Origin of the sequence: Streptomyces sp. NPDC091376, from assembly GCF_044757085.1 — a bacterium.
Lineage (GTDB): Bacteria > Actinomycetota > Actinomycetes > Streptomycetales > Streptomycetaceae > Streptomyces > Streptomyces pratisoli.
In genome coordinates, this window is record NZ_JBIVUF010000004.1 from 113,385 (window position 1) to 168,982 (window position 55,598).

Annotated in this window: 48 protein-coding genes and 3 pseudogenes (3 of these 51 running past the window's edge); 16 read left to right on the forward strand and 35 right to left on the reverse strand. The window is 72.7% G+C overall.

Annotated features, from left to right (window positions below):
- On the reverse strand, nucleotides 1-2 hold a 2-nt sliver of the coding sequence (locus ACIQMR_RS10565) for a sigma-70 family RNA polymerase sigma factor (protein WP_401385029.1). Its footprint begins 1,621 nt before the window's first position; a 2-nt sliver of its 1,623-nt coding sequence is all that appears in the window; its start codon straddles the left edge of the window (only 2 of its three bases are visible, at nucleotides 1-2); its stop codon lies off the left edge, out of view.
- Nucleotides 1-565: the 5' portion of an NUDIX hydrolase gene (locus ACIQMR_RS10570; protein ID WP_401385030.1), read on the reverse strand. 2 nt of this gene lie to the left of the window's left edge; only the first 565 of its 567 coding nucleotides appear in the window; its start codon is at nucleotides 563-565; only part of the stop codon is in view: it crosses the left edge, with 1 base visible at nucleotide 1. The genes ACIQMR_RS10565 and ACIQMR_RS10570 overlap by 4 nt, the downstream gene beginning before the upstream one ends.
- Nucleotides 566-646: 81 nt before the next feature.
- Nucleotides 647-853, reverse strand: coding sequence for a hypothetical protein (locus tag ACIQMR_RS10575; RefSeq protein ID WP_401385031.1), 207 nt, complete (start codon nucleotides 851-853; stop codon nucleotides 647-649).
- Nucleotides 853-969: pseudogene (locus ACIQMR_RS10580) on the reverse strand (hypothetical protein); the annotation flags it as partial. The gene ACIQMR_RS10575 and the pseudogene ACIQMR_RS10580, both read right to left, overlap by 1 nt.
- Before the next feature lie 42 nt (nucleotides 970-1,011).
- On the reverse strand, nucleotides 1,012-1,833 hold the full coding sequence (locus ACIQMR_RS10585; protein WP_401385032.1) for a metallophosphoesterase family protein: 822 nt from the start codon (nucleotides 1,831-1,833) through the stop codon (nucleotides 1,012-1,014).
- Nucleotides 1,834-1,921: 88 nt separating this feature from the next.
- Nucleotides 1,922-2,338 (reverse strand): hypothetical protein, encoded by a 417-nt coding sequence (locus tag ACIQMR_RS10590; RefSeq protein WP_401385033.1) that lies wholly within the window; start codon nucleotides 2,336-2,338, stop codon nucleotides 1,922-1,924.
- On the reverse strand, nucleotides 2,332-2,829 hold the full coding sequence (locus ACIQMR_RS10595) for an ATP-binding protein (protein ID WP_401385034.1): 498 nt from the start codon (nucleotides 2,827-2,829) through the stop codon (nucleotides 2,332-2,334). Before ACIQMR_RS10595 ends, ACIQMR_RS10590 begins: the two co-directional genes overlap by 7 nt.
- Nucleotides 2,830-3,103: 274 nt before the next feature.
- Between ACIQMR_RS10595 and ACIQMR_RS10600 the strand changes: the two genes are divergently transcribed.
- The 3 genes from ACIQMR_RS10600 (at nucleotide 3,104) to ACIQMR_RS10610 (ending at nucleotide 5,081) form a co-directional block, all read left to right on the forward strand.
- Nucleotides 3,104-3,964 (forward strand): helix-turn-helix domain-containing protein, encoded by an 861-nt coding sequence (locus ACIQMR_RS10600; protein WP_401385035.1) that lies wholly within the window; start codon nucleotides 3,104-3,106, stop codon nucleotides 3,962-3,964.
- Nucleotides 3,965-4,201 carry a DUF397 domain-containing protein gene (locus ACIQMR_RS10605; protein ID WP_266386172.1) on the forward strand — a complete coding sequence of 79 codons (237 nt, stop codon included), beginning with the start codon at nucleotides 3,965-3,967 and terminating at the stop codon, nucleotides 4,199-4,201.
- A gap of 70 nt (nucleotides 4,202-4,271) precedes the next feature.
- Nucleotides 4,272-5,081: an SAM-dependent methyltransferase gene (locus ACIQMR_RS10610; RefSeq protein WP_401385036.1), complete on the forward strand. Its 810-nt coding sequence runs from the start codon at nucleotides 4,272-4,274 to the stop codon at nucleotides 5,079-5,081.
- Between the two features lie 4 nt (nucleotides 5,082-5,085).
- Here ACIQMR_RS10610 and ACIQMR_RS10615 read toward each other — a convergent pair whose 3' ends face one another.
- Both ACIQMR_RS10615 and ACIQMR_RS10620 read right to left on the reverse strand, forming a co-directional pair.
- Complete coding sequence (locus tag ACIQMR_RS10615) at nucleotides 5,086-7,023, reverse strand: M64 family metallopeptidase (protein WP_401385037.1); 1,938 nt, start codon at nucleotides 7,021-7,023, stop codon at nucleotides 5,086-5,088.
- Nucleotides 7,024-7,147: 124 nt separating this feature from the next.
- Entirely contained in the window at nucleotides 7,148-8,644 is a 1,497-nt protein-coding gene (locus tag ACIQMR_RS10620) for a glycosyltransferase 87 family protein (RefSeq protein ID WP_401385038.1), read from the reverse strand.
- Between the two features lie 113 nt (nucleotides 8,645-8,757).
- Between ACIQMR_RS10620 and ACIQMR_RS10625 the strand changes: the two genes are divergently transcribed.
- Together ACIQMR_RS10625 and ACIQMR_RS10630 are read left to right on the forward strand one after the other, a co-directional pair.
- A complete protein-coding gene (locus ACIQMR_RS10625; protein WP_401385039.1) occupies nucleotides 8,758-9,963 on the forward strand; it encodes a molybdopterin-dependent oxidoreductase in 1,206 nt (401 codons plus the stop codon).
- Nucleotides 9,963-10,436 carry a hypothetical protein gene (locus tag ACIQMR_RS10630; RefSeq protein ID WP_401385040.1) on the forward strand — a complete coding sequence of 158 codons (474 nt, stop codon included), beginning with the start codon at nucleotides 9,963-9,965 and terminating at the stop codon, nucleotides 10,434-10,436. The genes ACIQMR_RS10625 and ACIQMR_RS10630 overlap by 1 nt, the downstream gene beginning before the upstream one ends.
- Nucleotides 10,437-10,768: 332 nt before the next feature.
- Here the strand turns inward: ACIQMR_RS10630 and ACIQMR_RS10635 are convergent, their stop codons facing one another.
- The 8 genes from ACIQMR_RS10635 to ACIQMR_RS10670 all read right to left on the reverse strand — a co-directional run bounded on the left by ACIQMR_RS10635 (nucleotide 10,769) and on the right by ACIQMR_RS10670 (nucleotide 20,070).
- Nucleotides 10,769-11,755 carry a D-cysteine desulfhydrase family protein gene (locus tag ACIQMR_RS10635; RefSeq protein ID WP_401385041.1) on the reverse strand — a complete coding sequence of 329 codons (987 nt, stop codon included), beginning with the start codon at nucleotides 11,753-11,755 and terminating at the stop codon, nucleotides 10,769-10,771.
- A gap of 113 nt (nucleotides 11,756-11,868) precedes the next feature.
- Nucleotides 11,869-12,378 carry a DUF664 domain-containing protein gene (locus tag ACIQMR_RS10640; RefSeq protein ID WP_401385042.1) on the reverse strand — a complete coding sequence of 170 codons (510 nt, stop codon included), beginning with the start codon at nucleotides 12,376-12,378 and terminating at the stop codon, nucleotides 11,869-11,871.
- A complete protein-coding gene (locus ACIQMR_RS10645) occupies nucleotides 12,375-13,073 on the reverse strand; it encodes a methyltransferase domain-containing protein (protein ID WP_401385043.1) in 699 nt (232 codons plus the stop codon). The genes ACIQMR_RS10640 and ACIQMR_RS10645 overlap by 4 nt, the downstream gene beginning before the upstream one ends.
- The gene (locus tag ACIQMR_RS10650; RefSeq protein WP_401385044.1) at nucleotides 13,070-13,693 is read right to left on the reverse strand and encodes a DUF2064 domain-containing protein; all 624 of its coding nucleotides are present in this window, start codon (nucleotides 13,691-13,693) and stop codon (nucleotides 13,070-13,072) included. The genes ACIQMR_RS10645 and ACIQMR_RS10650 overlap by 4 nt, the downstream gene beginning before the upstream one ends.
- A gap of 151 nt (nucleotides 13,694-13,844) precedes the next feature.
- On the reverse strand, nucleotides 13,845-14,501 hold the full coding sequence (locus tag ACIQMR_RS10655) for a glycosyltransferase family 2 protein (protein WP_401385045.1): 657 nt from the start codon (nucleotides 14,499-14,501) through the stop codon (nucleotides 13,845-13,847).
- Entirely contained in the window at nucleotides 14,498-15,523 is a 1,026-nt protein-coding gene (locus tag ACIQMR_RS10660) for an NAD-dependent epimerase/dehydratase family protein (protein ID WP_401385046.1), read from the reverse strand. The genes ACIQMR_RS10655 and ACIQMR_RS10660 overlap by 4 nt, the downstream gene beginning before the upstream one ends.
- Nucleotides 15,524-15,593: 70 nt before the next feature.
- Nucleotides 15,594-18,731: an alpha-mannosidase gene (locus ACIQMR_RS10665; protein WP_401385047.1), complete on the reverse strand. Its 3,138-nt coding sequence runs from the start codon at nucleotides 18,729-18,731 to the stop codon at nucleotides 15,594-15,596.
- Between the two features lie 10 nt (nucleotides 18,732-18,741).
- Nucleotides 18,742-20,070 carry a 6-phospho-beta-glucosidase gene (locus ACIQMR_RS10670; RefSeq protein ID WP_401385048.1) on the reverse strand — a complete coding sequence of 443 codons (1,329 nt, stop codon included), beginning with the start codon at nucleotides 20,068-20,070 and terminating at the stop codon, nucleotides 18,742-18,744.
- 248 nt (nucleotides 20,071-20,318) lie between these two features.
- Here ACIQMR_RS10670 and ACIQMR_RS10675 point away from each other — a divergent pair, with 248 nt between their 5' ends.
- The gene (locus tag ACIQMR_RS10675) at nucleotides 20,319-23,168 is read left to right on the forward strand and encodes a glycoside hydrolase family 2 TIM barrel-domain containing protein (protein ID WP_401385328.1); all 2,850 of its coding nucleotides are present in this window, start codon (nucleotides 20,319-20,321) and stop codon (nucleotides 23,166-23,168) included.
- Between the two features lie 23 nt (nucleotides 23,169-23,191).
- Here the strand turns inward: ACIQMR_RS10675 and ACIQMR_RS10680 are convergent, their stop codons facing one another.
- A complete protein-coding gene (locus ACIQMR_RS10680; RefSeq protein WP_401385049.1) occupies nucleotides 23,192-24,988 on the reverse strand; it encodes an FAD-dependent oxidoreductase in 1,797 nt (598 codons plus the stop codon).
- A gap of 125 nt (nucleotides 24,989-25,113) precedes the next feature.
- Between ACIQMR_RS10680 and ACIQMR_RS10685 the strand changes: the two genes are divergently transcribed.
- Nucleotides 25,114-25,539 carry a YchJ family protein gene (locus ACIQMR_RS10685; RefSeq protein ID WP_401385050.1) on the forward strand — a complete coding sequence of 142 codons (426 nt, stop codon included), beginning with the start codon at nucleotides 25,114-25,116 and terminating at the stop codon, nucleotides 25,537-25,539.
- Nucleotides 25,540-25,590: 51 nt separating this feature from the next.
- Here the strand turns inward: ACIQMR_RS10685 and ACIQMR_RS10690 are convergent, their stop codons facing one another.
- Nucleotides 25,591-26,040, reverse strand: a complete 450-nt coding sequence (locus tag ACIQMR_RS10690) for a hypothetical protein (RefSeq protein ID WP_401385051.1) — start codon at nucleotides 26,038-26,040, stop codon at nucleotides 25,591-25,593.
- Between the two features lie 152 nt (nucleotides 26,041-26,192).
- Here ACIQMR_RS10690 and ACIQMR_RS10695 point away from each other — a divergent pair, with 152 nt between their 5' ends.
- The gene (locus tag ACIQMR_RS10695; protein WP_401385052.1) at nucleotides 26,193-27,143 is read left to right on the forward strand and encodes a GlxA family transcriptional regulator; all 951 of its coding nucleotides are present in this window, start codon (nucleotides 26,193-26,195) and stop codon (nucleotides 27,141-27,143) included.
- A 96-nt stretch (nucleotides 27,144-27,239) separates the two neighbouring features.
- On the opposite strand, the gene ACIQMR_RS10700 is transcribed toward ACIQMR_RS10695, so the two are convergent.
- Nucleotides 27,240-27,497, reverse strand: a complete 258-nt coding sequence (locus ACIQMR_RS10700; protein ID WP_266386118.1) for a hypothetical protein — start codon at nucleotides 27,495-27,497, stop codon at nucleotides 27,240-27,242.
- A 212-nt stretch (nucleotides 27,498-27,709) separates the two neighbouring features.
- Between ACIQMR_RS10700 and ACIQMR_RS10705 the strand changes: the two genes are divergently transcribed.
- Nucleotides 27,710-29,623, forward strand: a complete 1,914-nt coding sequence (locus tag ACIQMR_RS10705; RefSeq protein WP_401385053.1) for an AMP-dependent synthetase/ligase — start codon at nucleotides 27,710-27,712, stop codon at nucleotides 29,621-29,623.
- Nucleotides 29,624-29,684: 61 nt separating this feature from the next.
- Here the strand turns inward: ACIQMR_RS10705 and ACIQMR_RS10710 are convergent.
- Nucleotides 29,685-30,479 (reverse strand): annotated as a pseudogene (locus ACIQMR_RS10710) (helix-turn-helix domain-containing protein); the annotation flags it as partial.
- A gap of 307 nt (nucleotides 30,480-30,786) precedes the next feature.
- On the opposite strand from ACIQMR_RS10710, the pseudogene ACIQMR_RS10715 reads away from it, so the two are divergent.
- Together ACIQMR_RS10715 and ACIQMR_RS10720 are read left to right on the forward strand one after the other, a co-directional pair.
- A pseudogene (locus tag ACIQMR_RS10715) lies at nucleotides 30,787-31,218 on the forward strand (hypothetical protein); the annotation flags it as partial.
- The gene (locus ACIQMR_RS10720) at nucleotides 31,215-32,456 is read left to right on the forward strand and encodes a lytic transglycosylase domain-containing protein (protein WP_401385054.1); all 1,242 of its coding nucleotides are present in this window, start codon (nucleotides 31,215-31,217) and stop codon (nucleotides 32,454-32,456) included. The pseudogene ACIQMR_RS10715 and the gene ACIQMR_RS10720, both read left to right, overlap by 4 nt.
- Nucleotides 32,457-32,499: 43 nt before the next feature.
- On the opposite strand, the gene ACIQMR_RS10725 is transcribed toward ACIQMR_RS10720, so the two are convergent.
- Nucleotides 32,500-33,573 (reverse strand): ATP-dependent DNA ligase, encoded by a 1,074-nt coding sequence (locus tag ACIQMR_RS10725; protein WP_401385055.1) that lies wholly within the window; start codon nucleotides 33,571-33,573, stop codon nucleotides 32,500-32,502.
- Nucleotides 33,574-33,625: 52 nt separating this feature from the next.
- On the opposite strand from ACIQMR_RS10725, the gene ligD reads away from it, so the two are divergent.
- Nucleotides 33,626-34,648: a non-homologous end-joining DNA ligase gene (gene ligD / locus ACIQMR_RS10730; protein ID WP_401385056.1), complete on the forward strand. Its 1,023-nt coding sequence runs from the start codon at nucleotides 33,626-33,628 to the stop codon at nucleotides 34,646-34,648.
- A gap of 64 nt (nucleotides 34,649-34,712) precedes the next feature.
- Here ligD and ACIQMR_RS10735 read toward each other — a convergent pair whose 3' ends face one another.
- From ACIQMR_RS10735 to ACIQMR_RS10765, 7 genes are all read right to left on the reverse strand, one after another.
- On the reverse strand, nucleotides 34,713-35,639 hold the full coding sequence (locus ACIQMR_RS10735; protein ID WP_401385057.1) for an NAD-dependent epimerase/dehydratase family protein: 927 nt from the start codon (nucleotides 35,637-35,639) through the stop codon (nucleotides 34,713-34,715).
- Entirely contained in the window at nucleotides 35,636-36,772 is a 1,137-nt protein-coding gene (locus ACIQMR_RS10740) for a cytochrome P450 (protein WP_401385058.1), read from the reverse strand. The genes ACIQMR_RS10735 and ACIQMR_RS10740 overlap by 4 nt, the downstream gene beginning before the upstream one ends.
- Nucleotides 36,769-38,253: a class I adenylate-forming enzyme family protein gene (locus ACIQMR_RS10745; protein ID WP_401385059.1), complete on the reverse strand. Its 1,485-nt coding sequence runs from the start codon at nucleotides 38,251-38,253 to the stop codon at nucleotides 36,769-36,771. Before ACIQMR_RS10745 ends, ACIQMR_RS10740 begins: the two co-directional genes overlap by 4 nt.
- Nucleotides 38,254-38,741: 488 nt before the next feature.
- The gene (locus ACIQMR_RS10750) at nucleotides 38,742-39,533 is read right to left on the reverse strand and encodes a glycosyltransferase (protein WP_401385060.1); all 792 of its coding nucleotides are present in this window, start codon (nucleotides 39,531-39,533) and stop codon (nucleotides 38,742-38,744) included.
- Complete coding sequence (locus ACIQMR_RS10755; protein ID WP_401385061.1) at nucleotides 39,530-40,552, reverse strand: 3-oxoacyl-ACP synthase III family protein; 1,023 nt, start codon at nucleotides 40,550-40,552, stop codon at nucleotides 39,530-39,532. The genes ACIQMR_RS10750 and ACIQMR_RS10755 overlap by 4 nt, the downstream gene beginning before the upstream one ends.
- 154 nt (nucleotides 40,553-40,706) lie before the next feature.
- Nucleotides 40,707-42,866: an OmpL47-type beta-barrel domain-containing protein gene (locus ACIQMR_RS10760; RefSeq protein ID WP_401385329.1), complete on the reverse strand. Its 2,160-nt coding sequence runs from the start codon at nucleotides 42,864-42,866 to the stop codon at nucleotides 40,707-40,709.
- Between the two features lie 56 nt (nucleotides 42,867-42,922).
- On the reverse strand, nucleotides 42,923-45,415 hold the full coding sequence (locus ACIQMR_RS10765) for a ThuA domain-containing protein (protein ID WP_401385062.1): 2,493 nt from the start codon (nucleotides 45,413-45,415) through the stop codon (nucleotides 42,923-42,925).
- Between the two features lie 179 nt (nucleotides 45,416-45,594).
- Here ACIQMR_RS10765 and ACIQMR_RS10770 point away from each other — a divergent pair, with 179 nt between their 5' ends.
- Nucleotides 45,595-46,614: a multicopper oxidase domain-containing protein gene (locus ACIQMR_RS10770; protein ID WP_401385063.1), complete on the forward strand. Its 1,020-nt coding sequence runs from the start codon at nucleotides 45,595-45,597 to the stop codon at nucleotides 46,612-46,614.
- 14 nt (nucleotides 46,615-46,628) lie between these two features.
- On the opposite strand, the gene ACIQMR_RS10775 is transcribed toward ACIQMR_RS10770, so the two are convergent.
- On the reverse strand, nucleotides 46,629-47,120 hold the full coding sequence (locus ACIQMR_RS10775) for a hypothetical protein (protein ID WP_401385064.1): 492 nt from the start codon (nucleotides 47,118-47,120) through the stop codon (nucleotides 46,629-46,631).
- 320 nt (nucleotides 47,121-47,440) lie between these two features.
- Here ACIQMR_RS10775 and ACIQMR_RS10780 point away from each other — a divergent pair, with 320 nt between their 5' ends.
- Nucleotides 47,441-48,235 carry a VOC family protein gene (locus ACIQMR_RS10780; RefSeq protein WP_401385065.1) on the forward strand — a complete coding sequence of 265 codons (795 nt, stop codon included), beginning with the start codon at nucleotides 47,441-47,443 and terminating at the stop codon, nucleotides 48,233-48,235.
- Between the two features lie 86 nt (nucleotides 48,236-48,321).
- Entirely contained in the window at nucleotides 48,322-48,579 is a 258-nt protein-coding gene (locus tag ACIQMR_RS10785) for a WhiB family transcriptional regulator (RefSeq protein ID WP_266386081.1), read from the forward strand.
- Nucleotides 48,580-48,654: 75 nt separating this feature from the next.
- Here ACIQMR_RS10785 and ACIQMR_RS10790 read toward each other — a convergent pair whose 3' ends face one another.
- The 4 genes from ACIQMR_RS10790 to ACIQMR_RS10805 form a co-directional block, all read right to left on the reverse strand.
- The gene (locus ACIQMR_RS10790) at nucleotides 48,655-49,578 is read right to left on the reverse strand and encodes a chitosanase (RefSeq protein WP_401385330.1); all 924 of its coding nucleotides are present in this window, start codon (nucleotides 49,576-49,578) and stop codon (nucleotides 48,655-48,657) included.
- Nucleotides 49,579-50,380: 802 nt separating this feature from the next.
- Entirely contained in the window at nucleotides 50,381-51,355 is a 975-nt protein-coding gene (locus ACIQMR_RS10795) for an acyl-ACP desaturase (protein WP_358664166.1), read from the reverse strand.
- Nucleotides 51,356-51,547: 192 nt separating this feature from the next.
- Nucleotides 51,548-52,324, reverse strand: a complete 777-nt coding sequence (gene ddaH / locus ACIQMR_RS10800) for a dimethylargininase (RefSeq protein ID WP_401385066.1) — start codon at nucleotides 52,322-52,324, stop codon at nucleotides 51,548-51,550.
- A gap of 149 nt (nucleotides 52,325-52,473) precedes the next feature.
- The gene (locus ACIQMR_RS10805) at nucleotides 52,474-54,114 is read right to left on the reverse strand and encodes an ABC-F family ATP-binding cassette domain-containing protein (protein ID WP_401385067.1); all 1,641 of its coding nucleotides are present in this window, start codon (nucleotides 54,112-54,114) and stop codon (nucleotides 52,474-52,476) included.
- Nucleotides 54,115-54,560: 446 nt separating this feature from the next.
- On the opposite strand from ACIQMR_RS10805, the gene ACIQMR_RS10810 reads away from it, so the two are divergent.
- Nucleotides 54,561-55,376 carry an isocitrate lyase/phosphoenolpyruvate mutase family protein gene (locus tag ACIQMR_RS10810; protein ID WP_401385068.1) on the forward strand — a complete coding sequence of 272 codons (816 nt, stop codon included), beginning with the start codon at nucleotides 54,561-54,563 and terminating at the stop codon, nucleotides 55,374-55,376.
- Here ACIQMR_RS10810 and ACIQMR_RS10815 read toward each other — a convergent pair.
- A protein-coding gene (locus ACIQMR_RS10815; RefSeq protein ID WP_266386066.1) for an SsgA family sporulation/cell division regulator crosses the window boundary here: on the reverse strand, nucleotides 55,370-55,598 show its 3' portion. Its footprint extends 188 nt past the window's final position; 229 of the gene's 417 nt are visible here — the last part of the coding sequence; its start codon lies off the right edge, out of view — the gene reads right to left on this strand; the stop codon is at nucleotides 55,370-55,372. The two genes, ACIQMR_RS10810 and ACIQMR_RS10815, sit on opposite strands and share 7 nt — an antisense overlap.

Genomic DNA, 55,598 nt, shown 5'->3' on the forward strand with positions numbered 1-55,598 from the left:
ACGCTGTGTCCACTCTCTTCCTTGGCTGGGGCGTGTCTCCTCCGACGAAGGGGAGACGCCCTGCCTCCGCTCCGATAACGGAAATCGGATAGGAGTACGCACGAACCGCCGAAATTGTTAGATCGGACCGCCATGCGCGCAGCACCGCCGCGGACGGCTCGAACAGTTCGCCCGGTACGGATTCGGGCCGGTGCCACTGCCAGCGCAGGATCTTGTCCGGCTCCGTGACCTCGGGTTCGCCTTCCACGCCCGTGACCAGACCCGCGGCCGAGACCCGGGTCACGCCCCGCTCGCCGTCGACGACCACGGCGACGATCGTCACGTCCTCCTCCCGGACCCGCAGCGACGTCTCCTCGCCCAGCTCCCTGGCCCCCGCCCGCTCGAAGCTCTCACCCGGATCGACCTTGCCGCCGGGAAGCTCCCAGCGGCCGCCCGGCGCGAGCCCGAGGAGGATCCGGCCGGCCGGGTCGACGACGATCATTCCGACGCCGACCACGCCGTTGGGGACGGGGAACGCGCGTGCGGGGCGCTCGGCGGGAGCGGGGTTCGCGGAGGGAGTCACCATGGGTGGGATCGTATGGGGTTTCGAATAGCCGCAGTGAAGTACCCGGCACGGCCCGGCGACGGGACGCATGCGGCAGCGCCCCTACGTGACGCGCGGTCCCGCCGTCCGCCCGGTGTCGCCGAGAGCGCGGATCTCGGGCTCGTGACCGCAGGCCCGGAGAAGGACGAGCAGGCCTTCCGGGGACACCGCGGTCGTCGCGTCGTTGCGCAGCGGATGGAGAAGCAGAAGCTTCTGCCGAGCCAACCGGGCATCGACGACGACCCGGACGGTTCCCGGGGCGGCGTTCATCAGGGCGAACGGGATACCGCTCCGGATGTCACGCCGAGGACGTCCGCGAGGACCTCGGGACGGACGAAGGGCAGCCGGCCCACACCCCACTCAGCGGCCAGAGCCTTGAGATCGACACGGGTGTCGTCCTTCTTGACCGGTCCTCGACGAGCCTCGGCTCAGCGCAGGATCAGCGTCGGCTGTGCGGGCACACCGCTCCGCGGCCGCCACTCGCGCGGATAGCCGACGGACACCTCGTGGAACGGGACCCCGTCGTGCCGGGTCGTACGGGGGATGTGCAGGTGCCCGTACACCATCGCCCGGGCCCGGTGGCGGATGTGCCAGTCCGCGGTGTGCTCGGTGCCGCACCACAGGGCGAACTCGGGGTAGCGCAACACCCGCGTCGGCTCACGCACCAGCGGATAGTGGTTCACGAGAACCGTCTGCAGGTCCCCGGGGACGGCGGCGAGCCGGGTCTCGGTGAGTTCCAGACGTGCCCGGCACCAGGCCTCGCGGCTCGGGTACGGGTCCGGGTGCAGCAGATGCTCGTCGGTGCAGACGACGTGCGCGCGGTGGGCCTGGGCGAGCGCCTCCTCCTGGGTGGCGGTGCCCTCCGGGCGGAAGGTGTAGTCGTACAGCAGGAACAGCGGTGCGACCGCGACGGACCGTCCGTCCTCGCCGGTCCACACCGGGTACGGGTCCTCCGGAGTGATCACGCCGAGGCTTCGGCACAGCTCCACCAGCAGCTCGTAGCGCCGTACACCCCGTGCCTGGACGGCGTCGGCGGAGACGGTCCACAGCTCATGGTTCCCGGGCGCCCACACGACCCTGGCGAAGCGTTCACTCAGCAGCGACAGCGTCCACTCGATGTCGGACACCTGGTCCCCGACGTCGCCCGCGACCAGCAGCCAGTCGTCGTCGGAGCCCGGCCGCAGACCGTCCGCGTGCTTGCGGTTCTCCGGATGGTTGACGTGCAGATCGCTGATGGCGAGCAGAGACATCACAACCCCCGTGGACGGACCGCCTGCTGGGACATCGTGACGATCCTCCCACCACGGGGGCGGCCGGCCGCCTTCGCCACCCCGTTGCTCAGACCGCCGGTGCGCCCCTGAGTCCGTAGCGTGCCCAGGCGGGTGCGATGCCGGTGATCTGGCAGACCATCAGGTACAGCGGGATCGGCGGGGTGTACGGGCTGGAGTCCTCGGGCCAGTGGACCAGCCGGGGGGCCGACGCCGGTACGTACGCACCGCGGGAGTAGTAGGAGGGAAGCGGCCAGGTCAGCTCCTGGTCGGAGCCGGCCGGGACGATCCACCACATCCAGTCCGTGTCCGCGTAGACACAGCCCGTGTGCGGCAGCCTGGACAGCAGCCGGAACCCGTGCCGTGCGGGTACGCCGACCGCGTCGTAACCCAGCGTGGCGGTGAGTCCCGGGGGGACGTCGAGACGCAGCTGTTCGGGGGAGCGGTCCCGCCCGCGGGAGAGCAGACCGGCCATCGTCCTCAGCATGGCCGCCCCGTGCCCGGGTCTCCTCCGGCCGGTCGGACGGGGCCGAGCGCCAGCTCGGCCCAGACGACGCGACCCGGTCCCGGATGGGCGTCATGCGCTCCCCAGGCGCTGCTCACGGCGTCCACCAGCAGCAACCCGCGCCCGCGCTCCTCCGCGGAGACCTGGCGCAGCCGGGGCTCGCCGGGCGGGCAGCCCTGGTCCTGCACCGCTATGCGCAACTGCCCCGGTACGTCGTGCAGTTCGCACAGGACGCGCTCGCTCGCGGTGTGCACGACGGCGTTGGTGAACAGTTCGGAGGCGACCAGCGCCACCGTGTCGAAAAGGTCCTCCCCGAGGCCCCAGCGCTGCATCCGCTCCCGGATCAGACGCCTGGCCCGCGCCACCGAATCGGTCCGGCCGGGCAGCTCGAACCCGAAGCGCCGTATCGCCGGCACGGACGCCGGCTGGTACTGGCCGACGAGAAGGGGTCTGAGCGCGTTGCCAGGAGCCACGACCAATCCTTAACGGTGGGGTAGCGGTGCCGTACGTGCCTCTCCCCGGGCAGAGTGCGGCAGCCTCGTGAACTGGTTCACCGAGTCACTCTCCACCCGAAGACGACACTTGGCAAGAGGCACTCTGGAAAATGCAGAGTGCCGGGTTCTCGGTGGCGGTGGCATGGCACACTCGTCCCGGCACCGAGTCGTGACATCCCGTCGTGACGCCGTGTGTCACCGAGTCGTGACACCGAGTCGTGAATCCGTGAACAGGGCGCTGGGGAGGTCTGTAGTGAGCGAGCCGCGGTCCGCCCCCACTGTGGGGCAGGTCGTCCTGGGCAAGCGACTGCAGGATCTGCGGGAGCGAGCCGGCCTGAAGCGCGAGGAGGCCGCCAAGGTCCTCCACGTGGCGCCCGCCACCATCCGCCGGATGGAAACGGCCGAGGTCGCGCTGAAGATCCCCTACGTTCAGCTGCTGCTCAGGGCGTACGGAGTCGCGGACGACGAGGCCGACGGCTTCGTCCAGCTCGCCGAGGACGCCAACAGGCCCGGCTGGTGGCAGCGCTTCCACGACGTCCTGCCCGGCTGGTTCAGCATGTACGTCAGCCTGGAGGGCGCGGCCGCCCTCATCCGCGCCTACGAGCCCCACTTCGTCCCCGGCCTCCTCCAGACCGAGGACTACGCCCGCGGCGTGATGCGCAGTGGAGCCCTCGGCGCGACCAGCACCGAGGACATCGAGCGGCATGTCGCGCTGCGGATGGAGCGCCAGGGCCTGCTCTCGCGGCCCGACGCGCCGAGATTCTGGGTGATCATGGAAGAGACCGCCCTGCGCCGTCCGGTGGGCGGCCCGAAGGTGATGCGGGCCCAGATCGACCGGCTGCTCGAAGCGGCCGAGATGCCCGGCGTCACGCTCCAGGTCGCCGAGTTCGCGAAAGGCCCCCATCCCGGCACCTACGGGCCGTTCGTCATCTTCCGGTTCGCGGTGCCCGAACTCCCCGACATGGTCTACAGCGAGTACCTGACCGGCGCGGTCTACCTCGACGCGCGCCCCGAGGTGGCCTCGCACCTGGAGGTCATGGACCGCATGGCGGCCCAGGCCGCCACCGCACAACGCACGAAGGACCTCCTCCGGGGCGTCCGCAAGGAGCTGTGAATGGATCGCATATACAACGGCATGCCTGCCCGGGAGCTCGGCACCGAGGGCTGGCACAAGCCGTGGAGCGGCGGCAACGGCGGCAACTGCATCGAGGCCATGAAGCTGGCCGACGGCAGGGTCGCGGTGCGCCAGTCCGCCGACCCCGACGGTCCCGCGCTCATCTACACCCACGGCGAGATCGCCGCCTTCATCCAGGGCGCCAAGTCGGGTAAGGCAGACTTCCTCCTGACCTGAACCGGCCCCGAGGCACGGGCAGTTCCGTTCGTCCATCCGTCGCACACCCACACACCCCTGGAGACGCCAGATGACCGGGCAAGACTCCGCCGCCGTACGCATCGACACCAGCAAGCCGCACCCGGCCCGCATGTACGACTGGTTCCTCGGCGGCAAGGACAACTACCCGGTCGACGAGGAGATGGCCAGGCAGCTCCTCACCCTCGACGCGCGCGGACGGGACATGGCCCGGGTCAACCGGGCCTACATGCACCGCGCCACCCGCTGGCTCGGCGGCAGCGGGATCCGCCAGTACCTCGACATCGGCACCGGCATCCCCACCGAGCCCAATCTCCACCAGATAGCCCAGCAGGTCGCCCCCGAGTCCCGCGTCGTCTACTGCGACAACGACCCGATCGTCCTCGCGCACGCCGAGGCACTGCTGCGCAGCACGCCCGAGGGTGCCACCGAGTACATCCAGGCCGACGCCCGCGACCCCGAGGCGATCCTGGACGCGGCCGGCAAGGTCCTCGACTTCACCCGGCCCGTCGCCCTGTCGCTGCTCGCGCTGCTGCACTTCGTGGACGACGAGGACGGCGCGTACGAGCTGGTCGACCGGCTGGTCCGGCAGCTCGCACCCGGCAGCTACCTCGTGCTGTCGCACACCACCGGCGACTTCGACCCGGAGAAGGCCGCGGAGGCCCGCGCCATGTACAAGGCGCGCGGGCTCACGCTGCGCCCGCGCTCCCGCGAGGAGTTCACCCGTTTCTTCGACGGCCTCGAGCTCGTCGAGCCCGGGGTGTCACTGACCGCCGAGTGGCACCCCGAGCTCGGTGAGGCCATCGACGTCCTCGGCGACGGCCCCATTCCCGGCTACGCGGGCGTCGCCCGCGTCGGCTGACGGCTCAGCTCCCCGGCAGCAGGGTGACGTGGAAGCGCGTCGCCCTGCTGACGTTCCCCGCCGCGTCGATCGTCCGGTGCTCGACGGTGTGGGTGCCGTACTCGGGCGTGGCGTCGTCCCACGGCACGGCGCGCGGTGTGCCGAGCTTGCCGTAGACGAGGTCGTCGATGACGGTGCCGCCCGGGGTGAAGCGGAACGGCGCCTCGGCGTCCGTCGGCCAGCCGTAGTACGTGTACCAGCCGTCGCCGTCCACCCGGAACTGGGAGACGACCGTGCCCGGTCGGTCGTCGCGTGCGGTCAGCCGCATGGTGAACGGGCCGTCGTACACGTACTCCGTCGGCCGGCCGGGCCGGCTCACCGTCCGCAGCGGCTCCGACAGCTCGTACGAGCCGGCCGCCGGGGCCGCGTCCACCGTCCAGCGCAGCACCGTGTCCGTACCGGCGATCCGGGCGCTGAGCGTGTGCGTCCCCGGACGGAGCCGCAGCGCGCCGAGGTCCAGGTCTCGGTCGTTGCCCGGATTCGTCAGCGGACGGCCGTCGAGGGACCAGCGGACGGCGTACGTACGGTCCGTGGGATGCGTGGTGTCGGCGTACACGACGGAATCCGCCCCCACCGGGCCGTCGGTGGCGGTGTGGCCCGTGAAGTCCGCGGCCACGGGCGGGTGGGGCGTCCGTACGGAGGTGTCGACCGTCCAGCCGACCGTACGCGTCAGTGCGGCCGAGGCACGCAGCGCCGGGTCGCGGACGAACGGCGTCGGGTCGGTGACCGTCGCGGTGAGCGTGTGGGTACCCCGGCCGAGACCCAGCCGGCGCAGATCGAGCGCCCGGGAGCCGTCGGTGTGCCGCAGCGGGCGGCCGTTGAGCCGCCAGACGACGTCGAGTTCCCCGCCGACCGGATGCAGCGTCTCTACCCACACCGTCCGGTCGTCCCCGATCGGCGCGGCGTTGGGCGTGTGTCCCTGGACGAGATTCACCTTGGCCGAGATGGCGCCGACCATCACCTCGCGCTCCACCTGGTCGAAGGCGTAGCCGAGCGTCTTCATGATCGAGTGCTTGCTGGGCCGCCAGACACCCTTGGTGCTGTACATCCCGCCCTCGTGGCGGGCGATCGTCCCGCCGGACTCGCTCTTCTCGCCCAGCCAGCGCCACCACTTCGCCCGCTGCTCCCGCATCTCCCGCTCGCTCAGCAGCGTGTGATGGGCGGAGGCCGGCTCGCCCCCGGTGTACGCGGCGCCGGGCACTCCGCGCCCGTAGTAGTCGTACTCGTCCTGGAGCTTGCCCAGGGAGTGGCCGATCTCGTGCGGGGTGATGAGGGAGGACAGGGCGTTCTTGCCGGAGGCGGTGGCGTACGTGCCGCCCGCGCCGCCGTAGGTCTCGCTGTTCGCGAGCGCCACGATCTGGCGGTTGGCGCTCGTCGTGCCGCCGACGAGATCGGCGAGCGCCGTCGCCGCTCCGCTGTCGACCGTCAGCAGCCGCTGCACACTGGCCGGGTTGCAACCGCCCCAGAAGCCCATGTTCAGCGGGGTGTCGCGGCGCGGGGCGTCCAGCGAAGGATCGCAGTCGACGCCCGATTCCGGTGACGGCACCTCGACCGCCCACACATTGACGTAGGAGCGGTACGACGCGAACGGCTCGATGCTCCACAGCACATTGAGGTGCTTGTCCACGTCCTGCCGGAACTCGTCCATGCCGGCGGCGGTGTAGCCGTCGCCGAGCACGACGAGATTGAACCGCTTGTCCGCCGGGCCCGTGGTCTGCACGGGCACGACGGTGGCGCTCTCGGTCAGCTGCCCCTGAGACGCCGGAGGCTTCGGCGGATCCTGTGCGGCCACGGCCACGGCCGACGCGGACGACGCCGTGCCGAGGAGACCGGTGAGGAGCAGGGCGCCCGCGGTGGCGAGCGCCAGGGCTGCTCTGGGAAGGCTTATGCCGGAGGTGTCCATGGGGCGGGAGCGTAGGTCCGGGCCCAACGAGCCGTAAAGACAGCAGAGTTGGCCGCCGGATCTGCTGCCCCGGCCGTCGTGACCCAGGGGCGGGCTGCCCCGGGGCCGTCCCCGGGGCATACAGCTAGCGGCGCCGGTCCCTGGTCGGAACGTCCGCGACCGGACCGGCCGGGCCGCTCGCGTGCGCGGCTGCCCCCTGATGGCCGGCGGAGCGCCGCACCCGCCGCAGGGCACAGCCCGCGAGCACGGCAGCCGCCGCGATGGCGTACGCCGTCGCCGTGATGACGTACGGATCGCCACCGGAGCGGCCGGTGACGTACTTCGCGGCCCCGGCCATGGCCACCCCCAGCCACTCCCAGCGGCCGTCAAGCGCCACGAGCGCGACGAGCAGCAGCGCGTACCAGGAGTAGCCGGGCGTCAGCAGCAGGAACGCGGTGCCCGTCACCAGCAGCGCGCCGCGCCACGGTCGTCGGGGGTCGCCGCGGAGCACGACGTACGCGACGGCGCACAGCATCAGGGCGGCGACCGCCGGGGCCGCCCACGCGTCGGGAAGCACCAGCCGCAGCAGGGCGTAACGGCTGCGGGCCGAGGCGTCGCCGTACCCCTCCTCCTCCACGTAACCGGTCAGATAGCCGAGCACCGAGCCCTCGGACACCAGCACGTACGGCAGGTACGTCAGCAGGACGACGGCCACGGCGGGCAGCACCACGGCGGCCGCGTCACGCCATCTGCGGACCCCCGACAGAGCGCCGGGCAGCAGGACCGCGGGCAGCAGCTTGGTGGCGGTGGCGGCCCCGAGGAGCGCGCCGCCCGCCGCGCGGTGCCGGACGACGACACCGAGACCGGCCACTCCCAGCAGCACACCGAGGACATCGGCGTGGGCGTTGTTGACCGCTTCCAGCGGGACCGCCGGACACCAGGCCCAGTACGCGGCCCCGCGCACCCCGTCGCTTCCGTCTCCCTTTCCTTCTCCGCCTACGTCTGTGCCGGCGTCGCCGCTCCCGCCTCCGCGGCGGCGCAGCACCAGCAGCAGTGCGCCCGTCACCGCGAACGACAGCAGAGCGCCGCCGGTCTGGAGCGGCTTGTGCCGGGCGCCGTCCGGGGAGAGCGAGTGGACCAGCAGGAAATAGCCCTCCGCGACCGGCGGGTAGATGGTGTGGACCGCGGGCCGGTTGAGCCGGGTGCAGTGGATCACGCCGTCGGGCCCGGGGATGCGCGCGCGCTCCGGACCCCGGCAGTCCGCGCCCGTCGGGAAGAGCCAGGGATCGCGCAGTGCCACGAGCGCGGGATCGGCGGGCGCGTGGTCGTACGGAGAGATCCCGGCCGCCTGCACCCGCCCGTCCCAGGCGTAGCGGTACGCGTCGCTGCTCGTACGCGGAGGAGCGAGCAGCCCTGTCGCCGCGACGACGACGCTGCCGCCGAGGACCAGCGCCGCGGCGTGACGCACCGGGACCTTCCGCAGACACCACACCGCCGCGGCGAACAGCACCCAGCACGCCCCGTACCACCAGGCCAGGCCGACGGGATCGGTGGAGTAGCCGTCCTTGCGGACGGTCAGCGCGAGCGCGGTGGTGAGCGCGCAGAGAAGGAGTCCGGTGCCGAGGGTGCGGGGTGCGATCACGCGTTCAGCCTGGCAGCCCGGCCCGACGTGGACGGCGCACCGCCCGGTGACGTCAGAGATCCGTAAGGTGCCGGAGCCGTGCCGGACGGCGCCTCGGGGGGTCTGATGGAGACATGAGGTTCCGACCACCGGCCCCACGACTGCCCGCCGTGCGACTGTCCGCCCTGCGACGGGCCGCCCCACGGCTGCCGAAGCGGCCGCCGCTGCCGTCCTTCAAGGGCCGGCTGCACGACCCGCGGACCGCCACGGCCATCGGCCGCTGGCTCGCCGTCATGATCGCCGTCTGCTTCCTGACCGGACTGATCAGCCACTTCCTCCAGAAGCCGCCGGGCTGGCTCGTGCCGCTGCTGCCGCCCCGGCCCGTCTGGGGGTACCGGCTGACCCAGGGACTGCACGTGGCGAGCGGAATCGCCGCGATCCCGCTGCTCATGGCGAAGCTGTGGACGGTGTACCCGCGGCTGTTCGTGTGGCCGCCGGTCAGGTCCCTGCGACACGCCCTGGAGCGCCTGTCGGTGGCGGTGCTGGTGGCGGCGGCCGTCTTTCAGCTCTTCAGCGGACTGCTCAACATCGTGCAGTGGTACCCGTGGCCGTTCTCCTTCGTACCCGTGCACTACGCCGTGGCCTGGGTGCTGGTGGGCGCGCTGCTGCTGCACCTGGCGGTCAAGGCGCCCGAGATCAGGGCGCACTGGACCCGCCGTTCGTCGGGGACGCTGGAGCTCCCGGCCGAGGACGCACCGGACCGGCGGTCGTTCCTGGCGGGCGTCGCGGCGGCCGTCGGCGCGGTCACGCTGGTCACCGTCGGCCAGTCGGCCACCCCGCTCAAACGCCTCGACCTGCTGGCGCCCCGCCACCCCGACCACGGCCTGCAGGGCCTGCCCGTCAACCGCACCGCGGCCGCGGCACGCGTCACCGGGCTGTCCGCGGGCCGCTGGCGGCTGACGGTGGCCGGGCCGCGCCCGTACGAGCTCTCGCTCGCCGAGCTGCGGGCCATGCGCCAGCACACCGTCACCCTGCCGATCGCCTGCGTCGAGGGCTGGAGCAAGTCGGCCGAGTGGACCGGCGTACGGATCCGGGACCTGCTCGACCGGGCGGGCGCCCCGCCCGGCGCGGTCCTGCGGGTGGTCTCACTGGAGCGGCGTGGCGCGTACCGGGTGATGGAGATGGGCCAGGGGTACGCGCGTGACCCGCTGACCCTGCTCGCGCTGCGGCTGAACGGCGAGGTGCTGTCCATCGACCACGGGTTCCCCGCGCGCGTCATCGCCCCGAACCGGCCCGGTGTGCTGCAGACCAAATGGGTCAGCCGGCTGGAGGTGCTGTGATGCGGTTCGCGGCAGGTGCGGCAGGCGTCGGCCTGATGGGCTACGGGGCGTGGCTGCTGTTCGGCGACGGCGGGGTACGCGACCCGTGGGGCGTCGTGATCTGGCTCGCCGGAGCCGTCCTCCTGCACGACGGCCTCATCGCCCCCGCCGTCCTCGCCGTGGGGCTCCTGCTGGCAGCCCTGCCCGCCCGCGGCGTGCTCCGGGCGGCACTCGTCGTGTGCGGTGCGCTGACCCTGATCGCCCTGCCGCCCCTGCTGCGGCCCGGAGCCCCGACGAACCCGACGGCCCTGCCGCTGGACTACCTCCGCAACTGGCTGCTGACGCTGGCCGTCGTCGTCGCGCTGACCGCCGCGGCGCTGCTGCTGCCGAGGGCGGGGCGGACACTGTCGGCCGGGCGGGCCAGGCGCCGGGCGCGTCGCGAAGCGAAAGCCCGCGAGGACGCGGACCGGGCGGACACGGATGCGGGGGCGTAGCGCGTGGCCGCAGGTCCGCCCGGGGCGCAAGTCCCCGGGGCGGGTCACTACGACGAGACGCCCGCCGGGGGGCCGTAGGCCGGTGGGGGCGCGACAGCGCACCGGTTACGGAGCGTCAGCTCCGGCCTCTGCCGCCCGGCGCGCCCGCCCGGCGGCCCGGCGCCCGAGCCCGAGCGGGCGCCGGGGAGGTGTGCCGGCCTGGTGGCGAGGTCAATCCTCGTAGGGTCGGTCGGGTGCGTGGATGACCCCACGCCTCGTGAGGGCGCGCACAGCACCCCGCCCACACCTCGCGGGGCGTCACTTCAGGCCGCGGCGGACGGGAGGGTACGCACTCACTCCCCGACGGTGAGTTCCGCCTCCGCCGCGGCGAGGGCCGCCGGGTGGCCGAAGAGCCCCGGCAGACCGCCCGTGTGCAGGAAGACCGTCCGCTGCCCCGGAACGATGTCGCCGTCCTCGACCGCCGCGATCAGACCGGCCATGGCGCGGCCGGTGTACACCGGGTCGAGCACGATGCCCTCCGTGCGGGCCGTACGCGTCAGCGCGGCCATGACCGGGTCGGTCAGCGCGCCGTAGCCCTCGCCCACCTGGTCGAGCCGCAGCCTCAGCGACCCGGGCTCGACGGCGGTGTCCGACAGGCCGGAGGCGAGCGCGGCCACGGTCCCCGCGGGGTCGGCGACGGCGCCGCAGTGCACGCCGAGGACACGCGCGGGACCGAGCGCGTCGACGAGGCCCGCCATCGTGCCGCCGGAGCCTGCCGCGACGACGACGGTGGCCAGGCCGGGTGCCTGGACGAGCAGTTCGCGCCCGCACTGGGCGTAGCCGCGCGCGCCGAGCACGCTGGAACCGCCGAACGGGACCAGCGCCGGGACGGCGCCGCGGTCCCGCAGCCGCCCGGTCACCTCCTCCGCGACGGCGCCGAGCGCCGCGCCGTGGACGCCGCCCGCCCAGACGACGGTGGCGCCGAACAGCCCGTCCAGCGCGAGGTTTCCGGCCGCCGACGATCCGGGTGTCCCCGCGAGGACGAGCACGACGCCGAGCCCCAGGCGGGCGCCCGCGGCTGCGGTCAGCCGGGCGTGGTTGCTCTGCGCGGCGCCGGTCGTCACCAGATGCGTGGCGCCGTCGGCGAGCGCGCTGCCGCAGATCCACTCGAGTTTGCGGATCTTGTTTCCGCCGCCGCCCAGGCCGGTGAGGTCGTCGCGCTTGATCCACAGGTCGTCCGCGCCGAGGCCGAGGGACCGGGCGAGCCGTGGCGCGGCTTCGAGCGGGGTCGGCCAGTTGCCGAGGGGCGCGGGCTGAGGGGCGCGGCTGTGTGACGTCATGACCACCATCTTCGTCCTCGCGGCCCGCACCCGGCCGGTGGCCGCCCGGGAACGTCGGTGTCCGCCGCCCCGCCACCCATGTCCGCCGCCCGGCCACCCGTGTCCGCCGAGGATCAGCGGCGTTCCAGCACGCCCCGGACGAACGCGGCCTGGCCGGCGTGCTGGAGATCGTCGGCGATCACGCTGACCAGCCGGACGCCGAGGCTCACCGGCGGGTCCCACGAGTCGTCCACGATCCGGTTCAGCGCCGTGCTCTTCAGGCCCCGGACGAAGGCCAGCGTCTCCTCGTGGACCGCGTCGTGGTAGCCGAGCAGCACCTCGCCGGAGTCCACCCGGACCTTCGCCACCTGCGCGCGGGACTGGCCGTAGCCGGTCGCGTCCTCGGGAAAGGGCAGCCCGAAGCGGCCCGCCCAGTCCTGGGACAGCCACACCTGCTCACGGCCCGCCGCGTCCGCCACATGGTCGTCCTGGATCCGGGTGAGGTGCCACACCAGCCAGGCGACGGAGTTGGCGCCGGGGTCGAGGCGGGCGTGGAGATCCTCCACGGAAAGGCCCTCGACCGCCTCGTGCACGACCTCCTGGATGCGCCCGAAGGCATCGGCCAGTACTTCTGCGGAGTTCATACGGCGAGTGAACCCCGCGCGTTGCGCGCGTCGGGGTCCGACACGCGCGCCCCGTCGCGGGACAGGCACACGAAGCTCCGCCCGGCGGACTTCCACGCAACCGCACGGCTCCAGCCGGTCGCGCCCGCGTGGTCCAGCAGGGCCCGCGCACCCACCCGGGCCCACGGGAACGGCGGGCCCAGCGTGCCGTCGGGCCCGGCCACCCGCACGTCGGTGCGCTCGTCCACGTCCACCGGGGCCGCCTCGGCGATGAGCAGACCGTCCGTGGCGACGAGTTCGGCGACCCGGGCGAGCAGCGCCCGTGGATCGCCCCCTATGCCGATGTTGCCGTCGATCAGCAGCGCCGTGCCCCAACGGCCCTCCCTCGGGAGCCGGTCGAACACGGAACGGCACAGCGCGGTGCCGCCCGAGCCGACCGTGCGGGCGACCGCCACCGGGCTGACGTCGACGCCCAGGGTCGGCCGGCCCCGCCGGGCCAGCGCGGCCACCAGCCGGCCGGGGCCGCAGCCGATGTCCAGGACCGGCCCCCGGCAGCGGTCCAGCACGGTCACATCGGCCACGTCCGGATCCGCGCACCAGCGTTCCACCTCCAGCGGCAGCAGCCGGCCGTCCGGCCGGCGCAGGAACAGCGGGCCGCGCCCGGTGCGCAGGGCGACGGTGTACGGATCGGCCCGCCACGCCGCTGCCGTCGTCATCGGGCCCCGGCGCGCGCCAGCCGCGCCATCGCCGAGGCGAACCGGCTGCCCGGGGCGGCGGCCGCGACCAGCCGTGCGTCCTCGGGCGTGTCGACGTCGCGCAACAGCGGGAGGTCACTCACCGTCAGCCCGGCGTCGACCAGCCGCCGCCGCTGCACGGTGCCCGTCTCCGGTACGGACATGGGCACCCCGCACAGCAGCGCCGGATCGGGCTCCGCGAGCCCCAGCGCCCAGAATCCACCGTCCTCGGCGGGCCCGAACGACGCCTCGCCCGTGGCGAGTTCCAGGCCCTGGGCGAGAAGCGCGGGGGTCACCTGCGGGGTGTCCATCCCGATCAGCAGCGCGGGTCCGGAGCAGCCCGCGAACGCGGCGGCGAGCCGCTCGTCCAGTCCGCCACGTGTCTGCGGCACGACCTCGACACCGGGCGGCAGCCAGGCCCCCGGCGTCCCGTCGAGCACGAGGACCCGCCGGGCCGCGGGTGTGTCCCGCACGGCCTGGAGCGTGTCGGCCAGCGCCGCCTCGGCGAGCACGGCCGCCTCCGTGGGGGTGTACCGCGTGGTGAGCCGGGTCTTGACCCTCCCCGGCACGGGTTCCTTCGCGATGACGAGCAGGGTGCTCATGTCGCCCTTCTTCGGCGGGTGTTGTGTGTGCCGGGCTGCTGGTGCCCCGCGTGTGTGCGTGGTGTCCGGGGCCCGCCGCACACGGGGCGGGGACGCGGACCGGCCGGGGTCGTTCACAGACCGGCCGGGGTCGTTCGCGGTCCGGTCGGGGTCATTCACGGAGTACCGCCCGCATGTCGCGTACCGCCTGCCACGTCCCCCGCCACGTGCCCGTGACCTTGGACCGGCCTGCCCGGGGCAGATACGGCACGTCCAGTTCGCTCACCCGCCAGCCCGCGTCCGACGCGCGGACGACCATCTGCAGGGGATAGCCGCTGCGGCGGTCGGTCAGGGCGAGGCCGAGGAGGTCCTTGCGGCGGGCCGCGCGCAGCGGGCCGAGGTCGTGCAGCGGCAGGCCGGTGCGGTGCCGGATCATCCGGGCGAGGGCGAGATTCCCGGCGCGGGCGTGCAGTGGCCAGGCGTCGCGGGTCCGCGGGCGGCGCCGGCCGAGGACCAGGTCGGCCTCACCGTCCGCGACGCGGCGTACGAAGTCCGGCAGCAGCCCCGGGTCGAGCGAGGCGTCGCAGTCGCAGAAGCAGACGTAGTCCGCCTCGGCGGCCAGCAGCCCCGCGTGACAGGCCGCGCCGAAGCCGCGTCGTGGCTCGTGGACCACGGTCGCGCCGAGCGAGCGGGCGAGCTCCGGTGAGCCGTCGGCAGAGCCGTTGTCGACGACGACGGCCCGCCAGCCGGCCGGGATCCGCTCGAGGACCCAGGGGAGTGCCTCGGCCTCGTCGAGGCAGGGCAGGACCACGTCCACGGTGGCGTTCACGCGCCGGCACCCCGCAGCCCCGCCGCGGCGAACTCCGCCATGCCCTCGGCGAAGCCGACCTCCGGTTTCCAGCCCAGTTCGGCCTTCAGCCGGCCCGAGTCGGCCGTGACATGGCGGACGTCGCCGAGCCGGAACTCACCGGTCACCACAGGGGCGGGGCCGCCGTGTGCCGCGGCCAGTTCCCCGGCCATCTCGCCCACGGTGTGCGCAGTGCCGCTGCCGGTGTTGTACGGGGTGAGCGCGCCCGGCGCCCGGTCGCCCACCGCCTCCAGGGCCAGGGCGTTGGCGTGCGCGACGTCCCGTACGTGCACGAAGTCCCGCCGCTGGCGCCCGTCCTCGAAGACGCGTGGTGCCTCGCCGCGTTCCAGTGCAGAGCGGAAGAAGGAGGCCACCCCCGCGTAGGGGGTGTCGCGCGGCATCCCGGGCCCGTACACGTTGTGGTAGCGCAGCGCCACGGCCCGGCCGTCCGTGGCGCGGGCCCAGGAGGCCGCGAGGTGCTCCTGCGCGAGCTTGGTCGTGGCGTACACGTTGCGCGGGTCGGCGGGCGCGTCCTCGCTCACCAGGCCGGGGGTGAGTTCGCGGCCGCAGCGGGGGCATTCGGGTTCGAAGCGGCCCGCCTCGAGCGCCGCGACCGGCCGGGGCCCGGGCCGGACCGCGCCGTGGACGGGGCAGTCGTAGCGGCCCTCGCCGTACACGACCATCGATCCGGCCAGCACCAGATCGCGGATCCCGGCGTCCACCATCGCCGCGAGCAGCACGGCCGTGCCGAGGTCGTTGCAGGAGACGTACGCGGGGGCGTCGGCGAAGTCCGTGCCGAGGCCGACCATGGCCGCCTGGTGGCAGACCGCGTCCACGCCGCGCAGGGCCGCGGCGACGCTCTCGCGGTCGCGGACGTCCCCGGCGACCGACTCGCCGGAGGACTCCCGGACGTCGAGGACGACCGTCTCGTGGCCGCGCGCGACGAGCGCGGCCACGACCTCGGACCCGATGAAACCCGCGCCTCCGGTGACAAGTACTCGCATGGCGACGACGCTACGGCGCGGATCACGATCCGCACCCGCCACACGCCAACGCGTCACAGGTCCGTAAGGACTACCCCCGGGTCAGCCGCAGCGTCACGATCTGGAACGGCCGCAGCGACAACGTCACCCCCGTCTCCTGGACGGTGGGCGCCGGCCCGGCCAGCGGTCGCTCCAGCAGATCCGTCAGGACCGCCCCGGCCGGCCGGAAGCCCGTGCGGACCACGGTCGTCGCCCGGCCGCCGAGTGATTCGTAGAGCCGTACGACCACGTCGCCCGAGCCGTCGTCGGCGAGCTTCACCGCCTCCACCACGACGGCCGGACCGTCCGTGGTCACCACCGGCGGCAGATCGGCGCCGCCGGGGCCGACCCGCAGCGGCAGATTCAGCGCGTAGCCCGCCGCCACCGCGTCCTCGACCGTCGCGCCCGGCAGCAGCGCGTAGGTGAGGCGGTGCATGCCCTGGTCGGCCTCGGGGTCGGGGATGCGGGGCGCGCGGACCAGGCTGAGGCGGACGGTCGTCGTCGTCCCGCCGTCGTGCTCGCGGGTGGTGCGGGACACGTCGTGGCCGTACGTCGAGTCGTTGATCACCGCCACGCCGTAGCCGGGCTCGCCGACGTGCACCCAGCGGTGTCCGTACACCTCGAACCGGGCCGCCTCCCAGCTGGTGTTGGTGTGGGTGGGGCGGTGGACGTGACCGAACTGGATCTCGGCGGTGGACCGGTCCGCGTGGACGTCGAGCGGAAAGCCGGCCTTGAGGATCTTCTCCGCCTCGTGCCAGTCGATCTCGGTGTCGATGTCGATGCGGCGGCTTGCGGCCCGCACGGTGACGGTCTGCACGATCCGCGACCCGCGGCCGAAGCTCCGCTCCACGCGCAGGGCGCCCAGCAGGATCCCGTCCTCGGCGATCCTGATGGTCGCGCCCTCCAGCAGGTCGGTGTAGCGGGCGAGATATTGCTTGTCGATGTCCCAGGCGTCCCAGTAGTTGGGCAGATCGCTGTGCAGCCGCAGCAGGTTGCCCTTGCCGCCGGGCGCCAGGACCTCGCGGCCGGCGACCAGGTCGCGTACGGACGCGAAGGTGCCGTCGTCAGCGAGTTCGACGCGTACGAGACCGTTGTCGAGGGCGCGGTTGGTGACGGTGACCGGCGGGTGCGCCCGGTCGGGGGACGGCGCGCGGGGTGCGACGCGCGCGCTGCCGGACGCGGGGACCTCCACGAACACGGCGGCAGATCCGTCCGAGAGCCTCGGCAGCCCCGGGTCGAGGACGTCGGCGAGCGTCGCCGGGACGCGCACGACCTCCGCCCGGTCGCGAGGCCCCGCGTTGTACACCCACGGCTCCACCGGACCGGCCCCGCTCACCGCCTCCAGGGCCTGCGCGGTCAGCGCTTCCAGTTCCTTCGCGACCCGCGCGTACTCCGCCTCCGCCTCCCGGTGGACCCAGGCGATCGACGAGCCCGGCAGGATGTCGTGGAACTGGTGCAGCAGCACCGTCTTCCACAGCTGGTCCAGCTCCGCGTACGGATAGGCGTACCCCGGTACGTGCAGTGCCGCCGCCGTCGCCCACAACTCGGTCTCGCGCAAGGCGTGTTCACTGCGCCGGTTGCCCTGCTTGGTGCGGGCCTGCGAGGTGTACGTGGCCCGGTGCAGCTCCAGGTAGAGCTCGCCGGACCACACCGGGGCGTCCGGGTGCCGCGCGTACTCGGCCCGCGCGGCCGCGAAGAACGCGTCGGGATGTTCGACGACGACCTTCGCCGATCCCTCCAGATCGGCCAGCCGCCGCGCCCGCTCCAGCATCTCCCGGTTCGGGCCGCCCCCGCCGTCGCCGTGACCGAAGGGCGCCAGCGATCGCGTACCGCGCCCCTTGTCCTGGTAGTTGCGCACCGCGTGCGCCATCTCCCGCCCGGAGAAGACCACGTTGTAGGTGTCGACGGGCGGGAAGTGGGTGAAGACCCGGGAGCCGTCGATGCCCTCCCACCAGAAGGTGTGGTGGGGCAGCTTGTTGGTCTGGTTCCAGGACAGCTTCTGGGTGAGGAACCACGTCATCCCCGCGAGTTTCGCCAGCTGAGGATAGGCCGCCGTGTACCCGAACGAGTCCGGCAGCCACACCCCTTCCGTCTCGATGCCGAACTCGTCGAGGAAGAAGCGCTTCCCGTGGACGAGCTGGCGGGCCAGCGCCTCACCTCCCGGGAGGTTGCCGTCGGCCTCCACCCACATGCCGCCGACCGGCGCCCACTGCCCGTTGCGGACGGCCTCCTTGATCCCGGCCCACACCTGCGGGTGGTTGTCCCGCACCCACGCGTACTGCTGCGCCTGCGAGCAGGCGAAGACGAACTCGGGGTACTCCTTCGCCAGGGCGGTGACGTTGGAGAACGTGCGGGCCGTCTTGCGCTTGGTCTCACGGATGGGCCACAGCCAGGCGCTGTCGATGTGCGCGTGACCGACCGCCGACAGGGTGTGGGCGCTGGCGTGCGCGGGCCGCGCGAGGGCGCCGGCGAGGACGGTACGGGCCCGGGCGGCGGTCCCCGGGACATCGTCGAGGTCGAGCGCGTCCAGCGCCCGGTCCAGGGTGTGGAGGATCTCGTGGCGGCGCGGGTCCTGCTCGCCGAGTTCCAGCATCAGTTCCTTGAGCACCTGCATGTCGAGGGACAGATGCCAGACGTCCTCGTCGAGCACGGCGAGATCGGCGCGTGCGAAGGTGTACAGCGGGGCGCGGCCCGCGGTGTGTTTGTCACCCATCGGGGTGGGGGAGCGGAAGTGGTCCTTGAGGATGTCGGGGTTGGACGCTGCCTCGATGAGGAACGCGACCTGTTCACCGCCCGCGGCCGGGGAGGCGATGGGCACGTACTGGTTCTGCGGGTTGACCGCCTTGACCGGGGTGCCGTCGGGCAGATGGACGAGCGCCTCGGCCTGGTTGCCCGGCCAGCTGCTGACGAAGCCCAGGTCGAACCAGGCCTCCACGCGCAGGCCCGCCCACCGGGCGGGCACCTCGCCGCGGACCCGGAACCAGGTGGTGCCCCACGGCGGTCCCCACGGGGTGCCCATCGCGAACGGCTCGTAGTCGGCGGCCTGCGCCTCGGCGAACGGCACGGGCTCGTCCGGGACCTGCCAGGCCTCCACCACCAGCGGCACGGAATCCGCGTGGATCACCGGCCGGATGCGCTGCTCCAGTACGCGCTCGACGCGCTGCTCGATCCTGTGCCGTTCGTCGTGCATCTCGTTGCACCTACTTCCGGTTGAGATAGGCGAGACCGGGGTGTACGGCGGTGTACCCGTCGAGGAGCCGGCGGGCGACGGTGACGGAGTCGACCAGGGGATGCAGGGCGAAGGCCTTGACGGCGGCGGCCCGCGATCCGCTGTCCGCCGCGGTCAGGACCTCCCGTTCGACGGCCTTCACCGCGGTCACCAACGCGGTCGCGTGGTACGGCAGCGGGTCGACGGCGTACGGACGGGCGCCGTTGGCGCCGACGAGGCACGGCACCTCGATCACGGCGTCCGCGTCGAGCACGGAAAGGGCCGTGCGGTTGCGGACGTTGAGGACGAGCGTGGTGCGCTCGTCGCGGGCGACGGCCCGCATCAGGGCGAGCGCGACCTGCTCGTAGCCGCCCGTTTCGAGGTCGTCGGCGGCCCGCTCGCCCGCCCCTGAGGCCTCGCGGTTGTCCGCCATGTACGTGGCCTCCCGCTCGGCTCGGGTCAGCTCCCAGCGTCTCAGCGACGGCTCCGCGTAGAAGCCCGCCTGCTGGTCGAGCAGGAAGGCGCCGCGGGTCCTCCCGGCGCTCCGGTACGCCCGCACGGTCTCACGGTTGAAGTAGTAGTAGTGCAGGTACTCGTTGGGGATCGCGCCGAGCGAGCGCAGCCAGTCGGCGCCGAAGAGCCTGCCCTCCTCCAGGGAGCCGAGCGCGCCGGGGTCCTGGAGCAGCCGCGGCAGTTCGTCCCGGCCCGCCACGTGCAGTCCGCGCAGCCAGCCGAGGTGGTTGAGCCCGACGTAGTCGAGCCACGCCGTGTCCGGGTCGGCGCCGAGGGCCCGGGCGGCGCGCCGGCCGAGCCCGACCGGCGAGTCGCAGATCCCGATGACGCGGTCGCCGAGCACCCGGGACATGGCCTCGGTGACCAGCCCGGCCGGATTGGTGAAGTTGATGACCCAGGCGCCGGGCGCGAGCGCGGCGATGCGCCGGGCGATGTCCATGGCGACCGGTACGGTCCTCAGTCCGTACGCGATGCCGCCCGCGCCGACCGTCTCCTGGCCCAGCACGCCTTCGGCGAGGGCGACCCGTTCGTCGGCGGCACGGCCCGCCAGGCCGCCGACGCGGATCGCGGAGAAGACGAAGTCGGCCCCGTGCAGCGCTTCGTCGAGGTCGGTGGTGACGCTGACCTCCGGCGCGTCCGGGATGCCGGCGGCCTGCTCGGCGAGCACGGTGGCGACGGCGCCGAGGCGGGCCGGGTCCAGGTCGTGGAGGGTGACGCGGGTGACCCGGCCCTCGGCGTGGTCGCCGAGCAGCGCGCCGTACACCAGCGGCACACGGAAGCCTCCGCCGCCGAGAATCGTCAGCCTCATTCCGCCCGTGCCCTCCTCGTGCCGTGACCCACGCCGTTTCTCCTGCCCCACGCTGTCACCTTCGTGACGTTCCCGCGAGAACCCGGGCCCGAGGAGAAACCGGACCACTCGACCGTTGGAAAGTGTCGGAATCTGTTGAATACTGTCGGCGTCCATGAACGACGCCGGCCCTGGGGGACCCTGTGAGCTTCAGCAATGCCGTACGACCCTGGGAATCGCCCGAACTCACCAGCTGGCGACGGCTGCCGATGAGCGCCGTGGACCGCCGCGAAGGCAGCGTCGCCCTGGACGGCACGTGGCGCTTCCAACTGCTGCCCGCGCCCGGCGCACCCCTCGGCGAGGAGTGGGGCGAGGCGCCCGTGCCCGGCTGCTGGACCATGCACGACCCGAGCGACCTGCCGCACTACACCAATGTGCGGATGCCGTTCCCGCACCACCCGCCGTTCGTCCCCGACGACAATCCGACCGGTGTGTACGAGCGGGACATCGAGATCCCGGCCGAGTGGGCCGGGCGCCGCACCGTCCTCCACGTCGGCGCCGCGGAGAGCGTCCTGATCGCCGAGATCGACGGACGGCAGATCGGCATCGGCAAGGACTCCCACCTGGCGAGCGAGTTCGACATCACGGGCGCCGTCACCCCGGGGCAGCGCCACACCCTGCGCCTCACGGTCGTCAAATGGTCCGACGCCTCGCACATCGAGGACCAGGACCAGTGGTGGCACGGCGGCATCACCCGTTCCGTACGGCTCCACTCGACCGACGCGCTGTACCTCGACGACGTCGCCGTCCGCGCGCAGCAGGACGGGACCCTGCGCGTCGACTGCCGGGTGCGCGGACCGCTCACCGACGGCTGGACCGTCAGCGGAGAGCTGGAGGGGTACGGGAACCTCACCCGGGACACCGCCCACGACGCCGCGAACCGCGCGCTCGGCCGGGTCTCGGACTTCCTCGGCGAGGCCCGGCTGTCCACCACGGTGGCCGACGTACGCCCCTGGTCGGCCGAGTCGCCCGTGCTGTACGCACTGACCGTCCGGCTGCACCGGGCGGACGGCTCCGTCGCCGACACCTCGCACCACCGCATCGGCTTCCGCACGGTCGAGATCCGGGGCCGGGACCTGCTGATCAACGGCGACCGTGTGTTCGTCCGCGGCGTCAACCGGCACGACTTCCATCCGCTGACCGGCCGGGTCGTCACCGAGGACGACCTGCGCGCCGACCTGGTGACCATGAAGTGCTTCGGCTTCAACGCCGTGCGCACCTCGCACTACCCGAACGACCCGGCGCTGCTCGCCCTCGCCGACGAACTCGGCCTGTACGTCGTCGACGAGGCCGACATCGAGAGCCACGACCACGCCCACGAGATCGCCGACGACCCCCGCTATCTGCCCGCCTTCGTCGAGCGCGTGTCCCGGATGGTGCTGCGCGACAAGAACCATCCGTCCGTCATCGCCTGGTCGCTCGGCAACGAGAGCGACTACGGCGCCCACCACGACGCCGCGGCCGCCTGGGTGCGCCGCCACGACCCGACGCGGCCCGTCCAGTACGAGGGCGCCGCCAAGACCGACTGGTCCTCCACCGACATCGCGAGCGACATCGTCTGCCCCATGTACGCCTCACTGGAGGAGATCACCGCGCACGCCCGCTCCGGCGAACAGACCAAACCGCTGATCCTGTGCGAGTACTCGCACGCCATGGGAAACAGCAACGGCACCCTCGCCGACCACTGGGCCGAGATCGAGACCACGCCCGGCCTCCAGGGCGGCTTCATCTGGGAGTTCTGGGACCACGGCATCCTCCAGCGCACCGCCGACGGACTCCCGGCCGGCCCCGGCGCCACCGGCGGGTACACGAACGGGACCACCGCGCCCGGCTACCGCTGGGCCTACGGCGGCGACTTCGGCGACACCCCGAACGACGGCGCCTTCTGCGCGGACGGCATGGTCTTCCCCGACCGCACCCCGAAGCCCGCGATGTACGAGCACCGCGAACTCGCCGCACCCGTACGGCTGTCGTACGACGGCACCGGCGTCACCGTGCACAACCGGCAGTACGTGACCGGCCTGGCCGGGCTGCGCGCCGCATGGCTGATCGGCGCCGAGGACACCGGGACCCGCGTCGTTCCCGTGCCCCTGCCCGACGTACCCCCGGGCGCCCGCGCGCCGCTCGCGCTGCCGCCGGAACTGCCCGGGGGCACCGGCGAACTGTGGCTGACCCTGCGCGTGACCACGGCGGACGACCTGCCCTGGGCCCCCGCGGGCACCGAGATCTGCACCCCGCGGATCCGGCTGCGCGAACGCCCCGCCGTGTTCACCGGTGTCCGGGCCGGCGGAGCAGTCGAGACCGACTCCGAAGGCCTGCTCGTCCACCCGTTGCTCACCTCCCCGCCGGTGCTGAGCCTGTGGCGCGCCCCCACCGACAACGACCTGCTCGGCGGCGCGGCCGGACGCTGGCGCGACTGGGGACTGGACGCGCTCGTACGCAAGCCCGTGTCCGTGACCCGCGACGGAAACGGCCGGGTCACCGCCGTCGCCGAATACCCCACCGCCGCCGGCACCGTGGTCCATGAGCAGGTCCTCACCGCGCTCGCCGACGGCTCGGTGCTCGTCGAGGAGAGCGCCACCCTCCCGGCCGGGCTCCACGACGTCGCCCGTGTCGGCTCCGTACTGGAGACCGCCGCGGGACCGGACACGTTCGAGTGGTACGGGCTCGGTCCCTGGGAGAGCTACCCGGACCGGTGCGCCGGCGGCACCGTGGCCCACCACAGGGCAAGGGTGGACGACCTGTTCACGCCCTATCTGCGGCCCCAGGAGAGCGGCGGGCGCAACGGCGTACGCGCCTTCTCCCTCACCCGCGGCGACGGGACCGGTCTCGCCGTACGGCTGGACCTGCCCCGCCAGGTCTCCGTCACCCGCCATCGGGCCGCCGATCTCGCCGCCGCCGCCCACCATGACGAACTCACCCCGCGCGCCGGGTGCGTGGTCCATGTCGACGCGGCCCACCGGGGCCTCGGCACCGCCTCCTGCGGGCCGGACACCCTGCCGCCGTATCTGATCGCCCCGGGGACGCACCGCTGGACGTGGAGCATCCGGACCCTGTAGCGAGGGCGCCCGCCGGGGCGCCCTCAGCCGAGGTCGAACACGTTCCGCAGCCCCAGCCGGTAGCGCGTGCGGTCGTGTCGCTTGAGGTGGTCCAGCTCCGGCGCCCGGAACAGCGGCTCGATCGTGCAGCGCGGCGCCGGTGAACCGATGCGGTCCAGCAGGGCGTTGACCGCGGCACGCGCGGACGCGTTGGCGCCCTCCATCGTCGCCAGGTCGATGTCGACGGCGACGTAGTCACCGGAGAGGAAGAGGTTCGGGACCCTGGACGCCGCGGACGGCCGGTTGTGGAAGGTGCCCACCGGGTGGATGAGCAGTTCGTCCTCGTTCGTGGGGTGCGGGGTGCCGAGCCCGTCCACGCCCGGGTCCAGGAACCAGGAGTGCAGGGCGGTGTCCTTGAGGACCGGGCGCCCCGTGTCGTTGAGAGCGGCCTTGAGCTGCGCCCACACCTCGCGGGCCACCTGTTCGCGGGTGCACTGCTTGGCCGTCCTCCCGTAGAGGATTCCCGGCCTGTCCCACTCGGAGATGTCCACCGAAAGGCAGTCGACCGCGATCCCGTCGCCGTAGTCCCGCGGGAAGTCGCGGTGCGGCCAGTGCCCGGCCTGCTGAATCGCCGTCAGGGACCAGGGGGAGTCGATGCAGTTGAGGTGTCCGTGCAGCAGGGGCGCCTTCTCCGTCAGATAGAACTGGATGCCCGTCATCCAGTCCGTCTCCAGCCGGTCGCAGCGGCCGAGCTGGGGGTCGGCCGCCCGCAGTGCCGCACCCCAGGTGCGCCGGGCGTGCTCCACGGGAACGGCCGAGACGTAGTGGTCGGCGGTGACGGTCCGGCGGGCGCCGTCCGGGTCCTCCATGAGCGCCCCGGTGATGCGGCCGGAACCGTACACCAGCTCCCGCAGCGTCCAGCCGATTCTGAACTCCACGCCCAGCGAGCGCAGATGAGTCACCCACGGATCGATCCAGGCCTCGTTGGTGGGGGCGTTCAGGACGCGGTCGAGGGGACCGTCGGCGCCACGGCCCAGCGCGTTGAAGACGAACGCCTCCAGCAGGGTGGCGACCGTCCTGGTGCTGGCCTCCTCGGCCTTGGTCGCCACGATGTTGCGGGTCAGGCCGACGGCGAGGATGCGCTGGTAGTCGTACGACATCTCCTCGGCCCGGATGAAGTCCCACCAGGGGGTGCGTTCCCAGGCCTCGTCGCGCCGTTCGTCGCAGCTGGTGAGGAAGACCAGTCCGCGGTTCACGAAGTACGCGCTCTCGTGCAGCGGTATGCCGAGGGCCGTGTCGATGAACGCGGTCAGCGCCCGGCGGATCTCGTCGAGCGTGAGGCCGGGCGGCCGCTGGCCGGGCCAGGGGAGCGGGATGCGCAGATCCTCCGCCCCGGTGCGGGCGAAGGACATCTCCGGCAGGGCGACGAGGTTGTCCCAGACGCCGCGCGGGTTGCCGGGGAAGGGGATGCGCCGCATCGTGTCCGGCAGATTGTGATAGATGCCCGGGATGAAGCGGAAGCCGTGCTCGGCGGGCAGCGGCCTGCGGCCGCCCTTCCCGCTGCCGGGTACGTCCATGCTGCGGGCCTTGCCGCCGAGCGCTCTGCGTTCGTAGACGGTCACGCGTAAGCCGCGCTCGGCGAGTTCATGAGCGGCGGTGAGGCCGGCGACGCCGCCGCCCAGGACCGCGACCGAAGGCCCGGGTCCGGGGGCTTCGCGTGGCGCGGCCGACGCCCGTCCGCTCGCCGCCGTGGTGAGTGCCGCGGCGGAGCCGGCCGCCGCGGCTCCCGCGAGGACGGTGCGCCGTGTCGCTCCCTGCCGGTCCGTGTCCAGGTGATCCATGCCCAACCCCTACTCGACGGTAACTGCCAGGTCCGGCGCAGGAGCTTACGGACGGCTCCCCCGACCCGGAAGGCGTGCGCGGGCCCAGTCACCCAGCGCGACGCCGCGGGCGACACAATGGCCCCATGGCCCGACGTACCACCCGCCCCCCACAGCCCGCCGTCACCGACGGATCCCCCTGTCCCTGTGGACTCCCCGCCACCTACGGCGCCTGCTGCGGCAGGTTCCACACCGGACAGGCCACCGCCCCGACCGCGGAGCTGCTGATGCGGTCCCGCTACAGCGCCTTCGTGGTCCGCGACGAGACCTATCTCCTGCGCACCTGGCATCCGGACAACCGGCCGAGCTCCGTCGACTTCGACCCCGGAACGCGCTGGACCGGTCTGGAGATCGCCGCAACGACCGAGGGCAGCATGTTCCACTCCACCGGCACGGTCACCTTCGTCGCCCGCTACACCCGGGCGGGGGAGTCCGGACGGCTCCACGAGCGCAGCCATTTCGAGCGGCACGACGGTGCCTGGGTGTACGTGAGCGGCACGTTCATGGAGTGAGCGGGAGGCTGCGGGAACGGACCGGGCCGACGGGGCCGGGAACGGGCCGGTTCAGACGCTCGTCGTCGATCCCGGGCGCACGATCATCAGTACGGTGACCGTCGCCCACAGCAGGTTGAAGATCCCCGTGTACATCGCGAGCCGCTTGGTGTCCGCGATCCCGGCGGGGCCTTCCAGGACCGCGCTCTGGCGAGGCAGCACCAGCGCGGCGAGGACGGCGGCCGCGACGGCGGTGAGGACCATCGAGACGATCAGCCAGGTGTCGCCGAGGACATGGAGGCTGTTGGCGGTCGCGATGCCGAAGACGGGGACGGTGACGCCGACGAGCGCGTACACCCGGCAGACGCGGTGGAGGTTGCGGAGCACGGCGCGCGCCCGTTCGTCGGCCGGGTCGGCGAGCACATGGCGGGCAGCCGCGGGGAACATGCTGGCCGCCACGGTCACCGGACCGACGGCGATGATCGCGGCCAGGACATGGACGATGAGGAGGATCTTGGTCACGGGCCGACGCTAACGGTGCCCGCCGGCCAGGGACAGTGGCGGTAATGCCACGTTCCCACGGATTCTCGCCAGGGCCTCGACAGCGGCTCCGCGCCCTGGCCCGGCAGCTCACCGGCGTTGGCCGAAAGGAGCCGACGGCGTACGTTATGGCCATGCACACGGTGGCCGTACTCGCCCTCGACGGAGTCATCCCCTTCGATCTGTCGACACCCGTCGACGCCTTCGGCCGCGCCCGGCTGCCCGACGGGCGGGCCGCCTACCGGGTCAAGGTCTGCGCCCCGGCCGCCGAGATCGACGCGGGCTACTTCACCCTGCGGGCGCCCTGGGGCCTCGAAGTGCTCGCCGACGCGGACACGATCATCCTGCCCGGCTGCGCCGACCCCGCGGCGGCAGTGTCCCCCGAGGTGATCGACATCCTGCGGCGGGCGGCCGCGGACGGCACCAGGATCGCCTCCGTCTGCGTGGGCTCCTTCGTCCTCGCCGCGACCGGGCTGCTCGACGGGCTCCGGGCCACCACGCACTGGCTCGGCACCGAGGACCTCGCCCGTATGTACCCGCGGATCGACGTGGATCCGGACGTGCTCTACGTCGACAACGGTCAGTTCCTCACCTCGGCGGGTTCGGCCGCCGGACTCGACCTGTGTCTGCACATGATCCGCCGCGACTACGGTTCGGCCGTCGCCGCCGACGCGGCCCGGCTCTCGGTGATGCCGCTCGAACGCGAGGGCGGCCAGGCGCAGTTCATCGTCCACGACCATCCGCCCGCGCCGGCCGGTGCGACCCTGGAGCCCCTGCTGCGCTGGATGGAGGAGAACGCCCGGCGGGAGCTGACCCTGGCCGACATCGCGGGCCGGGCCGGCATGAGCCCCCGTACGGTGAACCGCCGCTTCCGCGAGCAGACCGGTACGACCCCGCTGCAGTGGCTCCATCGCGCCCGGATCCGCCAGGCGCAGCATCTGCTGGAGACCACGGCACATCCGGTCGACAGGATCGCCGCGCAGGTCGGCTTCGGTTCGCCGACGGCCTTCCGCGACCGCTTCAAGCGCCAGGTGGGCACCAGCCCGCACGCCTACCGACGGGCTTTCCGCGGCACCCGGCCGTAGGAGGCCTCCGGCCGTGGCGGTCTGCCGTGGTGGTCTCCGGCCGTGGCGGTCTCCTGTCGAGGATCACCGGGCCGGGGCCGACTCCGCCCTTCGTGCCTAGCGCCGTGCGCCCGGCCGTACCACCAGTCCCGGGTTGTACGCGGCCAGCACCTTGTTCGCCCTGGCCAGCGTCGCGAGGGCGTGCTCGCGGTCCGCCTGGTCCTCGCTGCAGAAGGGCGCCCGGAACCGCAGTGCGTCGCGCGCCGCGCACTCGGCGTCGATCTCCGCCTGCAGGACGCCGAGCGGCATGCAGGACCCGATCAGGGCGGCGACGCCGTCGGGAATCGGGACGGGGACGAGGTTCGACGCGGTCACGGTGAGTCCTTTGCTGATGTTGCTCCGGGGACGCCGGGCATGGGTGGTGTTCTCCTCTATACGTACCTGATGCGCTTCACGGTTCGTCGCCCGGGACGTCTCTATGGGGAAACCGTTAGGTCGCGGCCGTTGATTTCTCCTTACGCGGGAGTAAGTTGGCCTGCCTGTAACCCCCGGTAAGTCCGCTGTCGCACCGTGAAGGGGAGCCGGCCATGGGCGTACGCAAGGATCTCGGGCGGGCCAGGCGCCGCGCCGACCTGGCCGGGCGGGCCGCCGTCGAACTGATCAGGGAGGGCGGCGCCGTGCGCGAGGTGCGCGCCGCGCCGCTCGTCGCGCCCGCCGCCGCCGGGTCCGTCGCCGACATCCCCTTCGTGAACGCCGTGGAAGCACCCGACGCGGTGGTCCTCAGGCGCCGGGACGCCACCGGATGGCGGTCCGTCACCGCGGCCGCGTTCCACCGGGAGGTGACCGCCGTCGCCAAGGGGCTCGTCGCCGCAGGCCTGGAGCCCGGCGGGCGGGTCGCGGTGATGTCCCGCACACGCTACGAATGGACCGTCCTCGACTTCGCGGTGTGGGCGGCGGGCGGACAGTCCGTGCCCGTCTACGCCACCTCGTCGGCCGAACAGATCGCCTGGATCCTGCACGACTCCGGAGCCCGGTTCGTCGTCGTGGAGAGCGACGAGAACGCCTCGACCGTGACGGAGGCCGCACGGTCCCTGCCCGAGCCGCCCCGCAGCTGGGTGATCGACGGCGGCGCGCTGGACGAACTGGACGGGCTCGGCCGTGGCATATCCGAGGAGGAGATCACCGAACGGCGGGCCGCACTCACCCCCGACACCATCGCCACCCTCTGCTACACCTCGGGGACCACCGGCCGCCCCAAGGGCTGTGTGCTCACCCACGGCAATCTGCACGCCGAGGCCGCCAACACCGTGGAACTGCTCCACCCCGTGTTCAAGGAGGTCACCGGCCAGACCGCGTCGACCCTCCTCTTCCTCCCGCTCGCGCACATCCTCGGGCGGACGATCCAGCTCGCCTGCCTGCTGGCGCGTATCGAGCTCGGCCACTGCCCGAGCATCAAGCCCGACGAACTCCGCCCCGAACTCAGGTTGTTCAGGCCGACCTTCGTCGTCGGTGTGCCGTATCTCTTCGAGAAGATCCATGACACGGGACGGGCCACCGCGGAGAAGATCGGACGCGGCGCGTCCTTCGAGCGGGCAGACCGGATCGCCGTGCGGTTCGCCGAGGCCTGCCTCGCGAAGTTGCTCGGCCGGGCGAAGGGCCCGGGGCCGGGCCTGTACCTCGCCTGGGCGCTGTACGACCTGCTCGTCTACCGGCGCATCCGCAAGGAACTCGGCGGCAGGCTGCGCTACGCCATCAGCGGAGGCTCCCCGCTGGATCGCCGGCTCAACCTCTTCTTCTACGCCGCCGGGATCATCGTCTACGAGGGCTACGGCCTCACCGAGACCACCGCGGCCGCCACGATCACCCCGCCGCTCAGCCCCCGGCCCGGCACCGTCGGCCTCCCGGTGCCCGGCACGGCCGTCCGGATCGCCGACGACGGCGAGGTCCTCGTGAGGGGCGGCATCGTCTTCGGCTCGTACTGGAACAACCCGGCGGCCACCGCGGAGGTGCTGCACGACGACTGGTTCGCCACCGGTGACCTCGGCAGCCTCGACGAAGAGGGCCATCTCACCATCACCGGCCGGAAGAAGGACATCCTCGTCACCTCCGGCGGCAAGAACGTCTCACCCGCGGTCCTGGAGGACCGCCTGCGCAGCCGCCCGCCCGTCGGCCAGTGCGTCGTCGTCGGCGACAACCGGCCGTTCGTCGCCGCGCTCGTGACACTCGACCCGGAGGCGCTCCCGCACTGGCTCGCGGTCCGGGGACGCCCCGCCGGCACACCGCTCACCGAGCTGTGCGAGGACCCGGAGATGACAGCCGCCATCCAGCGGGCGGTCGACCACGCCAACCGGGCCGTCTCCCGGGCCGAGTCCATCCGCGCGTTCCGCATCGTCCCGGACGGCTTCACCGAGGAGAACGGCATGCTCACCCCGTCCCTGAAGGTCAGACGCCATGCGGTGGCGGCCGCGTACGCCGCTGAGATCGACGCGCTGTACGGCTGACCGAGTGCGGAGAGGCGGGAGCGGGGCGGCACGGAACCGGAGCCGGAGTCGGAGTCGGCTGTCAGTTCGTCGCGGTCTCACGGGACCCGGGCCGTCCCGGCGCCTCGCGCCGGACCCGGGCCGCGCGTGCGCGCAGATGCCCGGCGCGCAGCACGATCTCGGTGGCGAAACGGCTTTCCGGGTCGGTGAGCCGGCCACCGAAGATGGACTCCAGACTGCGCAGCCGGTAGCGCACGGTCTGCGGGTGGACGTCGAGCAGTTCGCCCATCTGCGCGGCCGTGCCGCGGGTGTCCAGCCAGATGCGCAGGGTCTCGATGAGGCGGTCGCGGCGGGTGGGGGTGAGCGTGGAGACGGGGGCCAACTCCCGTTCCGTGAGCTGGTCGAGGAGCGCCGGGTCGGACAGCAGCCACAGCGTGACCAGGTGGTCGTCGCACAGGACCAGCGGGCCGTCCTCGACGATGTCGGCGTCGACGAGGTCGAGGAGCCTGCGCGCCCAGCGCAGGGAGTCGGCCGCGGTGGCGAGCGGGACGGTGAGCCCCGCGGCCGCGTGGGTGCCGGTGAGAGCGGCCTGGAGCATCCGTCTTCGGGCCTCGTCGAGCGGCCCCGGGAACAGCAGATGCGGCTGCGGTTCGCCGAGGTCGGCGAGGACATCGTTGTCCAGTTCGGCCAGGTCCGGCGTGGCGGGGGCCCGTAGCGCCACCATGGTCACCCGCTCCGGCAGGGACCAGCCGGTCTGCTCGGCGAGCTCGGCGACCGCGGTACGGGGCACGGGGGGACCGGCCAGCGCGAGATGGAGCAGTCGCCGGCGCAGCGTCTCCGTCTGCTCGACGCTCTGCGCCCGCACCTCCAATGAGCCAAGCGGCTCACCCGCGTCCCAAGGCTGAGTGGTTCTCGGCATGCGTGTGTTTCTCCCCTCGCGCTCCGGGCGTCCGGTGGGGGTGGTGAAGTGAGGGACGGAAAGCGCTCCCACTGCCCGACAGCTGTGACCACGGTGTGGAGCTTCGTGGATGCCGAACATAGACCAGTGCGGTGGCGGGCGCACCGGTCGGGACACGGGAAACTGCGGGCCGCGGCGCCGGAGCGCTCACTTCCGGACAAGATCTCCAAGCGATCCGCTGGGCGGACGACTTCAAAGTACGGCCTGGTAAGGGGTTTCGCTGCAACTGTACGAGGACCCCTCGGCACGGAACACCGCGCTCACCGACCTCGCCCGCACCAGCGAGCTCAAGGGCCAGGTCGCCAGGGCGGTCAACACCGTCTTCTCCTACAACTACGCCGCGACCGGCACCGCCGACGCGGCCGTGAAGGCTCATCTCACCGGCCCGGCCGTCGCCCAGCACCACGACATGCTCGCGACGGTTCGCGCACAGGCGGCCGCCAAGAAGCTCGTGCTGACCACGACCGTCACGGAGAGCGGGGTGGAACTGATCGAGGACGACCGGGCACGTGTCCTGATCTTTGCCGATCAGAGCAACGCAAGTACCGCGTCGTTGGGCGGAACGACATACGCCGCCGCGATGTTCGCCGTGGACCTGACACGGAAGGGTGCGACGTGGCGGATCGCCGGTATCGAGACGTTTGGGGCGGGTACATGAGGCCGATCGGCGCACGGTTCGGCAGCCGCCGGATGCGGCGGGGTCTCGGCGGCACCGCCGCGGCCGTGGCCGCGATGGCGGCGCTGACCGCCTCGCAGGCCCCGGGCCTCATGGGCGAGGAGCCGGTGAAGGACGAGAAGCCGCCCACGGAGCCGACGACTTGGGCCGGACCACCGCCCGACGACGACTCCTACCACACCGAACTGCCTCCACTGCCCTCACCCGTGCCGCCCGGCGGCCCCACCGGCCCGTCGACCGGCGCCGGCCCCGGCCGGCAGGCGGTATGGGGCCAGTCGGGCATCCCGGCGTCCGTCCTCGCCGCCTACCGGGCGGCGGAACGCAGCGTCGCACGGACCGACCCCGGCTGCCGGCTGCCCTGGCAACTGCTCGCCGCGATCGGCAAGGTCGAGTCCGGCCAGGCGCGCGGCGGCCGTGTCGACGCCAACGGCACCACGCTCTCCCCGATCCTGGGTCCCGTCCTCGACGGCGCCGGTTTCGCGAGGATCACCGACACCGACAACGGCGCCTACGACGGCGACACGACCTACGACCGGGCCGTCGGCCCCATGCAGTTCATCCCCTCCACCTGGGCCAACTGGGGAGCGGACGGCAACGCCGACGGCAGGGCCGACCCCGACAACATCCATGACGCCGCCCTGGCCGCCGGTCACTACCTGTGCGCGGGGAACCGGAACCTGTCGGTGCGGGCGGATCTGGACCGGGCGGTGCTCAGCTACAACTACTCGCAGGAGTACCTGCGGACCGTGCTGGCCTGGCTGGAGTTCTACCGCAAGGGCGTGCACGAGGTTCCCGACGGCACCGGCGTGCTGCCCGCCGGCCCCGGAGCGGGCGGCAAGACCCCGGCGAAGCGTCCGGTCGGCGGGCGCGGCACCCCCGAACCCGGCTCGGGAGGCGACATCGTCATCGGTCCGCGGCCGTCGAGCCCCGCCGGCACGAACCCGCTGCCCGGCCGGCCGCCGGTCCCGCCCGCTCCCACGCCCGGCGTACCCCCGGTGCCGACCCCGACCCCGACGGCGTCCCCCACACCGTCCCCGTCCCCCGATCCGAGCCCCACTCCGTCCGATCCCGGCCCCACCCCGTCGGACCCCGCCCCCACCCCCTCGGACACGGCCTGTCCGAGCCCGAGTCCGACCCCGTCGCCCGACCCCTCGTCCGGCGGCGAGTCGCCGTCGCCCGTGCCGACACCGGCGGACCCCTGCCCGTCGCCCGCCGGCTGACCCGCCGCGCTCCGCCCGGATTCCGCCTCGGCCCGCCCGGATCTCACCCGGAAGGCCGCTGCGAGAGCACCTGCGACAGGTCGTAGCTCACCGGCTCCTCCAGCTGGGTGTACGTGCAGCTGTCGGGGGTGCGGTCGGGCCGCCACCGCCGGAACTGGGCGGTGTGCCGGAACCGGTCACCCTCCATGTGGTCGTAGGCGACCTCCACCACGCGCTCGGGCCGCAGCGCCACCCACGACAGGTCCTTCTTGCCGGACCAGCGGCTCGGCGCCCCCGGCAGCCGGGCCGACTCGTGCGCCTCCTCCTCGGCCCAGCGCGCCCAGGGATGCTCCGACACATCCGCGAGGCGCAGCGGCTCCAGCTCCGCCACCAGCTCCTCACGGCGCTTCATCGAGAACGCCGCACAGACGCCGACGTGCTGCAGGGCGCCCCCGGCGTCGAACAGGCCGAGCAGCAGCGAACCGACGACCGGCCCGCTCTTGTGGAAGCGGAAGCCGGCGACGACGACATCCGCGGTCCGCTCGTGCTTGATCTTGTACATCAGCCGGGCATCGGGCCGGTACGGAAGATCCAGCGGCTTGGCGATCACCCCGTCGAGCCCGGCACCCTCGTACCGCTCGAACCACTCCTGGGCGACGGCGGTGTCCGTCGTGGCCGGTGCCAGGTGCACCGGCTCGCGGGCCCCGCTCAGCGCCTCGGCCAGCACCGCGCGCCGCTCGGCCAGCGGCGTCTCGAGCAGAGCCTCGTCCCCGAGTGCCAGCAGGTCGAACGCGACGAAACTCGCCGGGGTCCGCTCGGCCAGCATCCGCACCCGTGAGTCCGCCGGATGGATGCGTTCGGTGAGCCGGTCGAAGTCCAGCCGCCCCTCATGCGCGATCACGATCTCGCCGTCGACGACACAGCGCTCCGGCAGATTGTCGCGGAGGGAGACCACCAGCTCGGGAAAGTAGCGGGTGAGCGGCTTGCCGGTGCGGCTGCCGATCACCACCTCGTCACCGTCCCGGTGGACGATGGCGCGAAAGCCGTCCCACTTGGCCTCGTACTGCATCCCGGGCGGGATCTTCGCCACGGACTTGGCGAGCATCGGTTTCACGGGCGGCATCACCGGCAGATCCATACGGCGATTGTCCGGTATGCGGGGAGTCCTGGCACGGCCTACGCTGACGGGCATGGCCGCAGCGGTGGAACTCGAAGTGGGCGAGCGGACCGTACGCGTGTCCAATCCCGACAAGGTGTACTTCCCCGAGCGCGGCTACACCAAGATGGACATGGTCCAGTACTACCTCGCCGTCGGCGACGGCATCACCCGCGCCCTGCGCGAGCGGCCCACCACGCTGGAGCGCTACCCCGACGGGGTGACCGGGGAGTCCTTCTTCCAGAAGCGCGCCCCGAAGTACCTCCCCGACTGGATTCCCACCGCCCACATCACCTTCCCCAGCGGCCGGTCCGCGGACGAGATGTGCCCGACGGAACCCGCCGCCGTGCTGTGGGCGGCCAATCTCGGAGCCGTCACCTTCCACCCGTGGCCGGTCCGCCGCGACGACACCGACCACCCCGACGAACTGCGCATCGACCTGGACCCGCAGCCCGGCACCGACTACGCCGACGCCGTCCGGGCCGCCCACGAACTGCGCGCGGTCCTCGACGAGGCCGGTCTGCGCGGCTGGCCGAAGACCTCCGGCGGACGCGGCATCCACGTCTTCGTCCCCATCGAGCCGCGCTGGACCTTCACCCAGGTCCGGCGCGCCGCGATCGCCTGCGGACGGCAGCTGGAGCGCCGGATGCCGGACCACGTCACCATCAAGTGGTGGAAGGAGGAGCGCGGCGAGCGGATCTTCGTCGACTACAACCAGACGGCCCGCGACCGCACGATCGCCTCCGCCTACTCCGTCCGGCCGCGCCCGCACGCACCGGTCTCCGCGCCGCTGCGCTGGGAAGAGATCGACGACGCCGTTCCGGAGGACTTCGACATCAAGTCGATGCCGGTCCGGTACGCCGACGCCGGTGACGTCCACGCCGACATGGACGAGCACCGGTTCAGCCTGGAGAGCCTGCTGGAGCTCGCCCGCCGCGACGAGGCGGAGCACGGGCTCGGCGACCTTCCGTACCCGCCGGAGTACCCGAAGATGCCGGGCGAGCCGAAGCGGGTCCAGCCGAGCCGGGCGAAGAAGCCCAAGGACGAGTCCGCCTGACCACTGTTCAGGGCCGCATCGTCCAGGCCCCGTCCAGCGCCGCCCTTCAGGAACGCCTTCGTCCTCAGGACCGCCCCGGGCCGCGTACATCCGCGAGATGATCGGCCAGCGTACGACGAGGAACCCACCCCTGAGCCAGCGCCCGGGTCACATCGAGGACGACCGTGTGCGCCAGCTGGTCCACCGCGTAGCGGCTCAGGACGGGCTCGCCCCGCCCGAGCCGGGCGACGGCCTCGGCCATGCGCGCCGCGGCGCGTGCGGCCGCCGGCGGCAGATGCCGGATCCGGGCGGTGACACCGTGGGCGCGCAGGACCTCCTCCACGGCGGTGTCACGCGAATAGGGCTCGGGGTCGGCGATGTTGTACGCGCCCGGGGGCCAGTTCGCCGCTGCCAGACAGGCATCGGCGAGGTTCTCCACGGCGGTCAGGCTGAGCCGCACATCCGGTCCCGGCAGCAGGAGCGTGCCTGCCCGGACCCGGGACAGCAGCCGGGGGAGCAACTGGGTGTCGCCGGGACCGTAGACGGCACGCGGGCGGAGCACCACGGCACCGGCGTCCAGGGCGAGTGCCTCCCCCGCCGCCTTGCTGCGCCCGTAGGCGTTGAGGTGCCCGGCGCGCGGATGGTCCTCGCCGACCAGGTCCCGCCCCGGGCGCGGATCGTAGACGCTGGCGCTGCTCACCCAGACCACGGGACGGGAGCCCGCCGCCCGGAGCAGCCGCGCGGTGCCCTCGACGTTGACCGCGTGCATCAGGGCCTCGGCCCGGGAACCGGGGGAGGGGTCGCCGACGGCGGCCGCGCAGTGCACGACGACGTCGGTGCCCGACAGATCCGGGACCTCCCGGGCGGCGTCCCAGTAGCGCGACACGCCGCGCGGCCCCGGCCTGCGGCCCACACACACGACCTGTGCCCCGAGGGCCGCGGCGGTCCGGGCGACCTGCCCGCCGCAGAAGCCCGAGGCGCCGGTGACGGCGATCCGCGGCGGTGCGGTCATCGGGAGGCCTCCGAGAGGGAGTGGGCCGGGCCGCGGCGTACGGTGAGGGTCCGCCAGCCGGGAAGGGCGGCCCCGCGGTCGACGACGGCCCGTACGACGACGGGCCGGTACGGCGCCACTGCCTCCAGCACGTCGGCCAGCAGGGTCCGCGCGAGCCGGGCGCCCGGACAGGTGTGCGGCCCGGCGCCGAAGACGAGACGAGCCAGTTCGGGCGCGGCAGGACGCAGGGCGTCGGGGGCGCCGTGATGGGCGTCGACCGCATGGCGGGCGATGAGCATCAGCCGGTCACCCGCCCGAACGGGGCAGCCGCCGGCCGTGCCGTCCGCCGCGGCGACCCGGGGCAGCAGCGGCGAAGCGACCGTGACGCGCAGCAACTCGTCGGTCAGCGGACCGCGCAGCACGTCGTCCGCGGCCTGTTCCCACAGTCCTGCGTCCGCGCACCAGGCGACGGCCCGCGGCACCGCCGCCACCGTCGTGTTCACGGCGGCGACCGCCACCATCGCCGGGAGAGCGTCGTCCCCGGTGCCGAGCAGTTCCCGCAGCCGGGCCGTGGACCGCGCCACCGCCGCCCGGGCTCCCCGGCGGCGCGGTCCCGGCAGCTCGCCGCGGACCGAGGCGGCGGCGACGTGCGCGGCGGCCTCGGCCACGGCGGCGGGGGAGGCGGACGCAGCGGTGCCGAGCAGGGCGCGGACGACCGTGCCCGACAGCTCCCGGGTGAGCCCGACGAGGTCCACCTCGCCGCCCGCGGCCAGCGGTTCGAGCCGCCGGGCGAGCAACGGCCGCCACATCGTGCGCAGCTGCTCCACCCCGTCCGTGCCGAGGCTCCGGGCCAGGTCCCGCCGTCCCGCACGGTGCCCGGTTCCCTCCTGGTCGAACAGGACACCGCCGTCGCGGTGCCCCGTGGCATCCAGCGCCGAGCGGGCCGCACCTCCCGTGGTTCCGGGCGCCGTCCGGTCCAGTGGCAGACGGGTGAGCACCTCTCGGTACGCCCCGGCGTCGTTGACGAGCAGCGTCCGTCCGATCCTCAGCACGGGCCATCGCCGGGTGGCGGCGAGGAGGGCGAACAGGACGGGGTGGCTGCGCACATAGACCCGGCGGTCCCGGCGCCGGGCCCGTGCGACGGACCCGCTCACGCGTGCGACCCGAGCCGTGCGCCGGTCAGCCGTGCGTGCGCGAGCCGCGCCGTCGCGGCCCGGTCCGGCTTGCGGGAGCGGCCGGCCAGCGGCACGTCCGCGAACAGCAACGCGTCGGGCCGCGCCGACCCCATCCGGCGCAGCGGCCCGGCGAGCGCGGCACGCAGCCGGCCCTCCGTGGCGCCGGCCGCCTTCTGCACCACGGCGACGAGCCGTTCGTCGCCGTCGCCCGTAGGAACGCCCACGAGTACGGCGAGTTCCACGCCCCGCACCTGCAACAGCGGCTCGTACAGGCCGGGGTAGATGTTCTCGGCCCGGCGCAGCACCATGTCCTTGCAGCGGCCCTCCAGGACGACACGGCCTTGCGCGTCCAGGTGCGCCCGGTCGCCGGTGCGCACCCAGGGGTCGGGCTCCTCGCCGAGATAGCGGTGCCTGGCCGCGGGGCCGGTGAGCAGCAGTTCACCACCGGCGTCCCGCCTGGTCCCGACGCCCGGCAGCGGGGCGCCGACGAGATCGCCCTCGCCGTCGTACGCGGCCTTGGCGCGCGATTCGACCGCGGCGGCGGGGAAGAGTTCGGTGAGCGCGTACACGCCCCAGGCCTCGGCCGCCCCCGCGTCCCGTACGCGGCCCAGCAGTCCGGCGCTCGCGGGCGCCGACCCGGTCCACACCCGGCCCGTGAAGCGGGCGCCGACCCGCAGCGCGTCCCGCAGCTGAGGCGGCGTCAGATAGGTGTCGCGGGGCCGCAGCCGGTGCAGCTGCCGGGCCAGGGCCCGCGGCGTACGCGCCGGGAGCGCGACCGGGGCGCCCTGCGCGAGCGAAGGAACGAGCACGAAGAACGTCCCCCCGAGCACGGGTTCGTCCGGGCGTGCGCGGAACAGGGCCGAGACGCTGTCCATACCGGCGGACAGACTGGAGCGGCTGTGCACCACGGCCTTCGGGCTCGACGTGGTGCCGGACGTGAAGACGATGACGGCGTCGCCGTCGCCGTGGTCCATGGCCGGTACCCGGGCCCCGGCCGCCCCGAGCGCGGGCGCGCAGCCGGGGAGCCTGCGTCCGACGGTCACGACGGGACCGAGCGCGGCCAGGTCGGGCAGCGCCAGACGGACACGCCCGGCCAGGGGCCGGGCCCAGCCGGCCACGGCCTGTGCCGTGGCGTCCGCCAGCACGAGCGCGGGGCGCGCGAGGGCGAGCCGGGCGCGCAGCACGTCGGGGCCCGCGCCCGGATCCAGAACGGCGCCGCGCAGCCCGAGCCGCCACAGGGCGAGCATGACGGCCAGCGCGAGCGGCCCGGGGCGTACGGCGACGCCCACGGTGTCCCCCGGGCGGAGTCCGCGCGCGTACAGCGAGGAGGCGTACACGTCGGCGAGCCCCGCGAGTTCGCCCCGGGTGGCCCTCACCCGCAGGCGCCCGGTGGCGGTGGCACCGAGCACGGCAGGGCGCTCCGGTGCGGAACGCAGCGCATGGTCGAGTCGGTCGAGCATCGGTGGCCCCTTCAGGTGGGAGGTGTACGACGGACGGGGCACCCGCGTCCCGGTCCGGTCCGGTCCGGTCGGGACCCGGCCGGGACGCGAGTGCCGGCCCCTGCCGACAGGCGCACGTACGGGCGGCCCTGCCGGGCCGGACCCGGCACTGCCGGGACACGGCCGAAGGCGTCCTCCGGCCGCCGTGTCGGCTTCGGCCGGTGGAGCCGGGGCCGCTCCGGCCGAGCCGGCTTCCGGCCCGCTCCGGGCCGAAAGGCGAGCCTCGGGTCGCCGTGTCGGCGGGCGCGTGTGTGAGTGGGGCGGGAGCGCGCCCGGGCCATGCCGGAGCCGGACGCGGGCGGCGGACCGGGCGGCCCGCGCGGCGGTGAGCGTGGGCGGGCCACGTCGGAGCCGGACGCGGGTGGCGGACCGGGCCGATGCGGCGGTCAGTGTGGGCGGGCCACGCCGGAGCCGGACGCGGGCGGCGAGCCGGGCGGCCCGCGTGGCGGTCAGCGTGGGTCGTCGTCGCGACCGGCGCTGCCGCGGTCCAGATACCAGCGGGCCGTGCCCCGGATGCCGTAGGCCTGCAGCCGTCGAGTGGAGTTCTCCACGACCATGGCGCGCGAGTGGACGATCCGGTCCGTCCGCCGGCGCACCCGGTTGAGGAACAGCCGGTCGGTCGGCGAAGGACGGCGAGGCATGCCGCCGCAGGCCAGATACAGCTCGGCGGTGATGGCCATGTTGTTCCCGGCGTGCATGCGGTACGGCGCCAGGTAGCCGTTCCTGCGGGCGTGGGCGGGCCGGAGCCGGCCGAACAGGGCGGCGAGCCGCACCAGCACCGCGAAACCGGCCCGGCCCAGCGGACCGTGCTCGTCGCGCCGGGCCACGATCCGGCCGCACACCATCCGCGAACCGGGCCCCGGGCCCGGCGACGTCAGCGCGGCGCGGGCGGCGGCCGTCCAGCCGGCCCGCGGCAGACAGTCGGCGTCCGTGCGCGCCAGCAGTGCCGCGCCCCGCCCGATCGCGTACCGGAACCCGGTGTCCACGGCGCAGCCCACGCCCTTCTCCGGCTCGACCAGCACCTCGACGGCGAAGGGCGCGCCTTCGGCGAAGTCCCGGGCGATGGCGCCGGTGCGGTCGCGGGAGCCGTTGTCCACCACGAGCAGGGTGAAGTCGCGGTCCCGCTGGGCGGCCAGGGCCCGTAGCGTTCCGGCGAGCCGCCTCTCCTCCTGGTGGGCGGGCACGACCACCCACATCGGACCGCCACCGCCACCGCCGCCCCCGGCAGCCGCGCTCGTCATGACTTCTCCCAGATCATCGTCATGATGCTGATGCCGCCGCCGAGCCCCACGAACAGCACGCGGTCGCCCGGCACCAGTTCCCCGAACACCCGGTGCAGCTGCACACCGATGCTCGCGCTGGCGACGTTGCCCAGCTCGGGGACGGTGACGACCAGCTTCTGCGGCGGCACGCCGGTCAGTTCGGCGAACCGCTCCAGGTAGGGCACCGTGACCTGGTGCACCAGCACCCGGGCGAAGTCGTCCCAGCCGAGGCCGGCGCGGTCCAGCGTCCGCTCGACGACCGACGTGCCCGTCTTCTCGAAGACACCCCGCAGTTCGTGTCCGTCGCCGCGGAAGTAGGTGTACTGGTCGCCGCGCGGGTGCCGGGAGCCGCCGCCGGGTATCCCGCCCACGTCCCAGTGCTCCGAGCGCGTCTCGGTGTCCACGTCGACGATGCCGCCGCGCGTGACCTCCTCCAGGACGACCGCCGCCCCCGCGTCGCCGAAGGTGTAGCCGGCGAACCCGTCCCGGAACGCGGCGAAGTCTGCGGGTGCGCGGCGGACCGCGCGGGACGGGGTCTCACCGGTGACGACCAGGGCGCGCCGGGCACGGCCGGCCTGGATCATGGTCCGGGCGAGGTCGATGCCGTTGACGAAGCTGTTGCAGGCGTTGGTGACATCGAGCGCATGGGCCCTGGTGCCGAGTTCGGCCTGCACCATGTGGGCCGTGGCGGGCTCGACCATGTCGCGCGACGCGGAGGCGAAGAGCAGCAGGTCGATGTCGTACGGATCGAGCGAGGCGGCCGCGAGCGCCTGGCGCGCGGCGCGCACGGCGAGGGTCGACGCGTACTCGTCGTCGGCGGCGACGCGGCGCGTTCGGATCCCGGTGGCCTGGGCGAGCAGCGTCCCGGGCAGGGCCTTGCCGATGCCGCGTGTCGCCTCGCGCTGGAGGCTCCCCGATGTCACGACCGCGTCCGGCAGCGCACTTCCGACGGCGGTGATTCCGACCCGCGGTCGCGGATCGCTCGTCTGTCTGACCATGTGGCGATGCTTTCAGCGCGATGATCCCGCGGCCTGAGTACACCGGCTCAATTCCCCTGGCCACGGGGTGAGTAGCCGCGCGGATGGCCCTGTGGACATGCCGGTGCCCCACCGCCCGGGGAGGCGGTGGGGCACCGGTGCGGACCCTGGAGGTCTACAGCTCCTTGATCCGGATGTCGCGGTAGGAGATCACATCCGTCGTGCCGTGCACCTGGAGGCCGACGTAGCCCTGTGCGTAGCGCCGTCCGTCCGTGCCCGGGTCGTCACCACGCGGCGGAACGAACTCCTGGCCGCCGGTGTTGTCGAACTCGTTGATCAGGACACCGTTGCGGAAGACCGAGTAGTGCTGGCCCTCCACCCGGATCTCGTAGTCGTTCCAGGTGCCCTTCGGGGTGACCCCGGCGCCGCCGAGGCCGACGCGGTCGAAGCCGTAGACCGAGCCGGTCTTGTACATGTCGCCGTCGGGCCGGTCCAGGACCTGCACCTCATGGCCGTACTTGATGGCGACCCACTCGGGCCGCGGCTCCTCCGGGTTGTCGTGGACGTACGGGAAGCGCACGAAGACCCCGCTGTTGGCGTTGCCGGTGCCCGGCGCGTCGTCCCGCCACCGGAGCTTCAGCGAGAAGTCGCCGTACTGCCGCTGGGGGAACCACAGCATGCCCAGGCCGCCCTTGGTGGTGCCGCTCGTCATCGACCCGTCGGCGTTGAGCCCGAACGAACCGCCGCCCACGTGCTGCCACTTGGCGAACGAGGCGGCCGTGCCGTCGAACAGATCGCGGTAGCCGCTGGTCTGGCCGGGCTTGCCGATGCCGGACTGCTTGGCCGCCCGGTAGATCTTCTTGTGCTCGCGCTGGTCGATGACCCCGTCGGCGAGGAGCTGGTCGAGCACCTTGTCGACGTGCTTGAGGAAGAGCGCGTGGGACGCCCAGTCCTTCTCGTCCTCGATCAGCTCGTTGACGGTGCAGCGGGAGCCGGTGACCCGGTTGGGTACGCCCGTGTCGACCGTGCCGACGATCACGGTCAGCCGCTCGTCGAACTCGGGGCAGTTCGGGGCGGGCACCCCGCCGCTCTCGGCGACGGTGAAGGACACCTTCTTCGCCTCCGAGGTGTTGCCGGCCTTGTCGGTCGCCCGGTGCTGCACGGAGTGGAAGCCGACCCGGTCGACGATCACCGGTGTGGTGTAGGCGAGGTAGGGGCCGCCGTCGAGCGAGTACTCGGCCTTCTCCACCCCGGAGCCGGCGTCCGTCGCCGTCAGCGTCACCGTGGCGCTCGTGATGAACGCGCCGTCCGAGTTCTTGGTCCCGGTCACCGTCGCAGAGGTCTCCGGCGGGGTCTTGTCCTCGGTCGGCGGGGCGACGACGGTGAAGTCAACGGCCTTCTCCGCTGCGGCGTTGCCCGCCTTGTCGGTGGCGCGGTAGCGGATCTTGTGGGTGCCGGTCTCATGGACCATCACCGGCGCGGTGTACGGCTGCCAGGCGCCGTCGGCCCCCACCGCGTACTCGATGGTGTTGACCCCGGAGCCGGTGTCCGAGGCGGTGACGGTGATCGTGGCCATGCCCAGGTACCGGCCCTGCTCGTCCTTCTCCCCGGTCACCGTCGCCGAGGTCTCCGGCGGGGTCCTGTCGTCCGTCGGCGGGGCGACGACGGTGAAGTCCACGGCCTTCTCCGCTGCGGCGTTGCCCGCCTTGTCGGTGGCGCGGTAGCGGATCTTGTGGGTGCCGGTCTCATGGACCATCACCGGCGCGGTGTACGGCTGCCAGGGACCGTCGGCCCCCACCGCGTACTCCACCTTGTCCACGCCCGAGCCGGCGTCGGTCGCCGACACGGTCACCGTGGCATGGCCGATGAACGCGCCGTCGGCGTTCTTCTCGCCCTCCACCTTCGCCGAGGTCTCCGGCGCGGTCGTGTCCTCGCCGCCCGGGTCGGTCACCGTCAGGATGCCCTGCATCTGGCCGTGACCGGGGATCGTGCAGTGGAAGCGGTAGCGGCCGGGCGTCAGGGTGACCTCGACCGAATGCTTCCCGCCCTGGTCGTCGTTGGGATTGGCCAGGATGTTCAGCGGGACGTCGTGGTTGTACTCCGGGTCGGAGACGTCGAAGGTCAGCGTGTGCGGCATCCCGGTCGTGTTGCCGGTCGCCGTGCTGTTCTCGAAGACGATCGTCGTCGCCCCCGCGACCGCTGTCGTCGGGAAGGACGCGTAGCGGTCGATCGCGTCGCCCGCGGTCCAGGTCAGGACCTGGGCGGCCGCCGGGACGTCGGCCTCCCGCTCGGCGACCCGCCCGTACGCGACGGTCGACGTCAGCCCGAGCACCATGGCCAGCGCGCCCAGCAGGGCCGTCCACAGACGCAGTTGTCGGTGTCGTACGTGTCTCACTGGGCAGCCGCCTTCCTCGCGAGCTGACCGGCGGCCGGGGTCGGCTCGCCGCCCTTGTAGGTCACGCGCCACAGCGCGGACCTGGAATCGGAGGTGAAGAAGCCGCGCCCGTAGTCGAGGACGTACAGCGAACCGTCCGGCGCGAACTTCCAGTCCATGAGATTGCGGATGCCGTCCGTCCCGACCGGGATGATCTTCTTCAGGGTCTCGGCGTGGACGGGGACACCGCCCTTGCCGACGGTCTTCGGGTCGGTCAGCACCGCGTGCCTGGGCTGGTCGCCGTCGTAGAAGTCACCGACGAACCACTTGCCGTCCCAGTACGACGGCCAGCGCACGGCCGGGTCGCTCTTCCCGGCGTCGTACCGGTACACCGGGCCGTTCATCGTCGCCTGGCCGCCGCCCTTGAGCCACGGCAGCAGCAGCTTCTGCTCCTCCACCTTGTAGCTGGGGATGCCGGCGGCGTCGCGCGGGTAGTCGGGGCCGCCGCCCTGTGGTGAGTACCAGATGGTGTTGGCCGTGATCGGCGGCAGATTCACCAGACCGTCGTTGTTCGGCGACTCGTTCTTCGGCGCGTCGCAGTCGTACCAGCCCAGCGGCGTGTTCGGGTCCGGGAGGTTGCGGTCGCGGTAGGGCTGCTTGTTGCCCATGCAGTACGGCCAGCCGTGGTTGCCCGCCTTGGTGATCGCGGCGAACGTGTCGTACTTCGCCGGGCCCCAGGTGGTCGACGGCGAACCGGCGTCCGGGCCGACCCAGCCCGCGTAGAGGATGTCCGTCGTCCGGTCGACGAAGATGCGCGCCGGGTTGCGCACCCCCATCACATAGATCTCGCCGCGGGTCTTGCCGCCGCCCTCGTCCGGCTCCCGGCCGGTGAAGAGGTTCCCCTCGGGGAGCGTGTAGGTGCCGTCGTCCTCCGGGTGGATCCGGAGGATCTTGCCGTTGAGGTTGTTGGTGTTGCCGGCGGTGCGGCGCGCGTCCGCGAACGAGACGCCCTTGAAGTTCGGCTGCGGGTTGTTGCCGGAGTAACCGCCGCTGAAGCCGGACGAGTTGTTGTCACCCGTCGCGACGTACAGGTTGCCCTTGGAGTCGAAGGCCATCCCGCCGCCCGCGTGGCAGCAGCTGTGGATCTGCACGGGCCACTTCAGCAGGACCTTCTCGCTCGCCAGATCCAGCGTGTCGGTGGCGGGGTCGAGGGTGAAGCGCGAGACGTACCGCTCGGCCATGTGCGTGTCGCGGTTGATCCGCGAGTGCGGTGTGTAGTGCAGATACACCCAGCCGTTGGCCATGAAGTCCGGGTCCAGCTCGATGCCGAGCAGCCCCTCCTCGACCTTGGTGAGTTCGTCGCCGCCGCCCTTGTTGCCGAAGACGGTCAGCGCGCCCGCGAGGGTCACCTTCTTCGTCTTCGGGTCGTAGACGTGGATCTCGCCCCGGCCCTTGCCGATGTCGGGGTTGTTCCAGTCGGTGACCACGGGCCGGGAGGAGTCGGCGCCGCCGCGCCCGATGTAGAGGATCCGTCCGTCGGGGGCCGTGATCAGGCCGTGCGGCTCGCCGATCTGGTCGTTCTGCCCGGGCTGGTTGGGCTGGGTGACGCGCTCCGCCGTGTAGTTGGCGGTGATGGTGGCCTTGCAGTCGGCGCGGGACGTCCGGGAGGTCCACGCAAGCGCGCCGCGCAGATGGTCGCGGAAGTCGGTCTCGGCGTACGAGTCGGCCGTACCGCCCATGCCGGTGTAGAAGGAGCGGCCGCCGTCGTAATCACGGCACCAGGAGACGGGGTGGTCCCAGCCGTTCGCGCCCTGGCCCGGCTGGTACGAGCTCTCCTTGAGCCGGGCGACCGTGTGGACGGAACCGGACGGGTTGACGGCCCAGTTGAACCACTTGTCGGGGCGCTTCCAGTTCAGCGGCAGGCCCTTGGTGGCCGGGTGCTGCCGGTCGCCGACCTCGACGACCGCGCGCTGGACGGTGGCCGGGGAGGTGGTCGGCCGGGCGCCCACCAGACCGGTGAACCAGTCCGAGTAGGGCTCGGTGCGTGCCGCGTCATGGACGCCGACGAAGCCGCCGCCCGCCTCCATGTAGGCCTCGAGACCGGCCTCCTGCTCCGGGTCGAGCACATCGCCGCCGCCGGTCAGGAAGACGACCGCGTTGTACTTGCCGAGCTTCGTGGCATTGGTGAAGACCGAGGCGTCGTCGGTGGCCTCGGTACGGAACCGGCCGGCGGCGGGTCCGGTCAGCCCGATCTGCTCGATGGCCGCGATTCCGGCGTCGACGGTCGGCGACTCCTCGGTGGCCGAGGCGTGGAAGACGAGCACCCGGACGTTCGCCCCGCCCGGCGGCGAGGGCAGGGACAACGTTGTCGCCCTGGGCGACGACGGATCGGGAGCGGGCCGGGCCGTGGCCGCGGTCCCGCCGAGCAGCGACGCGGCCATCGAAGCGGCCAGCAGCGCCGCCGCCGCCCCGCGCCGGGATCTCGACCGGTGATGTGGTGCACGGTGCATGTGGTCACCCACCCCTCATTGGTCACAGCAACAGCCGTGAAACTAGACCTCTTTGGGCGACCCGCCAATAGGTATGGCCGCAATCCGACGAACTTTGTCCTGGGTGTGGAGAAACGAAGATCACCCGACTAGCGTGTGCCCGGCCCAACCCGATTTCCCGACGGCACTGGGGAGTTCGTATGGACAGAAGGAGCTTCAGCCGGCGCCTGCTGGCGGGTGGAGCGGTCGCCGCGACAGGCGTGACATCGTTGTCTCTCGCCATCGCTCCCGCCGCGACATCCGCGGAGGGCGCACCGAAGACTGCCCCGGCCGGCGGCCGGGTACGCCATCTCAAGCTGTACGCCGAGAAGTTGCCGGACGGGCAGATGGGCTACGGCCTGGAGAAGGGCAAGGCGACGGTCCCGGGACCATTGATCGAGATCGTCGAAGGGGACACGCTGCACATCGAGTTCGAGAACACGATGGACGTGGCGGCCAGTCTCCATGTCCACGGGGTCGACTACGACATCGCCAGCGACGGCACCCGGATGAGCAAGAGCCATGTCGAACCCGGCGGCACCCGGACGTACACCTGGCGCACCCACACCCCGGGCAAGCGCGCGGACGGCACCTGGCGTCCCGGCAGCGCGGGCTACTGGCACTACCACGACCACGTGGTGGGCACCGACCACGGCACGGGCGGTATCAGGAAGGGCCTCTACGGCCCGGTGGTGGTGCGCAGGAAGGGCGACATCCTCCCCGACAAACAGTTCACGATCGTCTTCAACGACATGACGATCAACAACAAGCCCGCACACCAGAGCCCGAACTTCCAGGCCACGGTGGGCGACCGGGTCGAGATCGTGATGATCACGCACGGCGAGTACTACCACACGTTCCATATGCACGGTCACCGCTGGGCGGACAACAGGACCGGCCTGCTGACCGGCCCGGACGACCCGTCACGCGTCATCGACAACAAGATCACCGGGCCGGCGGACTCCTTCGGCTTCCAGATCATCGCGGGTGAACACGTGGGCGCGGGTGCGTGGATGTACCACTGCCATGTGCAGAGCCATTCGGACATGGGAATGGCGGGCCTGTTCCTGGTGGCGAAGCCGGACGGGACGATCCCGGGCCACGAGCCGCACCATCCGGCGGCGGCCCGGGAGTCCGGGGAGTCCGGGGCGCCGGGAGCGTCCGCGGAGCACGCGCACTGAGTGGTCCGGCGGCCTCAACGGCCGTAGTTCGCCCGGCACAGCGCGACGAAGGACGGGTCGGCGACACCGTTCGACGCACGGCACAGATCGTCCATGTCGTAGTGGGTCCGCGGCCGGGGCGGGTGCACACCGGAACGCGTCTTGCGCGGCTGCCGCGACCTGGCCTGCTCCGTGCGCTCCGGCTGATCCGCCGGCGCCGCGTCGGGACGCTCGCCCCGGGGCCGCTTCGCCGGTGTCTGCGCCGGGGTCTCGCGCCGCGGGGGTACCTCGGCCTTCCTCTCGTCCGCGATCCGTGGCAGTGGTGGCTTCTGCGGCCCGGTCGAGGCGAGTTCGCCGTCCGCCGTCGGCTGTGCGGGCCGCTCCGGCCCGGCCGGTGCCGCCGACCGGTCGGCCGCCGGGGCGAGTCCGGCCGCCGGCGGTTGCGCAGGCACGGCGGACACCGAGACACAGCCGGTCGTCGCGGTGAGAAGTACGGCAAGGGCGAGGGGCCTGATCCGGGGGTGCATCCGCCCACCCTGCCGCAGCGCGGCCCCGCGGAGCGACGGCACACGGGCGGACCCACCATGACGAGTGATCGGGCGGGACCCATGGCGACGTCGGTCGTTGATACGGCAAGCCTCGTCAAGCCGTGATCACCTCGGCCGGTGCCTCGTACGCTGTACGGCCCCGGGTCACCACACCCGGCACGCGGGTCCACGGCACGTGCGCGCACCACGCGGCACGTGCGGCACTGCGTGCGGCGGGGCGGGATCGGTAGCAGACTCGTCAAGGGGGCGAGCCACGACCACGGGGCCGATCCCGGCCGCCCACGAAGGAGCGACGCGCCATGCTCACCACCCGCTATCTCACCGGCTCCCCGAACTGGCTCGACCTCGGCACCCCCGACCTCCAGGGCGCGGCGGCGTTCTACGGCGGCCTGTTCGGATGGGCCTTCCAGTCGGCGGGGCCCGAAGCCGGCGGTTACGGAATGTTCCAGCTGGACGGCAAGACCGCCGCCGGAGGCATGACGGTCCCCGCGGAGCGGGCCGGCACCGCCTGGACCCTGTACTTCCAGTCCACCAGCGCCGATGACACGGCCAAACGGGTGAGGGACGGCGGCGGAGCGGTCGAGCACGAGCCGTCGGACGTCTGGGACCTGGGCCGTATGGCGCACTTCACCGACCCGGCGGGCGCCGGCTTCGCCACCTGGCAGCCGGGCACCAACAAGGGCCTGGACCTGGTGAACGAGACGGGCGCGCTGTGCTGGGCCGAGCTCTACACGCCGGAGACGGACGCGGCGATGCGCTTCTACCGGTCGGTCTTCGGCTGGGACGAGTTCGCTGTACCCCTCCCGGGCGGCGACAGCTATACGACGGTCAACCCCGCGGGCGCGGGCGAGGACGCGATGTTCGCCGGCCTCGTTCCCCTGGAGGCAGACCCGGCCGAGGCGGCGGAAGGACCGTACTGGCTCCCGTACTTCGAGGTCACGGACACGGACGCGGTGGCGGCGAGCGCGACACGGCTCGGCGGCACGGTCCGCACGGAGCCGATCGACCTGGAGGACGTGGGGCGCATCGCGAAGCTCGCGGACCCGTACGGAGCGCGCTTCGCCGTGATCACGAGCGTGGCGCGGGAGACGTGACGCGGGAGACGTGACGCGGCCGGGCCGAGCGGACCGTTGAGCGTTCATTGACACGGTGTTTATCGCCGCCGGGCAGCCTGTCCATCATGCCGATCAACACCACACCCGAGCACGAACTCTCCTGGCAGGAAACGGCCCTGTGCGCCCAGGCCGGCCCCGAATTCTTCTTCCCGGCCCCCGGCTCCTCCACCCGCGAGGCGAAGCAACTGTGCGGCGCGTGCGAGGGGCGGGTGGCATGCCTGGAGTACGCGCTCGCGAACGACGAGCGGTTCGGTGTGTGGGGCGGGATGTCCGAGAAGGAACGGGGCAGGCTGCGACGCTCCCAGCTCCGGCGGCGCGGCTAAGTGCTGTGACCGGAATGGTGTGCCGGGCCTCGCGAGCCGGTGAACCTTTCCGGTCACGGCACCGGGGTCCGTCCGTCAGGCCGCCGGGATGCGGAACGTCTCCCCGTACACCTGCCACTCCAGCGGGGCCGTCAGGTCCAGGTTGCCGTCCCGCAGGAACACCCGTTGCGCGGTGTCGATGCGGGAGGTGTCGCGCTGGGCCGTGCTGAGCCTGGTCTTCATGACCGAACGGCTCGCGTCGAGGACGGCGTTCAGATACGCCTTCTCGTCGCCGCCCTCGGCGGCCGTCCCCGCCTGCTTCATGGCCGCCCGCCGGATGCCGTAGAAGCCGTGCTCGTCCAGGCCGGGGCCGTGGAGCAGCATCGCGTCGTAGTAGATGAACTGGCCGAGCGTGCCGAGGCCGTCCATCTTGGCCAGCCGGACGGCCGGGTCGAAGTAGATCCGGTCGCGCGCCGCGTCCTGGGCGTCGCGGAAGGCCTGCTTCCGGGCCTCGGCGACCCAGGCCCCGGCGAAGCCGGGATCCAGACCCTCGTGGGAATCGGTGCCGTCGACCTGCCTGAGGGCGGGGAGGTACCGGGCGAGGCCGTTGTCCGGGTGGGCCGCGGTGTACGCCTCGACGAGCTGCAGCATGTCGTTGGTGCCGGAGCAGAAGCCGATGATCCCCGCGGTGTAGCCGTTGCCGTCGCCGAGGTCCTCGATGGCGCCGTACCGGCCGCGCCAGTTGAGCGTGGAGTGCTCGGCGCTGGCCACGAGCCGCGCGGCGATCTCCTTCTTCGCAGGGTCGGCGAGCCCCGGCGGCAAGGTGTCGATCCGCTCGTCCAGCGCCCGCTGCTCCGCCGCCGAGCCCGCCTTGAGCGGATTCGGCGCGGGAGTGGCCGCCTGCCGCACCGCCTGCGGCCGGTCGGCGAGGGGCACCTCGTCCTCCCCGCCGAGGCCGACGCCGAGGACGAGGGACACGGCGGCGGCGGCCGGTGCGCCGATGAGAACGATGCGGGTCACGGGTTTCACGCCGCACAGAGTACGGTCCGCGTCACCGGCACAGAACGCCCGGGCGCAAACCTGTGCCCTGCGGGTGGCCCACGATGCCGGCAGACGGCCACCGCGCGCCTTCCGACTGACTACCGGCCGAGGTCCCGGCTCGGCGCGCGTGCGGGCGCGGTCCGGGCCGGTCACGGTCCAGGGCGCCCAGGCGCGGTCCCGGCGGGTCGCGGTCCAGTGCTCGCGCCGTCGGACGCGGTTCCCGGGCAGGTCCGAGTGCTCGCCGGCGCAGACCCGGGCCTGTCCGGGCACTCAGGCGAGGCCCCGGCCGGTCACGGTCCAGGGCGGTCAGGCGCGGTGCGGGCCGGTCATGGCCCACGGCCGAGGCCATTGCACGCGGTCCCGGGCGGACCGGGGTGCTCCCCGGCTCAGTCCCGGGCCTGCCCGGGCACTCAGGCGACGCCTGGCCGGTCACGGTCCAGGGCCATGGGACGCGTTCCCGGGCGGACTCGGGTGCCCCCGGCTCAGTCCCGGGCTTGCCCGGGTACCCAGGCGACGCTCTGGCCTGTCACAGGACGGTCGTGCGCGGTCCGGGCCGGTCATGGCCCACTGCCGAGGCCATTGCACGCGGCTCCGGGCGGACCCGGGTGCTCGCGGGCTCAGTCCCGGGCTTGCCCGGGCATTCAGGCGACGCCCCGACCGGTCACGGCCCAGGGCCGGTGCCTTCGAACAGGGTCCCGGGCCTGCCCGGGGCACCCAGGCGAGGCCCAGGCTCAGCTCCGACCAGCCCGGGTCAGCCCGTCCAGCCCGGCTCGGGCGTCGCTCAGCCCGCGGCGCGAGCCGCCAGGCGGGCCTTGCGGGCCGCGAGCTTCTCGTCGAACTTGCGGGCCTCCGAGTCCAGCCCGCCCATGTACAGACCAAGCTCCTCCTGTGCCTTGAGGCCCTCCGGGCCGAGGCCGTCGATCTCCATGACCTTCAGGAAGCGCAGCACCGGCTGCAGCACGTCGTCGTGGTGGATCCGCATGTTGTAGATCTCACCGATCGCCATCTGCGCCGCCGCGCGCTCGAATCCCGGTATCCCGTGCCCGGGCATCCGGAAGTTCACCACGACGTCGCGCACGGCCTGCATGGTCAGGTCCGGTGCGATCTCGAAGGCCGCACCGAGGAGGTTGCGGTAGAAGACCATGTGGAGGTTCTCGTCGGTGGCGATGCGCGACAGCATCCGGTCGCAGACCGGGTCGCCCGACTGGTGGCCGGTGTTGCGGTGGGAGATACGGGTCGCGAGCTCCTGGAACGAGACGTACGCGACCGAGTGCAGCATCGAGTGGCGGTTGTCGGACTCGAAGCCCTCCGACATGTGCGACATACGGAACTGCTCCAGCTTGTCCGGGTCGACGGCGCGCGAGGTGAGCAGGTAGTCGCGCATCACGATGCCGTGCCGGCCCTCCTCGGCGGTCCAGCGGTGCACCCAGGTGCCCCAGGCCCCGTCGCGGCCGAAGAGAGACGCGATCTCGTGGTGGTAGCTGGGCAGGTTGTCCTCGGTCAGCAGGTTGACGATGAGGGCCGTCCTGCCGATGTCCGTGACCTTGGACTGGCCGGACTCCCACGCCTCGCCGTCCTCGAACAGCCCGGGGAAGTTCCGCCCGTCCGACCAGGGCACGTACTCGTGCGGCATCCAGTCCTTGGCGACCTTCATGTGCCGGTTGAGTTCCTTCTCGACCACTTCCTCCAGCGCGTACAGCAGCCGGGCGTCGGTCCACGCTTCCGAACTGCCGAGGTGGGGAGAGGTGATCGTCACGGGTACTCCTGGGGGCGGGGATGAGGACGGGGGACGGAACGGGGAGACGAGCGGAACGAACGTCGCCGTGGCAGCGCGCCGGCCGGATGAGGGCATGCGACTACCTACGGCTTCGTAGGTTACGAAACCGTAGGTTAAAGGCGGGGTAAGCCATCGTCCAAGCCCGTGACCGTGATGTCTGCCTACGCGTCGTTATGCGTGCAGGTCCCGTAGGCGTACCGAGAGACAGGTCACGCAGCCTTCGAGCTTCTCGAACTCGCTGATGTCGACCGGAACGGGTGCATATCCAAGATCCATGAACAGCTCCGCGGTCTTGGGGGCACTCGTCGCCATCAGCAGCTTTCCTCCGCCGAGCAGCACCACGTGCGCCCCGGCCTCCTCGGGGACGGCGAGGAAGCGCGGGAACAGCGAAGGCTGCTCGACGAGCGGCTCGTAGCCGATCACGGTCCCGTCCGGCAGGGCGGTCACCGCCGACTTCAGATGGAGTACACGCGACAGCGGTACGGGGACGACGCGCGCCCCCAGCGGCGCGAAGGCCGCCCGCAGCTGCTGCACACCGGCCGCGTTGGTCCGGCCGCCCCGCCCCACGTAGATCGTGTCGCCGATCTTGAGGACATCGCCCCCGTCGAGCGTGCCCGGCTCCCAGACCCAGTTCACCGAGCAGCCCAGCCGCGCCAGGGCCTCCTCGACACCGTCCGTCTCGGGGCGGCGCGACGCGGCCCCGGACCGGGCGATGAGGGCCACGTTCCGGAACATCACGACGGTGTCCTCGACGAAGACGCCGTCCGGACAGTCGTCGGCCGGGTCGGCCTCGACCGTGTCCCAGCCGTGCGCGCGCAGGGCGTCGCCGTACGCCTCCCACTGGGCGAGCGCCGCCCCCACGTCGACGGGACGGCGCTCCACATGGGTGACCAGGCCCTCCGCCAGGCGTGGGCTCGGGCGTCGGATCAGGGCTCTTCTGCTCGGCACGGGCTCTCCAGGGGCCGATCGGGGGGTGACGGGGCCATCACTAGCCCCATCTGCCCCGTTCCGTAAAGACCACACGGGCTCTTGAGCGCCGCACGGGCTCGGCCCTGGGTCCGCCTCAACCCCGTGTCCGCCTCAGCCCTGTGTCCGCCTCAGCCTCGTGGATACGCCTCCCGCACCTCCTCCGCCGTCGTGGGCCGCAGCTCTCCGTCGAGCAGCAGCCAGCGGGTGATCCCGAGGGACTCCAGGAACGTCACGTCGTGGCTCGCCACGATCAGCGCTCCCTCGTACGCCTCGAGCGCCTCGGTCAGCCCCCGCACACTCGCCATGTCCAGGTTGTTCGTCGGCTCGTCCAGCATCAGCAGCTGCGGCGCCGGTTCGGCGAGCAGCAGCGCCGCCAGCGCGGCCCGGAACCGCTCGCCGCCGGAGAGGGTGCCGGCCAACTGCTCCGCCCGCGCTCCACGGAAGAGGAAGCGGGCCAGCCGCGCCCGGATCGTGTTGTCCGTCGCCTCGGGCGCGAACCGCGCGACGTTCTCGACCACGCTCAGCCCGTCGTCGAGCACGTCCAGCCGCTGGGGAAGGAAACGCAGCGGCACCTCTGCCGCCACCTCGCCCGCGACCGGCTCCAGTTCGCCGGCGATCGTGCGCAACAGGGTGGTCTTCCCGGCCCCGTTGCGCCCGACGAGCGCGATCCGCTCCGGGCCGCGAAGCTCGAACTCGCCCTCGACGCGAGCCCCGTAACGCAGCTCGACCCCGGAGAGCCGCAGGACACCACGGCCCGGATGCACCTTGGTGTACGGAAGCTCGACCCGGATCTCGTCGTCGTCGCGCACCGCCTCCACGGCTTCCGCCAGCCGTTCCTTCGCCTCGCTCAGCTTCTCCGTGTGCATGATGCGGTGCTTGCCCGCCGACACCTGCGCCTGACGTTTGCGCGCTCCCATCACGATCTTGGGCTCGCGCTTCTGCTCGAACATCTTCTGCCCGTAGCGCTTGCGGCGGGCCAGTTTGACCTGGGCCTCCGTCAGCTCGCGCTTCTGCCGCTGCACATCGGCCTCGGCGACACGGACCATGCGTTCCGCGGCCTCCTGCTCGACGGCCAGCGCCTCCTCGTACGCCGAGAACGCGCCGCCGTACCAGGTCACCTCGCCGTCGCGGAGATCGGCGATCTGGTCGACCCTCTCCAGCAGTTCGCGGTCGTGGCTGACCACGATCATCACTCCGGACCAGGCCTCCACCGCGTCGTACAGCCTGCCGCGCGCGTACAGATCGAGATTGTTGGTCGGCTCGTCGAGCAGGAGGACATCAGGACGGGCCAGCAGCAGCGCCGCGAGCCTCAGCAGCACGCATTCGCCGCCCGACATCTCGCCGATGGTCCGGTCGAGGCCGATGTGTGCGAGGCCGAGCTGATCGAGTGTCGCGCGTGCCCGTTCCTCCACGTCCCAGTCGTCGCCGACCGCGGTGAAGTTCTCCTCGCGTACGTCACCGGCCTCGATCGCGTGCAGCCCGGCACGGGCCTCGGCGATTCCGAGGGCCGCGTCGACGCGCACCGACGTGTCGAGCACGACGTTCTGCGGCAGATAGCCGACGTCGCCGGCCACTCGCACGCTGCCGTCGACGGGCGTGAGTTCGCCGGCGATCAGCCGCAGCAGTGTCGACTTCCCGGAGCCGTTGAGACCGATCAGACCGGTCCTGCCGGGTCCGACGGCGAGCTGGAAGTCCTCCAGCACCGGGCTGCCGTCCGGCCAGGAGAAGGACAGCGAGGAGCAGGTGACATAGGTGGGGAAGGTAGACATACGGGTCTCCCTGTTGCGTGAGAAGTGAAGGGGCAACGGGTGAGACACCGGTCGGACGGCACAAAGGCCCTGGTCCGGGAACGGGACGGCTCGTACGCCGAGGTCGCACACGGGCACGCGGGCGGAAAGCCGCGTGACACGGTGTCTCAGGACCTCAGACGAGCAACGTCCTACTCCGATCGACGACAACAGGGCCGGATACGACGCTACGCCCGGACCTGGCGGCCGGGCAATCGATTTACCGCGTTCCCGCTCGACGGGCTCCCGGCGGAGCGGATGCCGGGCGGCAGGCGGCCACGCGGCACATTGGCACGCGGTACATGGCACAGGCCACACGCCACACGGCACACGCCACACGGCATTCAAGACGGCAGGCCTCGGATGCCGGACGTCGATGTCGGAAACTCGCCGGACAGGCGCGCCGCGGGGCTGGTTGAGTGATCGCCATGACGAGCCTCCACGACCGCGCCCGCCACTTCCGCTCCCTGCACGTTCCCGGCCGCCCGCTGGTCCTGCCCAACGCCTGGGACGTCGCCAGCGCACGGATCATCGCCGCCGCCGGGGCGTCGGCCATGGCCACCACCAGCGCCGGGGTCGCCTGGGCCCTCGGCGCCGCGGACGGCGACCGGCTCGACCGCGCCTCCGCCGTCGGTCAGGTCGCCGCCATCGCCGCCGCCGTGGACCTGCCCGTCACCGCCGATGTCGAAGGCGGGTTCGAGAGCGACGAGGACGGTGTCGCCGGCACGGTCCGCGCGGTACTCGCCGCCGGTGCCGTCGGCATCAACATCGAGGACGGGACCCGATCGCCCGCCGAGCACGTCCGGCGTATCGGCGCCGCCCGCGCCGCCGCCGACGCCGAAGGGGTGCCGCTCTTCATCAACGCCCGGATCGACACCTATCTCGCCGGTCTGGGCGACCGGGCGGGCCGCCTCGAGGAGTCGCTGAAGCGCGCGGCCGACTGTCTGGCGGCGGGCGCGGACGGCGTGTTCGTCCCCGGTGTCCTGGTCCCGGAGATCGTGAGCGCCCTGGTCAAGGGCGTGGACGCACCGCTGAACGTGCTGGTGGGCCATGGCGCGCCGGCTGTGGCGGAACTGGCGGGGCTCGGGGTCGCACGGATCAGCGCGGGCTCATCGATCGCGCAGGCCGCCCACGGCCTGGTGCGCGACGCGGCCCGGGAACTGCTCACCGAGGGGACCTGCGAAAGGCTCGCGGACGGCTCCACGTACGGGGAGATGAACGCGCTGATGAGCGTGCCTCAGTAGGCGTCGCGGATCAGCTCGGCCAGATCCGCGTCGAGATCGAGAAAGAGGTGCTCGCGGCCGGCCGGGACGAGCCCCTGCACCCGCTTGAGGAAGCGGCGCAGCTCGGAGGTGCGGATGTGCACCATCGCGATGCCCTCGGGCGCGTGGAACTCCAGGACGGTGCGGTCGTACCCGTACGGCCGCACGCGTACGTCACCCACTCCGGCCGGCTCCTCCATGCCC

Bases quoted from the DNA above. Each gene is read 5' to 3' on its own strand.
- ACIQMR_RS10575 (WP_401385031.1), bottom strand. From the start codon at position 853: ATGAACGCCGCCCCGGGAACCGTCCGGGTCGTCGTCGATGCCCGGTTG.
- ACIQMR_RS10585 (WP_401385032.1), bottom strand. From the start codon at position 1,833: ATGTCTCTGCTCGCCATCAGCGATCTGCACGTCAACCATCCGGAGAAC.
- ACIQMR_RS10590 (WP_401385033.1), bottom strand. From the start codon at position 2,338: ATGCTGAGGACGATGGCCGGTCTGCTCTCCCGCGGGCGGGACCGCTCC.
- ACIQMR_RS10605 (WP_266386172.1), top strand. From the start codon at position 3,965: ATGGATCGCATATACAACGGCATGCCTGCCCGGGAGCTCGGCACCGAG.
- ACIQMR_RS10610 (WP_401385036.1), top strand. From the start codon at position 4,272: ATGACCGGGCAAGACTCCGCCGCCGTACGCATCGACACCAGCAAGCCG.
- ACIQMR_RS10615 (WP_401385037.1), bottom strand. From the start codon at position 7,023: ATGGACACCTCCGGCATAAGCCTTCCCAGAGCAGCCCTGGCGCTCGCC.
- ACIQMR_RS10625 (WP_401385039.1), top strand. From the start codon at position 8,758: ATGAGGTTCCGACCACCGGCCCCACGACTGCCCGCCGTGCGACTGTCC.
- ACIQMR_RS10630 (WP_401385040.1), top strand. From the start codon at position 9,963: ATGCGGTTCGCGGCAGGTGCGGCAGGCGTCGGCCTGATGGGCTACGGG.
- ACIQMR_RS10635 (WP_401385041.1), bottom strand. From the start codon at position 11,755: ATGACGTCACACAGCCGCGCCCCTCAGCCCGCGCCCCTCGGCAACTGG.
- ACIQMR_RS10640 (WP_401385042.1), bottom strand. From the start codon at position 12,378: ATGAACTCCGCAGAAGTACTGGCCGATGCCTTCGGGCGCATCCAGGAG.
- ACIQMR_RS10645 (WP_401385043.1), bottom strand. From the start codon at position 13,073: ATGACGACGGCAGCGGCGTGGCGGGCCGATCCGTACACCGTCGCCCTG.
- ACIQMR_RS10650 (WP_401385044.1), bottom strand. From the start codon at position 13,693: ATGAGCACCCTGCTCGTCATCGCGAAGGAACCCGTGCCGGGGAGGGTC.
- ACIQMR_RS10660 (WP_401385046.1), bottom strand. From the start codon at position 15,523: ATGCGAGTACTTGTCACCGGAGGCGCGGGTTTCATCGGGTCCGAGGTC.
- ACIQMR_RS10665 (WP_401385047.1), bottom strand. From the start codon at position 18,731: ATGCACGACGAACGGCACAGGATCGAGCAGCGCGTCGAGCGCGTACTG.
- ACIQMR_RS10670 (WP_401385048.1), bottom strand. From the start codon at position 20,070: ATGAGGCTGACGATTCTCGGCGGCGGAGGCTTCCGTGTGCCGCTGGTG.
- ACIQMR_RS10675 (WP_401385328.1), top strand. From the start codon at position 20,319: ATGAGCGCCGTGGACCGCCGCGAAGGCAGCGTCGCCCTGGACGGCACG.
- ACIQMR_RS10680 (WP_401385049.1), bottom strand. From the start codon at position 24,988: ATGGATCACCTGGACACGGACCGGCAGGGAGCGACACGGCGCACCGTC.
- ACIQMR_RS10685 (WP_401385050.1), top strand. From the start codon at position 25,114: ATGGCCCGACGTACCACCCGCCCCCCACAGCCCGCCGTCACCGACGGA.
- ACIQMR_RS10695 (WP_401385052.1), top strand. From the start codon at position 26,193: ATGCACACGGTGGCCGTACTCGCCCTCGACGGAGTCATCCCCTTCGAT.
- ACIQMR_RS10705 (WP_401385053.1), top strand. From the start codon at position 27,710: ATGGGCGTACGCAAGGATCTCGGGCGGGCCAGGCGCCGCGCCGACCTG.
- ACIQMR_RS10720 (WP_401385054.1), top strand. From the start codon at position 31,215: ATGAGGCCGATCGGCGCACGGTTCGGCAGCCGCCGGATGCGGCGGGGT.
- ACIQMR_RS10725 (WP_401385055.1), bottom strand. From the start codon at position 33,573: ATGGATCTGCCGGTGATGCCGCCCGTGAAACCGATGCTCGCCAAGTCC.
- ligD (WP_401385056.1), top strand. From the start codon at position 33,626: ATGGCCGCAGCGGTGGAACTCGAAGTGGGCGAGCGGACCGTACGCGTG.
- ACIQMR_RS10735 (WP_401385057.1), bottom strand. From the start codon at position 35,639: ATGACCGCACCGCCGCGGATCGCCGTCACCGGCGCCTCGGGCTTCTGC.
- ACIQMR_RS10745 (WP_401385059.1), bottom strand. From the start codon at position 38,253: ATGCTCGACCGACTCGACCATGCGCTGCGTTCCGCACCGGAGCGCCCT.
- ACIQMR_RS10750 (WP_401385060.1), bottom strand. From the start codon at position 39,533: ATGACGAGCGCGGCTGCCGGGGGCGGCGGTGGCGGTGGCGGTCCGATG.
- ACIQMR_RS10755 (WP_401385061.1), bottom strand. From the start codon at position 40,552: ATGGTCAGACAGACGAGCGATCCGCGACCGCGGGTCGGAATCACCGCC.
- ACIQMR_RS10760 (WP_401385329.1), bottom strand. From the start codon at position 42,866: ATGGTGCTCGGGCTGACGTCGACCGTCGCGTACGGGCGGGTCGCCGAG.
- ACIQMR_RS10765 (WP_401385062.1), bottom strand. From the start codon at position 45,415: ATGCACCGTGCACCACATCACCGGTCGAGATCCCGGCGCGGGGCGGCG.
- ACIQMR_RS10770 (WP_401385063.1), top strand. From the start codon at position 45,595: ATGGACAGAAGGAGCTTCAGCCGGCGCCTGCTGGCGGGTGGAGCGGTC.
- ACIQMR_RS10775 (WP_401385064.1), bottom strand. From the start codon at position 47,120: ATGCACCCCCGGATCAGGCCCCTCGCCCTTGCCGTACTTCTCACCGCG.
- ACIQMR_RS10780 (WP_401385065.1), top strand. From the start codon at position 47,441: ATGCTCACCACCCGCTATCTCACCGGCTCCCCGAACTGGCTCGACCTC.
- ACIQMR_RS10785 (WP_266386081.1), top strand. From the start codon at position 48,322: ATGCCGATCAACACCACACCCGAGCACGAACTCTCCTGGCAGGAAACG.
- ACIQMR_RS10805 (WP_401385067.1), bottom strand. From the start codon at position 54,114: ATGTCTACCTTCCCCACCTATGTCACCTGCTCCTCGCTGTCCTTCTCC.
- ACIQMR_RS10810 (WP_401385068.1), top strand. From the start codon at position 54,561: ATGACGAGCCTCCACGACCGCGCCCGCCACTTCCGCTCCCTGCACGTT.